Origin of the sequence: Chryseobacterium sp. sg2396, assembly GCF_042610505.1 — a bacterium.
In the GTDB taxonomy this organism is placed as follows: Bacteria; Bacteroidota; Bacteroidia; order Flavobacteriales; family Weeksellaceae; genus Chryseobacterium.
This window is the reverse complement of record NZ_JBHGAQ010000020.1, coordinates 1-57671: the sequence shown is the minus strand read 5'-3', so window position 1 is coordinate 57671 and position 57671 is coordinate 1. Positions and strand designations below refer to the sequence as shown.

Annotated in this window: 48 protein-coding genes (1 of these 48 running past the window's edge); 22 read left to right on the top strand and 26 right to left on the bottom strand. The window is 40.6% G+C overall.

Annotated features, from left to right (window positions below):
• The 6 genes from ACED20_RS18215 to ACED20_RS18190 form a co-directional block, all read left to right on the top strand.
• On the top strand, nt 1-1250 hold the 3' portion of the coding sequence (locus ACED20_RS18215) for a TPR end-of-group domain-containing protein (protein WP_345766541.1). It extends 97 nt beyond the left edge of the window; the window shows 1250 of its 1347 coding nt (coding positions 98-1347); the start codon falls outside the window, past its left edge; the stop codon is at nt 1248-1250.
• 75 nt (nt 1251-1325) lie between these two features.
• Entirely contained in the window at nt 1326-2030 is a 705-nt protein-coding gene (locus ACED20_RS18210; protein ID WP_378106174.1) for an SMI1/KNR4 family protein, read from the top strand.
• A 19-nt stretch (nt 2031-2049) separates the two neighbouring features.
• On the top strand, nt 2050-3837 hold the full coding sequence (locus ACED20_RS18205; RefSeq protein WP_294239560.1) for a UvrD-helicase domain-containing protein: 1788 nt from the start codon (nt 2050-2052) through the stop codon (nt 3835-3837).
• Nucleotides 3838-3981: 144 nt separating this feature from the next.
• A complete protein-coding gene (locus ACED20_RS18200; protein WP_294198018.1) occupies nt 3982-4338 on the top strand; it encodes a hypothetical protein in 357 nt (118 codons plus the stop codon).
• A 209-nt stretch (nt 4339-4547) separates the two neighbouring features.
• Nucleotides 4548-5072, top strand: a complete 525-nt coding sequence (locus ACED20_RS18195; RefSeq protein ID WP_294239557.1) for a GNAT family N-acetyltransferase — start codon at nt 4548-4550, stop codon at nt 5070-5072.
• Nucleotides 5073-5087: 15 nt separating this feature from the next.
• Nucleotides 5088-5687 carry a DUF6624 domain-containing protein gene (locus tag ACED20_RS18190; RefSeq protein ID WP_294239554.1) on the top strand — a complete coding sequence of 200 codons (600 nt, stop codon included), beginning with the start codon at nt 5088-5090 and terminating at the stop codon, nt 5685-5687.
• 58 nt (nt 5688-5745) lie between these two features.
• Here the strand turns inward: ACED20_RS18190 and ACED20_RS18185 are convergent, their stop codons facing one another.
• Complete coding sequence (locus ACED20_RS18185; RefSeq protein ID WP_294239551.1) at nt 5746-6186, bottom strand: Lrp/AsnC family transcriptional regulator; 441 nt, start codon at nt 6184-6186, stop codon at nt 5746-5748.
• A gap of 112 nt (nt 6187-6298) precedes the next feature.
• Between ACED20_RS18185 and ACED20_RS18180 the strand changes: the two genes are divergently transcribed.
• On the top strand, nt 6299-6739 hold the full coding sequence (locus ACED20_RS18180) for a carboxymuconolactone decarboxylase family protein (protein WP_294239547.1): 441 nt from the start codon (nt 6299-6301) through the stop codon (nt 6737-6739).
• 134 nt (nt 6740-6873) lie between these two features.
• On the top strand, nt 6874-7881 hold the full coding sequence (locus ACED20_RS18175) for a T9SS type A sorting domain-containing protein (protein ID WP_294232249.1): 1008 nt from the start codon (nt 6874-6876) through the stop codon (nt 7879-7881).
• 99 nt (nt 7882-7980) lie between these two features.
• Here the strand turns inward: ACED20_RS18175 and ACED20_RS18170 are convergent, their stop codons facing one another.
• Nucleotides 7981-10062 carry a TonB-dependent siderophore receptor gene (locus ACED20_RS18170; protein ID WP_294232251.1) on the bottom strand — a complete coding sequence of 694 codons (2082 nt, stop codon included), beginning with the start codon at nt 10060-10062 and terminating at the stop codon, nt 7981-7983.
• A 191-nt stretch (nt 10063-10253) separates the two neighbouring features.
• Between ACED20_RS18170 and ACED20_RS18165 the strand changes: the two genes are divergently transcribed.
• Genes ACED20_RS18165 through ACED20_RS18155 form a run of 3 tightly spaced genes read left to right on the top strand, consistent with a single transcriptional unit; the run spans nt 10254 to nt 11778 of the window.
• Complete coding sequence (locus ACED20_RS18165; protein ID WP_294198005.1) at nt 10254-11006, top strand: DUF3575 domain-containing protein; 753 nt, start codon at nt 10254-10256, stop codon at nt 11004-11006.
• 59 nt (nt 11007-11065) lie between these two features.
• Nucleotides 11066-11470 (top strand): hypothetical protein, encoded by a 405-nt coding sequence (locus tag ACED20_RS18160; protein WP_378106169.1) that lies wholly within the window; start codon nt 11066-11068, stop codon nt 11468-11470.
• Nucleotides 11467-11778 carry a hypothetical protein gene (locus ACED20_RS18155; RefSeq protein ID WP_294198002.1) on the top strand — a complete coding sequence of 104 codons (312 nt, stop codon included), beginning with the start codon at nt 11467-11469 and terminating at the stop codon, nt 11776-11778. The genes ACED20_RS18160 and ACED20_RS18155 overlap by 4 nt, the downstream gene beginning before the upstream one ends.
• A 106-nt stretch (nt 11779-11884) precedes the next feature.
• On the opposite strand, the gene ACED20_RS18150 is transcribed toward ACED20_RS18155, so the two are convergent.
• On the bottom strand, nt 11885-12097 hold the full coding sequence (locus ACED20_RS18150; protein ID WP_294198000.1) for a hypothetical protein: 213 nt from the start codon (nt 12095-12097) through the stop codon (nt 11885-11887).
• A gap of 441 nt (nt 12098-12538) precedes the next feature.
• On the opposite strand from ACED20_RS18150, the gene ACED20_RS18145 reads away from it, so the two are divergent.
• Complete coding sequence (locus ACED20_RS18145) at nt 12539-13417, top strand: CPBP family intramembrane glutamic endopeptidase (RefSeq protein WP_345766548.1); 879 nt, start codon at nt 12539-12541, stop codon at nt 13415-13417.
• 133 nt (nt 13418-13550) lie between these two features.
• On the opposite strand, the gene ACED20_RS18140 is transcribed toward ACED20_RS18145, so the two are convergent.
• From ACED20_RS18140 to truA, 3 genes are all read right to left on the bottom strand, one after another.
• Nucleotides 13551-15311: an ABC transporter ATP-binding protein gene (locus tag ACED20_RS18140; RefSeq protein WP_378106166.1), complete on the bottom strand. Its 1761-nt coding sequence runs from the start codon at nt 15309-15311 to the stop codon at nt 13551-13553.
• 290 nt (nt 15312-15601) lie between these two features.
• On the bottom strand, nt 15602-15943 hold the full coding sequence (locus ACED20_RS18135) for a hypothetical protein (RefSeq protein ID WP_294197995.1): 342 nt from the start codon (nt 15941-15943) through the stop codon (nt 15602-15604).
• Nucleotides 15944-15976: 33 nt separating this feature from the next.
• Entirely contained in the window at nt 15977-16711 is a 735-nt protein-coding gene (gene truA, locus ACED20_RS18130; RefSeq protein ID WP_294197993.1) for a tRNA pseudouridine(38-40) synthase TruA, read from the bottom strand.
• Nucleotides 16712-16839: 128 nt separating this feature from the next.
• Here truA and lpxK point away from each other — a divergent pair, with 128 nt between their 5' ends.
• The 5 genes from lpxK (at nt 16840) to ACED20_RS18105 (ending at nt 22142) form a co-directional block, all read left to right on the top strand.
• On the top strand, nt 16840-17865 hold the full coding sequence (gene lpxK / locus ACED20_RS18125) for a tetraacyldisaccharide 4'-kinase (RefSeq protein WP_294197992.1): 1026 nt from the start codon (nt 16840-16842) through the stop codon (nt 17863-17865).
• The gene (locus ACED20_RS18120) at nt 17849-18661 is read left to right on the top strand and encodes a purine-nucleoside phosphorylase (RefSeq protein WP_294239541.1); all 813 of its coding nucleotides are present in this window, start codon (nt 17849-17851) and stop codon (nt 18659-18661) included. Before lpxK ends, ACED20_RS18120 begins: the two co-directional genes overlap by 17 nt.
• 253 nt (nt 18662-18914) lie before the next feature.
• On the top strand, nt 18915-19430 hold the full coding sequence (locus ACED20_RS18115) for a thioredoxin family protein (RefSeq protein WP_294239538.1): 516 nt from the start codon (nt 18915-18917) through the stop codon (nt 19428-19430).
• Nucleotides 19431-19524: 94 nt separating this feature from the next.
• Nucleotides 19525-20622, top strand: coding sequence for a DNA polymerase IV (gene dinB, locus ACED20_RS18110; RefSeq protein WP_294239536.1), 1098 nt, complete (start codon nt 19525-19527; stop codon nt 20620-20622).
• A 44-nt stretch (nt 20623-20666) separates the two neighbouring features.
• Entirely contained in the window at nt 20667-22142 is a 1476-nt protein-coding gene (locus ACED20_RS18105; protein ID WP_294226705.1) for an alpha-amylase, read from the top strand.
• A gap of 302 nt (nt 22143-22444) precedes the next feature.
• Here ACED20_RS18105 and ACED20_RS18100 read toward each other — a convergent pair whose 3' ends face one another.
• Nucleotides 22445-23770, bottom strand: coding sequence for a carboxylesterase family protein (locus ACED20_RS18100; RefSeq protein WP_294239532.1), 1326 nt, complete (start codon nt 23768-23770; stop codon nt 22445-22447).
• A 54-nt stretch (nt 23771-23824) separates the two neighbouring features.
• Entirely contained in the window at nt 23825-24706 is an 882-nt protein-coding gene (locus ACED20_RS18095) for a hypothetical protein (RefSeq protein WP_294239531.1), read from the bottom strand.
• Nucleotides 24707-25115: 409 nt separating this feature from the next.
• Between ACED20_RS18095 and ACED20_RS18090 the strand changes: the two genes are divergently transcribed.
• From ACED20_RS18090 to ACED20_RS18080, 3 genes are read left to right on the top strand one after another with little or no spacing between them, the layout of a single operon-like run.
• Nucleotides 25116-28781, top strand: a complete 3666-nt coding sequence (locus ACED20_RS18090; protein ID WP_295210955.1) for a hypothetical protein — start codon at nt 25116-25118, stop codon at nt 28779-28781.
• Between the two features lie 57 nt (nt 28782-28838).
• Complete coding sequence (locus ACED20_RS18085; RefSeq protein WP_378106158.1) at nt 28839-29648, top strand: hypothetical protein; 810 nt, start codon at nt 28839-28841, stop codon at nt 29646-29648.
• Nucleotides 29558-30088, top strand: coding sequence for a hypothetical protein (locus ACED20_RS18080; protein WP_378106156.1), 531 nt, complete (start codon nt 29558-29560; stop codon nt 30086-30088). The genes ACED20_RS18085 and ACED20_RS18080 overlap by 91 nt, the downstream gene beginning before the upstream one ends.
• A gap of 534 nt (nt 30089-30622) precedes the next feature.
• Here the strand turns inward: ACED20_RS18080 and ACED20_RS18075 are convergent.
• Together ACED20_RS18075 and ACED20_RS18070 are read right to left on the bottom strand one after the other, a co-directional pair.
• Nucleotides 30623-31612, bottom strand: a complete 990-nt coding sequence (locus ACED20_RS18075; protein ID WP_378106154.1) for a YhcG family protein — start codon at nt 31610-31612, stop codon at nt 30623-30625.
• A 261-nt stretch (nt 31613-31873) separates the two neighbouring features.
• Nucleotides 31874-32776 (bottom strand): helix-turn-helix domain-containing protein, encoded by a 903-nt coding sequence (locus tag ACED20_RS18070; protein ID WP_378106152.1) that lies wholly within the window; start codon nt 32774-32776, stop codon nt 31874-31876.
• Nucleotides 32777-33038: 262 nt separating this feature from the next.
• Here ACED20_RS18070 and ACED20_RS18065 point away from each other — a divergent pair, with 262 nt between their 5' ends.
• Nucleotides 33039-34094: an NAD(P)-dependent alcohol dehydrogenase gene (locus ACED20_RS18065; protein WP_294314454.1), complete on the top strand. Its 1056-nt coding sequence runs from the start codon at nt 33039-33041 to the stop codon at nt 34092-34094.
• Between the two features lie 50 nt (nt 34095-34144).
• Here the strand turns inward: ACED20_RS18065 and ACED20_RS18060 are convergent, their stop codons facing one another.
• Nucleotides 34145-34573, bottom strand: a complete 429-nt coding sequence (locus ACED20_RS18060) for a helix-turn-helix domain-containing protein (protein WP_294293400.1) — start codon at nt 34571-34573, stop codon at nt 34145-34147.
• Between the two features lie 82 nt (nt 34574-34655).
• Here ACED20_RS18060 and ACED20_RS18055 point away from each other — a divergent pair, with 82 nt between their 5' ends.
• Complete coding sequence (locus tag ACED20_RS18055) at nt 34656-35540, top strand: NAD(P)H-binding protein (protein WP_378106149.1); 885 nt, start codon at nt 34656-34658, stop codon at nt 35538-35540.
• Nucleotides 35541-35588: 48 nt separating this feature from the next.
• On the opposite strand, the gene ACED20_RS18050 is transcribed toward ACED20_RS18055, so the two are convergent.
• The 15 genes from ACED20_RS18050 to ACED20_RS17980 all read right to left on the bottom strand — a co-directional run bounded on the left by ACED20_RS18050 (nt 35589) and on the right by ACED20_RS17980 (nt 57414).
• Nucleotides 35589-36872: an ectonucleotide pyrophosphatase/phosphodiesterase gene (locus ACED20_RS18050; RefSeq protein WP_378106147.1), complete on the bottom strand. Its 1284-nt coding sequence runs from the start codon at nt 36870-36872 to the stop codon at nt 35589-35591.
• Between the two features lie 445 nt (nt 36873-37317).
• Complete coding sequence (locus ACED20_RS18045; RefSeq protein ID WP_294226687.1) at nt 37318-38067, bottom strand: T9SS type A sorting domain-containing protein; 750 nt, start codon at nt 38065-38067, stop codon at nt 37318-37320.
• A 3-nt stretch (nt 38068-38070) separates the two neighbouring features.
• On the bottom strand, nt 38071-38598 hold the full coding sequence (locus ACED20_RS18040) for an ankyrin repeat domain-containing protein (RefSeq protein WP_294197972.1): 528 nt from the start codon (nt 38596-38598) through the stop codon (nt 38071-38073).
• On the bottom strand, nt 38595-39140 hold the full coding sequence (locus ACED20_RS18035) for a YceI family protein (protein ID WP_294197970.1): 546 nt from the start codon (nt 39138-39140) through the stop codon (nt 38595-38597). Before ACED20_RS18035 ends, ACED20_RS18040 begins: the two co-directional genes overlap by 4 nt.
• A gap of 10 nt (nt 39141-39150) precedes the next feature.
• A complete protein-coding gene (locus ACED20_RS18030; protein ID WP_294230396.1) occupies nt 39151-39489 on the bottom strand; it encodes a hypothetical protein in 339 nt (112 codons plus the stop codon).
• Nucleotides 39490-39491: 2 nt separating this feature from the next.
• Nucleotides 39492-40337 (bottom strand): DUF5777 family beta-barrel protein, encoded by an 846-nt coding sequence (locus ACED20_RS18025; protein ID WP_294230393.1) that lies wholly within the window; start codon nt 40335-40337, stop codon nt 39492-39494.
• A gap of 129 nt (nt 40338-40466) precedes the next feature.
• On the bottom strand, nt 40467-41030 hold the full coding sequence (locus ACED20_RS18020) for a Crp/Fnr family transcriptional regulator (RefSeq protein ID WP_294197967.1): 564 nt from the start codon (nt 41028-41030) through the stop codon (nt 40467-40469).
• 263 nt (nt 41031-41293) lie between these two features.
• Entirely contained in the window at nt 41294-43468 is a 2175-nt protein-coding gene (locus ACED20_RS18015; RefSeq protein ID WP_378106143.1) for a TonB-dependent receptor, read from the bottom strand.
• A gap of 35 nt (nt 43469-43503) precedes the next feature.
• Entirely contained in the window at nt 43504-44058 is a 555-nt protein-coding gene (locus tag ACED20_RS18010; protein ID WP_378106141.1) for a hypothetical protein, read from the bottom strand.
• Between the two features lie 10 nt (nt 44059-44068).
• A complete protein-coding gene (locus ACED20_RS18005) occupies nt 44069-44548 on the bottom strand; it encodes a hypothetical protein (protein ID WP_294266067.1) in 480 nt (159 codons plus the stop codon).
• 3 nt (nt 44549-44551) lie between these two features.
• The gene (locus ACED20_RS18000) at nt 44552-47383 is read right to left on the bottom strand and encodes a T9SS type A sorting domain-containing protein (RefSeq protein WP_378106138.1); all 2832 of its coding nucleotides are present in this window, start codon (nt 47381-47383) and stop codon (nt 44552-44554) included.
• Nucleotides 47384-47565: 182 nt separating this feature from the next.
• The gene (locus tag ACED20_RS17995) at nt 47566-47871 is read right to left on the bottom strand and encodes a DUF3467 domain-containing protein (protein WP_027375539.1); all 306 of its coding nucleotides are present in this window, start codon (nt 47869-47871) and stop codon (nt 47566-47568) included.
• Nucleotides 47872-47957: 86 nt separating this feature from the next.
• Complete coding sequence (rpoC, locus tag ACED20_RS17990) at nt 47958-52223, bottom strand: DNA-directed RNA polymerase subunit beta' (protein ID WP_294230385.1); 4266 nt, start codon at nt 52221-52223, stop codon at nt 47958-47960.
• Nucleotides 52224-52307: 84 nt separating this feature from the next.
• Nucleotides 52308-56129, bottom strand: a complete 3822-nt coding sequence (gene rpoB / locus ACED20_RS17985) for a DNA-directed RNA polymerase subunit beta (RefSeq protein ID WP_378106137.1) — start codon at nt 56127-56129, stop codon at nt 52308-52310.
• Between the two features lie 628 nt (nt 56130-56757).
• Nucleotides 56758-57414, bottom strand: a complete 657-nt coding sequence (locus ACED20_RS17980; protein ID WP_345766565.1) for a hypothetical protein — start codon at nt 57412-57414, stop codon at nt 56758-56760.
• Between the last annotated feature and the right edge of the window lie 257 nt (nt 57415-57671).

Below are 57671 nucleotides of genomic sequence, written 5' to 3'. Positions count from 1 at the left end.
CGCTGGTCTTATGGAAGCTGAAAGAAAATGACATGAATCCGAATATTGCGGTTTATGAAATGAAAAAGGCAGGGTTGAATGATGAGCAGATAAACGTTATCCTTGAAAAAGTAAAGGAAATTTCCGGTGAGAAACTGAAGACCTCATCTCCCCAGGATCAGGGAATAGATAAAAATCTTTTCAACAGCGAAGCCTATCGGACAAAAATCCTGGATCATGCACAGCAGTTATATTTTCAGAACAATCACCGGTATGAGGTGGTTCGGCATGAACTGTTCAAAGAAGGGCTGAGCAGAAAGCAGTCGGAAGAAATCATCGTGGCATTACAGGAAAAAAACACACAAATGGTCAATGATTTTCAGGCGGATCTGGACAGCGGATTTATTTCAGAAATAAAAATTACGCCCAATCCTGAGCACACAAAAGGAAATACGGACCAGGACCAGATCGACCGTTATATCGGATATGGGGCGTACCAGATGGACAGAGGCGATCTTGACAATGCACTGGAGCTCTTCGACAAAGCTATAGAACTGGATGAAAATGCAACGCTAGCCTATGCCAATAAAGGAAAACTTTACGGGCTGAAGAATGACACCGAAAAGGCATTATTCTTTACCAATAAAGCGCTGGAACTAGAGCCTGCACATCCACAGATTCTGGAAAATAAGGTAGACTTTGTGTTCGAACTCTTTCAGGAAGGTAAAATCGATGAACATAAATTTATACTGAATATAAAAGATGTCCTGGCAAATGATCCCCAGAATCGCAATGCGCTGATATTTATTATTCAGTTTTATCAGAACGAAAACCGTATCGAGGATGCCGTAAGGTCTGTAAGGGAACTGTTTAAAAAATATTATTCAGAACACGTCACCATTCAGCTCATGGTAGATACCATGTATATGCTCCCTGAAGAAGAGGCGCTGAAGCAGTTTGACATCATAGAAAATGAATCGGGTGAGGAAGCAAAGTATCAGCTTAAGTACAACAAAGGCCTTTATTTAAAAGGAATCGGGAAATATGACGAAGCCATACAGCTGTATGGCCAACTCAATACAGTACAGCCGTTCTCCTGGAACTATTACCAGATGGCCATCATGAAAAACAGCCAGGGAAAAACAGCCGAATGTATCGAATTATTAAAGACAACTTTTGAGCTGGAACCTGCCCTGAAAGAAGATGCCCGCAGCTTCCCGGAGCTACAGAATCTTTTTAACGATCCTGAATTTATACAACTTACAAAATAATTCTTTTCACCGGGCTACGTAAAAAGATATTTTAAAACTCACCAGAAAAGAATTCCGTACATTTAAAATAAAAAAATGAATCCTATCGCAGAACAGTATATTGCCGGACTGAAAAAAGCGTATTACGAAAACCAGGGAAAAGAGAGCTGGGAATATTTTGAAAAGATAAAACATGGCATTGCCGAAGAAAACATTCAAAAGTTGAAAGAGCTTTATCCTGAAATTCCGGATGCACTGATCGATCTTCTGAAATATGTGGACGNGATAAAACATGGCATTGCCGAAGAAAACATTCAAAAGTTGAAAGAGCTTTATCCTGAAATTCCGGATGCACTGATCGATCTTCTGAAATATGTGGACGGTACCTACTGGAAGGAATATGAGGGAGAGAAAATAGCATTCTACTTTCTTGGTTCCGATATGGAAGAATATCCTTATTACCTGCTGTCTTCCGGTGAAATTATTGAAAATCATGATCTGGCATTCAGATATTACGCCGATTATATCGAAGGAAAATATGAAGGAGTAGACATTGATGAAAAAATTACGGGTACTGCAAAGAGCCTGAATTGGCTTCATTTTTCAGACTGTATGAACAACGGCGGAACCTCTCAGCTGTTCATCGATTTCAGTCCGTCGGAAAAAGGAACAAAAGGCCAGATTGTCCGGTTTGTCCACGACCCGGATGAATTTACGGTCATCGCCGATAGTTTTGAAGAATACCTGAAAATGCTGATGGCCAACGGATATAACTTTATCAATGAAGAATTTATGGAATAAACAACAAAACACACAACCGATGAAATTTACACAGGAGCAGCAGGACATTATCAACTCTTCCGGAAATATCAAGATCAATGCCGTCGCCGGATCGGGAAAAACCACCACCGTTATCGAGTATGCCGCGACACGCCCGGCCGGAAGCAGAATCCTCTATCTGGTATTCAACAAAGCGGTGCGGATCGAAGCAGCCAAAAAATTTGCCGATAAAGGACTTCAGCAGGTAAAGGTGGAAACCGCCCATTCGCTGGCTTTCCGGCATATTGTTTTTAAGCACAATTACAAAGTACGGGCACAAGGCTACAAAACCCATGAGATTGCCGCACTTCTGAACCTACAAGGCAATGGAGAAAAACACGCCGAATATATTGTCGCCAATCACATCAACAAATGCATCGCTTATTTCTGCAACAGCGACCAACGGAAGGTCCAGGACCTGAATTACCTGGATACCGTTACCGACCCGAAAGCCAGAGCATTCGTTTCAACATTCTACGATTACATCATTGCCCAGACCAGACTGTTGCTGAGCAAGATGGACAAAGGGGAAATCGAGGTGACCCACGACTTTTACCTGAAGAAATTCCAGCTGCTGAATCCGGAACTCGGTTATGATTATATCCTCTTTGATGAAGGCCAGGATGCTTCCCCGGCGATGCTGGATCTTTTCTTTAAACAGAAAGCCGTAAAAGTAATCGTCGGCGATACCCATCAGCAGATCTACAGCTGGCGGTACGCCGTGAATTCCCTGGAGAAAGCAGACTTTACGACCCATCATCTGTCCACCAGCTTCCGGTTCGGGCAGGATATTGCCGGGTTGGCTTCGGAAATACTGGAACTGAAAAGCCATCTTGATGAAAACTTTAAAACCTCTGTTTCCATCACAGGAGCAGGCGACAGCAAAGAAATAAAAACAAGAGCAACCCTGGCGAGAACCAATCTCGGGCTGCTGCTCAAAGCCATCGAATACGTAACGGAAAACAAAAGATCCAGACAGATTTATTTTGAAGGGAATATCAGTTCCTATACCTACGCCGATGACGGTGCATCGCTTTATGATGTATTGAATCTGTACAGCAACAAACGCCATCTCATCAAGGATGAACTGATCCGTTCCATGAAAGACCTTGCCGAGCTGGAAGATTATATCGAAAAGACGGAAGACGTGCAGCTTTCCCTGATGGTCGAAATTATTAAAGAATACGAAAACGAAGTCCCGGAAATCATCAACACCATCAAGAAAAGACATGTCGGGAACAACAACAAAGAGGAAGCAGACATGATTTTCTCTACCGTTCACCGCTGCAAAGGCATGGAATACGATTCCGTTGAATTGGTAAATGATTTTATCTCCGAAAAAAGGCTGGATAAACTAAAGGAAGACCGCCAGAATTTTGAACTGAGCATTCCTAAGCTCAACGAAGAGATCAATCTGCTGTACGTTGCCGTAACGAGGGCCAAAACCGATCTTTTCATTCCTGAAACGTTGCTGCCGGATACCTTTAATTCAGAATCACCGCACATTCATGTTGTAAAAGTGAAAAATGAAGATGAAGAGCTACCGAAGAAAAATACTTTTGCCGGTGCTGAAAAGAATAGAAATAAAAAAGAGAAAACCTATTCCGTAGAACAGATCCGGACGACCCACGAAGGAGCCTACAAGCCCTGGACCCAGGATGAAGATGATGAACTGGCCGGAATGTTCAGCGAAGGCTGCCCGATTAAGGAAATCGCCGACCACCTCGGAAGAACCAGAGGAGCTATTGTTGCCCGGATCAAAAAACTGGAACTGGAAAATTTTTATTGATATAAGGCTGGAAGAAGGAAGCTGGATGCTGATTATTAATACTGCTGATCTTAAATATCAAATGATCTTGCTTTTATTTTGAAAGTAAATTGTATTTGAATTCCTATCCTATTCTTGTTCTTTCGTTAAATTAAATATCTTAAAATGAAAAATATCAGATCTGTCACTCTTGAAAAATACGATACTTCTGGGTATGAATCCATAGATCATTACATTTACAGAAATACGGAAGAAAACACATATGTCACCGCGCTCAGTCTGGAACTGGAAGAAGACGAAGATTCCCAATATCCTTTGGAAGACCTGTTGGATCGGTTCAACCTGTACATTTCCGGCTTTATCAATCCTGACAGGATTGAATCACAACATCTGAGTCTTGAATTTGCCGGCGATCCGGAAGATCTCCGTGAGTTTTTAAAAACCGTTATCGGTAAAAGGGTGTATAACATCGAAATGGAAGGCGAAGATGGCAAAACCTATGTAAAATTAGTTATTGAATAAAATCAGCCTGCCCTAAACAATAAATTTAGTTGAAAAATCACCCTTGAAAACTGTGAATTTTACAGATTTAGCCATAGCCGTTTCAAATTTTTGTTTTAAAGGCTGGTTAATAACGAGTAGATCCGCAGAAACATCCGGCAGAAATTTATTTCACTGTTAAAAAGGCAGGACGTTTAGATTTCCTACATTTGCCTTTACAGAAAATTGATATGGAAAAAGAATTCAAACTGAGAGCCTGGAAAAAGGAAGATCTCAAAAGCCTCGTTAAATATGCCAATAATTTAAGCATCGCAAAAAATATGACCGATATGTTTCCGCATCCTTATTCGGAAGCTGACGGAATGTCGTTTATTGAATTTGCTACTCAACCCGGTTCTGCCCATATCTTTGCCATTGAAGTAGACGGCGAAGCCGCTGGTGGTATCGGGATCCATCCTCAACACGACATTCACCGGAAGAACGCAGAGCTCGGCTACTGGCTGGGAGAACCTTTCTGGGGAATGGGAATCATCAGCCGGGCCATCCGGCAGGCCCTGGATTTTGCTTTCCGGAATTATAATGACATCGACCGTATTTTTGCACGCCCGTTCGGCAGCAATACAGCATCCCAGAAAGTCCTGGAAAAAAACGGATTTGTACGGGAAGCACATTTTGAGAAGACACTTATCAAAAATGGCGAATTGCAGGATGAGCTGATGTATGCCGTACGCAGGGAAAACTTTTATCAGGATTAACATTCTCTTCACTTTATGGATTTTAAAAGCATCGCCAAAAAAATAATCGGTCTTAAAAATGCAGATCTTGAACTCCGGGATCGGTTGATCGGGAACGGAGAACTCGGAAACGGCTATCATGGAGAAATGCAGGCTCTTCATCATAAAAATGCCGAAATACTGGATGAAATCATCGATCATATCGGCTATCCTACCACTGAAAAAGTAGGCAAAGAAGCTTCTGAAGCTGCCTGGCTCGTTATCCAACATGCCATCGCCCGACCGGATTTCATGAGGAAATGCCTGAAGCTGCTGGAAGATTCGACTCCTGAAACCCATGCTGAGAGAATAAATACCGCCTATTTATCCGACCGGATTGCCGTTTTCGAAGGACGACCGCAATTATACGGAACCCAATTCGACTGGAACGAAAACGGTAAGTTGAGCCCGAATATTTATGATGATCTGAATAAAGTGAACGAGAGAAGAAAATCACTCGGCCTGAATTCACTGGAAGACCAAACTGCCAGTATCAGAAACCGCGCCCGGAAAGAAAACCAGCATCCTCCGGCAGATCTGAAGCAAAGAAACGAAGAAATGGAAGCCTGGAAAAAATCCGTGGGATGGATTACTTAAAACCTTCCGGCATCCAGCTTCCTTATTCCAGCCTGTTTATTTCGAGTTAAGTTAAATATTACACAAGGAAAGGTCTCGTTTTAATTTCGGAAAGCTGGATCGCTGTGGTTGGAATCCCGTAGGAAGTTAATCGATCGATAAGCTGCTCCAGGTGCCGGCTGTCTTTCAGCACACATTCCGTGATCAGGCAGGATTCGCCTGTTACCCTTTTGCAGCTGAGGATTTCCGGAAACCGGTGCACATCATCGATAAACCTGCGGAATTCATCATTCTTAAATTTCAGACTAATCACCACTTTCAGCGAATAGCCCAGTTTTTCATAATCGACCTCTACGGTAAACTGCTTAATAACTCCATTATCAATAAGATTCTGTACCCTCTCTTTGGTCGCCGATTGAGACAGGGAAATTTTACGCCCTATTTCGGCATAACTTAACCGGGAATTTTCATTCAGGATCTTTAAAATCCGGTAATCGTAATCATCCAATATTATTTTCACTGAAAAATATTTAATTTACAATTAATTCAATGCAAATTTAAAAATTTAACCATTAAATCCGTTTTCAGGTTGACAGAGTATTAATGAATTTTGTATCCTTAAAAAAATAGATATGACAACGATACCTTTCTCAGAAAATGGAAACTCCCCTTTTGAAAAACTGATCGGCCACAATCCCACCATCCTGAAACAGTGGAATATTCTCGAAGAAACACTTTGGGCAGAAACAAACACGGACAAGATTATGCTCGAACAGATCCGCCGGGCGATGGCTTTTGAAAACGGCTGTGAATATTGTATGGTAAAAGCCGGTAAACCCGACTTTAATGCATCACAGATAAAAATTTCCGTAGCCGTAGCATTTGCCGAACTTTTATGCAAAGACCATAAATCCATCCTGCCGGCTCATTTTAATATGCTCCGTGAATATTTTACCGATCAGGAAATTTCCGGGCTCTGTGCTTTTATTGCCTTTGTAAATGCTTCCCAGAAATTAGGGAAAATTTTTAATTTATCTGAAAATGATCAGCCCAACGCGGTCATCCGGCTTTAAAACCCAGTCCTGCAAAGGAAATATATAAAAAAAATAATTCATCAAAACGTGATTCAATTACCTACCGGTGCAAAATTCGTAAAATACCTGGATATCCCGGTGCCATTTTTGCTTATCTTTAAACAAAAAAATATATGAAATATCCTCTACTCTTTTTGTTGGCATCGGCAGGTATTCTATCGGCGCAAACTACGATTACGAAAGCATTTAATGATCCTGTATCCGGCGAATCGGTTGCTTATCTCGGCGTTATCGGAACCCCGGATAATTCTGCTACAGGAGCCAATACCACCTTTAATAACGGTTCGCTTACATTTGCCGGATCTGCTACAACAGCCTATTCTACTCCCACGGCCAGCGAAGTTTCAACTTTCCCAGGATCCACGTTGAAAATGACGGGCAGCGGTAATACCGTATATTATAAGCAAAGTGCTTCCAAGCTTGAAATTACCGGATTGGTAACACCTGATGCTACGCTGAATTTATCGGCCAACAACGGGACGTACATCAGCTATCCTACCCAATATACCACTACTACGGAAACTGATCAGGCGCAGGGAACATTTACTTCCACTGCTGCCAGCGGTCTTTGTAAAGGAACCATTACGATTAATCCCAATGCTTCAGGAACACTTATTCTGGGGACGGCTACCTTTACCAATGTATTAAGGGTAAAATCGGTTCAGACATTTAACCTGCATTTACCTAGCGATACAAGTTTTCTTGTCCCTATCGGAACCATTACCAACACTTCATATTCTTATTACAACAGCACGAAGAAATTCCCGTTGCTGACCACAATTCAGACGGTTGTAAATATTCCGATCGCCAATATCAATAACCAAACCACCAACGGGGCGCAGGCACTAAGTTCAGCATTCCTTGCCACAGGAGAAATCGCTGTGAAAAAAGCAGGTTTGCAGCTATACCCGAACCCGGTTCAGGATTTTATCGAATTTAAAGGGCAGGCCGCCCCGTATTCAACAGCAAAAATTTACAGCGTGGACGGAAAACTGATTAAAACCTCTGACATCCGATCCGGAAAAGTACAGGTGTCCGATCTCCCTGCTGCCTCTTACTTTATTGAAGTATCCGGAAAAAACAGCCAGAAGCCGGAAACGTCAAAGTTTATTAAAAAATAAAATTAATATTGCTGAAGATAATGAAAAGACTGTCCGAAAAGTTTGGACAGTCTCTTTTAAATATTTAAACATGAAAATAAATAAACGGTAAAAGCCAGATTAAAAAGTAGCAGCAGGAGCCGTATAATTGTTCAGTTTCTTATTCAGTTCCGTCTTTTTGCCTTTTGAGAAATCATAACTGAAGCCAAGTACGAACATGGATTTATTGTTCATAATACGGTTAACACGGCTGTAATTTACAAGACTTTCCGGAAGACTTTTGGTTTTATATTCCGAAGGCATTCCGATCCAGTACATGCCTGTCGTAAACGTCCATTCTTTCTTTTTATAGCTGGCAAAAACATGATTCTGGTTTTCGTTGGTACTCAAAAAGGCACCATTCAGCGTATATACCGGAATGTTCAGTTGGTACTGAATGCTGAAGGATTTATATTCGGAAGACAGTACCAGATTATTGCCCAGGTAATTATTCTTGATTAAAGCACCACTGCTTGTCCTGACGGTTTCAGTAGCCGGAGTCAGGTTTAATTTTACCACCAGAAGGCTGTTACCGAATGGTTTGTAGGAACCCGAAAGCTGAATCCCGAACCTTTGTGCGTTTTTCGCATTTTCATAGGTCAGCGCGTAGCCGAAATTTTCATCCGCTACATAATACTGGTTGATGATACGGTCCGTATACTGGTAAAAAAGATTGGCGTTGAAATCAAAATGCTTATTATTAAACGAATAGGTGAAATTATTGGCAAAGATCTGCTGGGATTTCAGGAAAGGGTTTCCACGCTGTACAATATTCGGGGCCATCTGTACGATATTGCTGCTCAGAGCGATGCTCCAAGGACTTACCGGCTTATAGCTGCCGGTAAAACGGAGGCTTTGGTTATCTTTCAGCTGGTATCCTAAAATAATCTTGGGCGTAAAGGCCCACTGATCGAAAGTATTTTCCGCACTCTTGTTGTGGATATTTGTAAGCCCGGCTCCTAAGCGATAGCTGAATTGTTTTACTTTTCCAGAAAATTCCGTATAAAAATACTGTTCCAGATAATTGACACTGTATTCCGAAAAACCGGCTAGATTCTGAAGATCGTTGGAAATCGATGTGTTGGAAATCCGGTATCCTGAAGAAAGTTTTCCCGCCTCAAAAGTATGGACATGAGCCAGTTCTCCTACCATACCGGTCTGTCTGGTCCGCAGGTTCATATCGTTGTCGTAAACGGAAGCTCCGGAAGAGATGACCCATTCTTTGGCAAACTCTGAAGTTTCAGTTGTAAAGCTGGACCCTACTGCATTGATACTTAACTCATCTTTCTTGCCGATGTTTTTGGAAAAATAAAGATCCAGGGTCGGAGTGGCATATCCTGAAGATCCGTTTTTAAACATCGCATGTTCTTCCGTAAAACTGTCTTTCGTAAAAATACTTCCGCCCTTTCCTTTGATGAAGCCATTATAAATATCCACATCCATTTTTGCCTGAAAAGCATAATGATCCGGAACCATCCGGGTATATCTCAACGCCACATTCTGGGAAGTGTACCCGAAATGATCGACTTTGTTTTCATCGGTCCTGTAATGACTGCCATTCAGCTGGTAATCATAAATACTGTGGACCTTACGGTTGTTGTAATCACGGAGGTTGATGGAATATTCCAGTCCAAAATTATTCTTTCCCTTGGTGAAATTGGCATATGCCGAACCGTTTACGAAACCTGTATCCAGTGCAGAGCTTATATCGGTACCGAAGACATAGCCTGTTTCGGTAGAACGGGTAATCAGGTTAACCACAATATCCGCCCTCGTAGCCCATCTTGCAGGAGGAATATCGTAGTACTCCACTTTTACCACCTCAGCCGGTGCCACACTCCGGATCTGCATATCGGTGGCTTCAATCCCGTTGATCAAAAACAGAGTCGTTCCGCCTTTCGTGCTTTTCAGCGTATTGGTTATGGGATCCAGCTGAAGCTCAGGCAAAGTCTGTATCAGGTCTTTTGCATAACGGGCTTTTTCTATGGCTTCTTTATCAAACGTATAGACGGCACGGTCAGCCATTTGTTTTTTGCGCTGTGCCTTTACAATAACTTCCCGGATTTCCGCCGTTTTTACACTCATGGTATCACTCTTTGCAGTTTCCTGTGAGAAAGCGAAGATCCCACAGAGAAAAAACGCAGAACATAAAGTTTTTTTCATTTCCGAACTTTTAATAATATGAAATAAGACATGTAGGGAACAGAAAATATTACATCCGACATCAACTCAACTTCCGGCGGACCAACCTCTAATTTAACAGAGATTATTAATTTTGCTTTATGAATAGGATTTTAACAATTATTTGCCCGTTTTTTGCTTTTGTTTCAATAATACCCTTAAATATATGAATCATGAAAAAATACTTCCTTCTGTTTCCATGCTTTATGTTCTCTGGAATATCCGCACAGGAAATTTCGGCTCCTGAAACTTCGGATAAGATGAACATTATCAAAACGAATGTTACCGCATATGCATTCAGAAATATCAACCTTTCTTACGAACGGGCTTTCACGCAGTGGTTCTCCGTTAATATGGGATTTGGAACCATGCCTGAAGGGAAAGTGCCTTTCATCAATTCATTTTTAAATGATAAGGATGAGAAAAGACTTCAGAATCTTGAAGTTAAATCCTTCAATTTTACTATCGAACCGCGTTTTTACCTGGGTGCCGGATATGGAAAAGGATTTTACATCGCCCCGTATTACCGGTATTCCAAAGTTACTTCTAATACCTTCGACTTTTATTATGATTATAACTTTAACGGGATTACGTATGAAATTCCGCTGAAAGGAAACGGGAGTGCTCATGGGAACAGCGGCGGGCTGATGATCGGTGCACAGTTTTTCCTTACGCGAAGCCGGAATTTGGTTCTGGATCTGTGGATTGCCGGTGCGCATTACGGAAAAGGCCAGGGTGATTTTATCCTGACCAGTGATGTGGTATTGACACCGGATATGCAGGCAAGACTGAAAAAAGAAATTGAAGATCTGGATATTCCTTATGTGAATTACACGGTGGAAACCAATTCCAGCGGAGCCAAGGTAAATGTGGACGGCCCATGGGCAGGGTTCCGGACCGGGTTGTCTTTGGGATATCGATTTTAGAAAAAAAATTTGAATATCCATAAAACCGTTCTATCTTAGAGCGGTTTTTTATTTATCGAATGAAAAAATTTTATACTGCCGTTTTTATTTTGCTGGTTATGCTGCCTATGGTGGTTTACCTCAATCCTTTTACCTGGGGAATGATAAGAATGCCCCGCTATAAGCCGAGCCAGAAAACCGCTGAACTCATAATGCAGCTGAATAAAAGGTACCACCTCGATATGGATCTTAGTGAAACCGTGGATACCCTTTGGTATTTCCGGGATCTTAAGCACCACCGGATCTCCAAACTGGAGCATTTCAGAATGGAAGCCATGCAGCAGGACAGCAGCCCGGTTGATATCGATGCAGTGAAAGCCTACGCTTCCGAATTTATGACCGGCTTTGATCATAAAAAGTATTTTGATTCGATGCTGGTATCGGTAAACGGGGATTCTGTAATATTTAAATATAAATTGAAGTGAAAGCGTTAACCCTGTGTAAAATCCAGTCCTGTATTTATCTTTTTATCATCATTTTCAGTCTTCAGCATTTCTTTTTCAGGGAATTTAATTACGCATTTGATGGATATGAAATAATGGTGAGCGGAATTATGGGGGTATCGTTCATTAGCGTACTGATATCAGTAGTTATTCTAATCAGACAGGGTGTAGTCTTCATCAACCGGAAAAATATCCGTGAAATTGAAATGAAGTATTTGGTACTGAATCTGGTCTTATATTACGGAACATTGATCTCAAGCCTTTGCTTGTCGGGAGAAATAAGACATTAAAAAGTTACGTTAATTCCGGAAATCTTTCCGGGCAGATCTGATAACGGTCAATAAAAATTGAATAGAAAAACAAACGCGGTTAAGAAATCTGTACCGCGCTTTTATTTTAATGATAGGCTTGCTTAAATTTTGCCAGAATATTGTCCAGATTATGTCGCTGAACATACACGCTCTTCACATCTTCATACCGTGGCGACTTATAAAAGACTTCGTGGAAATCCATACTGCCGTTCCCCACTTTAACCACTTTCTGTACTTCGATATTTAATTTTCTCAGTTCATCTTTAAAAACCTCAAATTCGTCTTGGATATTTTTCATCTATTTTGGATATTTTAATTAAAAAGTACTTATTTACATCAAACACCCTACCAAAGTTTAGGGGTATCGTTTAATTCCAGAATAAAGTTAGCAATTTATTTACAATCAACATAAGGTTTTATCAATATTTACTTAATTTATTTGCCATAATGAAAAATATTTTTAAAAATCCATGCATTTTAACCAGAATCTAAGTTTTCAGATTCAGCTGTATAACTGATGAATACTGCCTTCTAAGCGTTCTTTAAATAATACTTTTCGATGCTGTTTAATTTTTTCTGTAGCCTTACAATAAATTGGTAAATCTTCCGGTTTATTATAAAGGATCAATTTCTGATGGCTGTAAAATATTTGTCCTGTAAACCAATAAGTCTTTTTTCTTCAGTTTAAAAAAGATTGTAACAATTTGCTTTGCTTTAAAACATATTGTAAAAAATTACTGTGAATTACTTTCTCCGCCTGAAAAATGACGCTGCCGGATTATGGCATTTTATACAGAAACCCAATGATGACCAAATCCATATTTCTCCCAAAAACAGATTCTTGCTGATTTTTAACCTGTTGCTTATTGAAGTCATACTGCATTTTATTATTGTATTCCCCTGCAATTATCTGGTGGAGAATGTTATCACCGTTCAGGAAGCCTATCCCTTAAGCAATCTTACCTTATTAAACCTGTTTTTGCTGGCCGTCATTACGGCGCCGCTGCTTGAAGAAATTCTTTTCAGATATTCGCTCAGGTATCACCAGCTCTTTTCCCGTTTTATCAGCCGTGAAAAGTGGAACCGGATTTTCCCGTACCTGGTATATTTTTCCGCCGTGGCATTCGGTTTCGTTCATCTGGGCAATTATGTAAACGACTCTTGGAAATTCTATGCTTTATCCCCACTGGTCATCATTTCCCAGCTGTCGGGTGGATTTATTTTAAGCTATATCCGGGTACGGCTGAATATTCTGTACAGCCTGCTGTATCATGCCCTATGGAACATGCTGTTTGCGATTGTTGTTCCGTTTGTGATCCTCTTTTTTACACCGCCTTTTACCGCTCATACTTCATATTACAGCATCAGGATCGAACAGGAAGCTTTTCTGCTTCCCGGTGATGCGATAAGTCTTGAAGCAAATATTCAGGATGATAAGATTTACAACCTGAAAACAGATCATTATCAGCTTCAGTACCTGCTGGACTATCTCTATGGTACAAATCACCATATTACCGACGAAGACATGGTAAATATCCGCTTTACTTCCAAAAAAGGGATTTCCAAAGAGGAATTTCTGGACCTCCTTAAAAAGAATTATAAGATTAAAGAAAAATGAAAGCTTAATAAGCCGCAAGAGGAAGCCTGGATGTTTCTGCCCACATCATTATTTAATATCAATGACATTTGAGCTAAACTAAAATGGATTAAAATCGGCAATGATTTTAACCCATATTTTTTATTCAGAACAATTATTTATTGCTTTCTTCTTCTTCCAGTTCTGTTTCATGCTTCAGCTGGGCTTTGTATAAGGTTGAATAATAACCGTTTTTATCCAAAAGCTCAAGGTGTTTCCCCTCTTCCACAATCTTACCGTGTTCCATCACGATGATCTTATCCGCTTTTTCAATAGTGGAAAGCCGGTGGGCAATGATAATGGAAGTCCTGTTTTTGGTGATTTTTTCCGTGGCCCGCTGGATGAGTTTTTCACTTTCATGATCGATGGAAGAGGTTGCTTCATCTAAAATAAGGATCTTCGGATCGGATAAATAAGCCCTTAGGAACGATAGCAACTGCCGCTGTCCCAGAGAAATCGACGATCCCCTTTCGCTTACCACATAATCATAGCCGCCCGGAAGCTGGTCAATAAACTGGTCAACCTCAATTTCTCTTGCTCCCGCTTTTATTTTTTCCAGCGTAATGCTTTCATCCCCAAATGAAAGATTCTCGAAAATACTGCCGTGGAACAGAAACACATCCTGCAACACCACGCCGATGTGGCTTCTCAAATTATAAAGCTCATAATCTTTCAGATCCACATTATCAATTAAGATATGTCCGGAATTAATATCGTACAATCTGGTAATCAAACTGATGATCGTCGATTTCCCGGCTCCGGTAGCTCCTACAATGGCCACTGTTTCTCCCGGATTTACAGTAAAATCAATTCCTTTTAATACCTCCTGCTTTTCGTCGTAGGCAAAATGCACATTTTTAAATTCGATCTTTCCATCGAAATGGTCTTTCTGTACCGTTCCTTCATTGATCATGGCATTGTCTTCATCCATTAATCCCAATACCCTTTCCGCGCCTACAATACCGCGCTGAATATTGTTAAAACGGTCTGCAATCTGCCGTAAAGGCCGGATCAGCATCGAAATATACTGGATAAAAGCAATTACCACCCCCGCGCTTATCGTAATGTATCCTCCATAAAACAGGATAAATCCGATGAAGAGCGAGGAAATAAGTTCTACCACAGGAAAGAACAGCGAAAATATGAAAACGGTCCTCAGCAAGGCACTTTTTAAGGTAATGTTGATGTCATCAAACTTTTTAAACTCAGATTCCTGGCGGTTGAATACCTGAATGATCGGCATTCCCGCCAGCCTTTCCTGAACAAAAGAGTTCTGGTTAGACGTCCAGTTTCTTTCATCCCCGAATGCTTTCTTCAGTCTTTTCTGAAAAAACCGAGTGATTACCACCATCAATGGCAAAATCGCCAGCGTAATGTAACTCAGGTGAACATTCGTGCTAAACATCATAACCAGCACGAAGATGATTCTCAGAACATCCCCGAATACCATCAGGAAACCGTCGGTATATACGGTAGCAATAGTTTCCACATCTCCTACCGCCCTGGTTACCAGCTGACCGATCGGTGTTTTATCGAAAAACGAGGTTTTAAAATAAATCAGCTTATTATACAACCTTTCCCGGATGTCCCGGATCACATTCTGCGAAATAAAATTGGAGAAGTAGACGAGGAAAAAGTTGAGAATGGTTTCGGCACACACCAAGCCTACCAGCAGATAGATATTCTTCATCATCAGTGCCTTATCTTTCAGCCGGGTAATGTCGTTATCCACCACCTCCATCGTGAGGTAGGGCCGGTACGTTGAAACGATGGCGAGTATAACGGAGATAATTAAGGTAAGGATGAACCACGAACGGAACTTCATTCCGATAAAGAACAGCCGCTTCACGATCCCCCAGGTATCTTGTTTTTTCATTGTACGAATTGAAGAAAAGAATGAGATAAAATTCTATGCAAAAATAAGACTTTCTAAATTGTCAGGCTTTACCCCAGGATGAATTCGTGATGAAAATTTGTAATGACTGTTATTTATGAGACAGATAAATATCTGCTTTGTGATTAATGGTATCAGTTCGAAGTAGTATTAAATTAACGGGCTGGAAGGCGAAACCGGATGAAGGAGGTTTCTTTTGCCAGCTTTTAAAAATTATCAGATTTAAGTAATTGATGTATCGGTGACCTGGTTTCCCCAGGTCACCGATTCTTCTACAGTTCCTTTTTTCCGATCTCCTCGATCTGTATTGCCGGCTTTTTGAGGCTTTCTTTCCGGAATTTACTTTCCAGAACCTTGTAGAATCCCCAGACTGCAGCTACCGAAATGAGCCAGCTTACCAGATTTAATGCTGAAAATCCCATATAGTTATTGTCATCCAGAGAAGCAGGATCCGTAATGCCTTTGTAGATTCCGTAAGAAAATGCAAAAACAAACTGGGTTCCCAGGTAAATCCCTAAAGCTAAAAGGCCGTAATGCCATTTTGTTTTTCCAAACCGTTCTGCAAGGCCTGCATAATAGCGGTAAGCAGCAATAAAAATAAAAATTCCAATCATGGTAATAGTTTTTTTTGTATTATTAAATGTAAATCAGTCAAATTCGTAGCCTACATCCACCAGGTACAGTCCATGTGCCGGCGCAGAAGTTCCTGCAGAATTGCGGTGCTTATCTTCGATCACCTTTCGCAGATCTTCAGGTTTCAGCTTTCCGGCACCTATTTCCACCATGGTGCCGACGATGGCCCTTACCATATTCCGCAGAAAACGGTTGGCGGAAACGGTGAATTTCAGTTCGCTTCCGTTCTGCTCCCATTCTGCCCTGTATATTTTGCAGAGGTTGGTTTTGTTGTCGGTATGAAGTTTGGCAAAACTGGTAAAATCTTCATATTCGAATAAAATCTTACAGGCTTCATTCATTCTGCTGACATCCAGCGGCCTGCGCCAGTGCTGCCACGACGATTCTTCAGTAAACGGGTTTTTCTCCAGGGAAATATAATATTCGTATGTCCGGAAAGTCGCATCAAACCTGGCGTGAAAATCATCCTGCACCGGGAAAATCCTTTTCACGGAAATATCTGCCGGAAGAAAACTGTTGAGCTTTCTCGGAAGATCCTGATCCAGTACTTTTTCCGTATCGAAATGGGCAAAGATCTTTTTGGCATGAACGCCGGTATCCGTCCTTCCTGCTCCCGTTGTTTTAATATTTTCCCGTAAAATCGTGGAAAGTGCTTTTTCCATTTCTTCCTGCACAGAGATGGCATTCGGCTGGATCTGGTAGCCGAAATAATTCTTGCCGTTGTAGGAAAATTCAATGAAATATCTCATTGCAATAAAATAAGTCTGCAAAAATACTGTAATTTAATGATAATCAAGCTTGGATTTTTTAAATAAATATGGAAAAGTAGCTACCATATTGATTCAAATCCATGTGAAATTTCCTATTTTTGCAGGGTATGAAAAGATGGTACCTCTATCCTTTTTCCTTAGGTTATCATTTGGTAACGGGTATCCGGAATACCATGTATGATCTGGGACTTTTTAAATCGACGAAATTCAAGACTCCGATCATCTGTGTCGGAAACCTTTCTGTGGGCGGAAGCGGAAAATCGCCGATGGTCATGTATCTCGCCCAGTTTTTATCCAAACACTATAGAACCGGCGTGCTTTCCCGCGGCTACGGCAGGCTGACCAAAGGCTATGCCGTAACGAATTATGAAAGCAACTATAAAACGGTAGGCGATGAAGCCATGCAGCTTTTTGAACGTTTCAAAAACCGTTTCGTGATTGCTGTCTCCGAAGAACGGGTTCCCGGCGCGCGAAAAGTGATCAGCGATATGGACCTGGATGTTCTGGTGTTGGACGATGCCATGCAGCACCGCGCCATCAAAGCAGGATTCAATATCCTGATGACGGATTTTAACGATCCTTATTTCAAAGACCATCTGCTTCCCGGCGGTGACCTGAGGGAATCCAGGGCAGGTTCCAAAAGAGCGGATATCATCATGGTGAGCAAATGTCCCGATGAGCTTACGGAAGAAACCAAGCAGTATTATATTTCAAGGATACGGCCGGACCGTACCCAGAAAGTATTCTTCTCCTCCATCGGATACGATGAAAACGTGTACGGAAGGGAGAAAATGCTGCCGGACAACAACCTGAATTATTACGACATCCTTCTCATTACGGGAATTGCCAATCCGAAGCCTCTGCTAACCCACCTGGCGAAATTTTCGCAGAGGGTGAAGCATCTAAAATTCAGGGACCACCATAATTTCACGGAAGCGGATATCAAAAACATCGTTGCCGAATACAAGAAGTTAGGTGAATATAAATTAATATTAACTACCGAAAAAGACTACGTGCGTCTTAAAAGTTTTGACTATCTTCGGGATATTGTCTACTACTGGCCGATCAATGTCATCATTGATAAAAAGGAAGAATTCAACCAAATCATCTTAGATTATGTTAGAAAAAATTAAGCAGACCGCTGAGTTCATTAAAAGCAGTATTAAAGAAACTCCCGATTTTGCTGTTGTCCTGGGTTCAGGACTGGGGAAACTGCAGGATGAAGTGAAAGCCATCCACGTTCTGGAATATCACAAGATCCCGAATTTCCCACAAACTACCGTTGCCGGGCACGGCGGAAAACTGATCTTCGGAATGCTGGAAGGCAAAAAAGTCCTCATGATGAGCGGCCGTTTCCACTATTACGAAGGCCATTCTATAGAAGCGGTAGTGTTCCCGATACGGGTCTTTCATCTGCTGGGCATTAAAAACCTCATCCTCTCCAATGCTTCCGGCGGCATTAACCCTGATTATAGTATTGGTGATATTGCCATCGTGAAAGACCACATCAACATGATGCCCGAACATCCGTTGCGTGGCAAGAATATTGATGCCTTTGGTCCCCGTTTCGTAGATATGAGTGAACCGTACAACCGGAAAATGATTGCCGTTGCCGAACAAGCTGCTGCTGAAAATGCGATCCAAATTCATAAAGGTGTTTATGTGGCGCTTCAGGGCCCTACGTTTGAAACCCCGGCAGAATATGGCATGATCAAGGCGATCGGCGGCGATATGGTGGGCATGAGCACCGTTCCGGAAGTGATTGTTGCCAAACACATGGGAATGGATGTTTTCTGTGTTTCGGTAATTACCGATCTCGGAGGTCCTGATATCGCTTTCTCCGTTTCCCATGAAGAAGTCTTGAATGCAGCCAATAAAGCCATGCCGAATGTGATTGCCCTGGTTAAAGGTCTGGTGAAAAATTATTAAAGCGTTGGAAGAGGGAAGCCGGATGTTGGAAGTTTTTTAACTGACCGCTTAAGCATGCAATAATATTGCTTTCTATTCTATTAATGAAAATGCCGCTACTTTTCTCCCGTTTTTTCTTTGTTAAATAAATTAAACAATATTGAATCAACGCTCTTAATAGAAATCCTCAATCTCACGGATTTTTAGTATTTCATAAAAAGTGGTTTTGCATTCCCTTTTATGACCTAGATTTGCATAAATAATTTTTTTGAACATGAAAAAACTGTTGTTATTATTGATGATGGGAATTTTCGGATTAGGCTGTTCGCAGCAGACCCCAAAGGTCCTGAAAACAGGCTTTTCCAAAGAAGCCCTAGCGCAGAAACTGGAAAATGAAGAAGGAAAAACAGTGACCATTCAGCAGATCCTGGATCAGCATAAAGGCAAAGTGCTGGTCATCGATTTCTGGGCCGGATGGTGCAGGGATTGCCTGAATGCGCTTCCGAAAGCCAAAGAACTGGAAGAGAACAATAAAAATATTGATTTTGTATTCCTTTCACTAGACCGTTCCAAAGAAGGTTTTGACAGAAGCCTGGAACGATTTGAAATGAAAGGGAAAGAAAACTACTGGTTTTCTTCCGGGTGGAAAAACGATTTTAATAATTATGTGGACCTCAACTGGATCCCGAGATATATGGTAATTGACCAAAAATCCGCTATTGCCAAATATTACGCTATCACTCCGGACGATCCGGAAATCCAGGTAACTATCAACAAACTATTGAAATAAAGCGAAGATTTAAAAATAAAACTGAGGTATATTTAACCTTGAATATAAAAAACCTTGAACTTTAAACTCTAACAGGAATCCATATCTTTGCGGTATGGATTCTCCTTTTCCCACCCGCAAAATCATTCACGTCGATATGGACGCCTTCTATGCCTCCGTGGAGCAGCATGACAATCCTGCACTGAAAGGAAAAGCTATCGCTGTCGGTGGCCAGCACCGCGGTGTGGTCGCAGCAGCCAGCTATGAAGCAAGAAAATTCGGGGTACGTTCTGCCATGCCCAGTAAGACGGCCAAGCAGAAATGTCCCGATCTTATTTTTGTTCCACCGCGTTTTCCCCGATATAAGGAAGTTTCCAGGCAGATCAGGGAAATCTTCTACGAGTATACTGACCTGGTAGAACCGCTGTCGCTGGATGAAGCGTACCTCGACGTTACGGAAAACAAAAAAGGAATGGAATCTGCCAATCTCATTGCGAAGGAAATCCGCAGGAAAATCTTTGAGAAAACCGGACTTACCGCTTCTGCCGGGATTTCCGTAAATAAATTCCTTGCCAAAGTAGCTTCCGACATCAACAAGCCGAACGGACAGAAAACCATCCATCCCGACAAAATCGAGACTTTCCTAGAAGAGCTTCCGGTAGAAAAATTTTACGGCGTCGGAAAAGTGACGGCCAATAAAATGTTCAGTTTAGGTATTTACAAGGGCAAAGACCTGAAGAAAAGATCCATTGAAGATTTAACGAGACTGTTCGGGAAATCAGGAGCACATTATTACAACGTAGTCCGCGGGATCCATACTTCGGAAGTAAAACCGCACCGAATCCAGAAAAGCGTTGCCGTGGAAAGGACTTTTTCCGAAGACCTTTTTGAAGAGCAGCAGGTCAACGAAAAACTAGAAAGCCTGAGCGAAGAACTTCACAGCCGCCTGCAGAAAAATAACATCCTGGGAAGAACCTTAACCCTGAAAATCAAGTACAAAGATTTTTCCCTGTATACCCGGAGCATAACGCAGGAAGATTATTTCTCTTTACCGGAACAGTATCTTAAAACCGGCAAGAAATTATGGGAACTCAGGCCTTTTGACAAACCCGTACGCCTGTTAGGACTGTCCCTCTCCCATCTGAATACGGAAGAAAAAAAGCAGGTTTCCGTACAGCTGAAAATCCCGTTCGAAGAATTCGATGACCGATAATCCGTTTTTTTTCACTAAATTGTAGTAACCAAATTTACAATTTTATGAATGAAACGATGATTCAATTCTTCCATTGGTACTCCGAAGGAGATGGAAAGCTGTGGAAGCAGGCACAAAATGATGCAGAATATTTAGCCGGTCTCGGCATTACCTCCGTCTGGTTCCCACCGGCTTATAAAGCGGCAGGCGGAAAAGATTCTACTGGTTACGATACCTATGACCTTTACGATCTCGGAGAATTCGACCAAAAAGGAACAGTAGCCACAAAATACGGTACCAGAGAAGAATATCTAAAGGCAATCAGCGCCCTGAAGGAACACAATATCAAAACAATCGTGGACATCGTACTGAACCATAAAGGTGGCGGCGATGAGCTGGAGACTTTTAAAGTGGTAAAAGTGGATGAGAATGACCGTGAAAAAATCATTTCCGATGAATTCGAGATCCAGTCGTATACAAAATTTACATTTCCGGGAAGGAATAAGAAATATTCCGATTTCGAATGGAATTTCACCTGCTTTACCGGGGTAGATTACGCGGAGGGAATGGATTCCCACATTTATATGATCAAATCGGAATATGGCGACAGCTGGGAAGAAATGATTGATGATGAAAAAGGCAATTACGACTACCTGATGTTCAACGATATCGAGCACCGGAATCCTTTTGTAAGGGAAGAGCTGAATAAATGGGGCAAATGGTATTTTGACCAAACGGAATTCTATGGCGTACGTCTTGATGCCGTAAAACATATTTCCTACGAATTTTATAAGGAATGGCTTACGATGCTTCGCTCCAACACCGGCCAGAACATTTTTGCAGTCGGGGAATACTGGGCTCCGGGACGCCTTCCGCTGCTCCAAAAATACATTGCCGCTACGGAAGGCTGTATGAGCCTTTTCGACAGCTCGCTTCATCACAATTTCCACACTGCTTCAAATGAAGGCGGCTCGTATGACCTCCGCAGGATTTTTGATGAAACCTTAACCCAGGAAGATCCTCTGCATTCGGTAACCCTGGTGGATAATCACGACACCCAGCCATTGCAGGATCTGGAGGCCCCGGTGGAAGAATGGTTCAAGCCGTTGGCTTACGCTTTAATTCTTTTAAGAATAGATGGCTATCCGTGTATTTTTTATCCTGACCTGTACGGCGCTCATTATGTAGACAAAGATAAAGAAGGCAGCGACCAGGAAATATTCCTGAATAAAGTAGATGGCATCGAAGAACTGCTGAAAGCCAGAAAAGACCATGCTTACGGTGAACAGAGGGATTATTTTGAGGATGCTAATTGCTTAGGCTGGGTGCGCTTAGGGGACGAAGAACATTCCGGCTGTGCGGTGGTGCTGAGTAATAAAAATGCTTATGAAAAGCCGATGGAAATGGGCGAAAGATACATCGGAAAAACTTTCTACGACGCATTGGGAAGATCCGAAGATAAAGTGACCATTGATGAGAACGGATGGGGAAATTTCCCTGTACCTGCCGGAAATGTCAGCGTATGGCTGGAAGAACAATAAAAGATTAATAGGCTGGAAGAAGGATGTCGGAAGCTGGGAGTTTTTCCTGCCGAGCGCCTTAAAGTCTCAATCAATATTCTCTGTTAATGGGTAAAAACGAATCTTTTAAAATCTAGAATTATTAAAAATCGTTTTTTCGTATTAACTCATTGAAATAAAATTAAATATAGTCGAATTTATTTATTACTTGACTCTATTGTCGCTCCGGAGGATTTTCAGTTTTGATTTGCATTTCAGCAAGTTAGATCTGATTTCCTGTGGAGCGATCTTTTTTAAACCGCTTGCGGATTAAATTTTTTAAACTAAACTTTTCGGAGTTCAAGAATTTCCGGCCGTTCCGAATGATCGGATATTTTCCCGGTTGCCGCAAACTCAGCCCAAAGAGCCCGGAGCTTTCTCCCGTTTTCCTGAATATACTTCCAAGGAACTTCTTTGAGCAATTCCGAATCTTTCCAAGCTTCTTCATTTTCAAAAATCAACGGAAGATCGACACAATGCGACGCACCGATATAATTTCCTTTTAAAGTGGATTTAATAGTAAACCGATAGATATTTCCTCCGCCATCCGCGTAATTCCTGGCAAAAATGTCAGCAGGTTTTTCATAAATGGATTCCGTGGTTTTGCGGACGATGCTGTTGAGAATTCTGTTATGGAGATAAGTATACAGTCCTTCCTGCGCGGTCTTCACATAAAAAGCAGTTTCATCCTGATTGGATCCGATCAGCACATCATATTTTTTTGCATTTTTCTTCCATTGGGAAAGGCTTTCCTCTTCCGTACATAATGGGGCAAAACCGTATTGCGTACAGAAAGGCATAGCGGTTTTTAAACCGTACTTCCGGAATGAAGGCAGGAAATTTACATATTCATCCACCATTTTTAAAGGATCTTTTTCATCTTTTAAAAATTCGGTCCTGCGAAAAAACTCCAGCGACATTTTCTGTCTTTTGAGTCTGAAACCGAGCGGTGCACTGTGAATAATGGCTCTTCGGAACAATCGGTCCACACCTTCGGAGATCATCAGATGGGCAATTGCATCACCTCCCGAAGACTGCCCGAACAGGGTAACATTTTCAGGATCTCCTCCAAAACTCAGGATGTTTTTTCCGATCCAGCGTAAAGATTCAATGATATCAAACAAACCTAAATTGGCAGGCCGTTCTTCACTCCCGCCCAGGAAACCGAACAGTCCAAGACGGTACGAAACGGAAACGACAATCACCTGCTGTTCCTTAACCCAAACTGCAGGATCGGAAGTTGGCAGATCTCCGCAGCCTATTTCATAAGATCCGCCGTGGATCCAGACTATAACCGGAAGCTTTTCATCTTCACCGATATATTCCGGTCGGGTAACGGTTAAGAACTGTGGCGATTCATCAGGCTCAAATTGATCTACCTCGGTTTTCTGGATCAGCCTTTCGAGCAGCGGACTGATGTGCTGTGGACAGACCGGTGTCTTCTCCGGAATTTCATGCCAGCCTACATCTACAGGAACAGGCCTTTTATATCTTTCTGAACGGGCGTAACGGATGCTTTTCGCTTTGATAACGCCATCTTCCGTAATCGCTGGAATTCTTCCGGAAGGGGTTTGAAAAGTAAGGACTTCCGAATGTTGCTGGGTGGTCATGCCGAAAATAAAATTTATATTCTTTTAAATATAATCGTTTTGTGAGACTAATTACTAATCAAATTTTTCAATATTGTCAGACTTTGAAACAGTTTTAGCTTTTCCTTTTACCATCGTTTCAGAAATATAAATTAATTGTCCTTTTTTATGAGTATAATAATCGGAATTTAATAATCTAAAATATCCTTTTCTGAAGTGTGGTATTTTAGAAATTTGGTAGTTCCTTTCATCATAGATTTTATCAGACATTTTAAAAACTACATTATTATCTGATCTATCTTCACCTCTCGGAAATGAAATTTTAGGAACACCATCTACTACACATTCAGGAAAACATTTCATATATGCAATTGTGTTGATAGCCAGCCGGAACATTTTTGACAATGTAACTGATTGTAAATCTCGCTTATTATTTAAATCCTTGTAAAATATGTCTGACATAACACCATTACTTTTGCCATGCGAGAAATATAATTCTAAAGTATTATTTTCAAATAAAGTCAGGGCAAAAGCATAACCGTTTCTTTCATTAGGAATATGTAGTCCAAAAGAATAATAAACGCAATTTGTATCTCCTTTTGTTTTAGTGTAAGTAATTTGTTTCTTTTCGCCATTATCATAAAGATATTTTCTTATTCCGTCTATATCCGATAAATTGGTGTTCTCAAGAAATTCCTGTAAATATTTTTCTAAAAAGAAAATATGCAGTAAGTCTGCTTTAGAATCTTGTAACCATAATTCTAATCCAGTTATTAATAAATCTCTTTTTTCAAAGCTTTCACCTGGTAAAAGAGGAGAGTGTAGGATATTGTATCTCAATAATGAGAGAATAATATCATCCGAAAATTCAGGAGTAAGTTTTTTTTGATTTTTATAAAGTTCATCCCAATAAAATCTCAGTGGAGAACTGTAGCCTATTTTTTTTCCTTTATCCATTTTGTGTTGAATTATCGTCTTCTGAGACTAATATAAGAATACTTCTTTTATAAATTAATTACTACAACAGATATTAATTGATTCTTACGAAAGTAAAAAAAATTTAAGCTTTTAGATAAATATAATACGACGAGTTCTGTCGCTGCCTGTTGCTATCTTTCTTCAATAATAAAATCACGACATATATCAGTTGAAAAAATATTAAAAAAAAATTTAATGCGACGAGTTTTGACGCTACGCCGATAGATATTTGCATTATAGAAAAAAGGAAATGAAATTGGATTTTAAAAATTACGGTGGACATTGTTAGTCTGAACCACCTAAAAAATAAGGCTAAAACCTGAAGTCCACTCTAATAAAAAGAGCCTTCAAATTTTAACCTATATAAAACCAAAACAAATTTACACAAATGTCTACAAACAACAATGCGTCACAGACGCTTTTCAGATTCGTAAGCCTAAGAAATCCACAACTTACAGAAACAAAAAGAAGAAATTTAGGATTTATTCATAGACCTTCCGGAGTAAAAGGGCTTTTTGATGAAGCTATTGCAAATGATGCAGGAAAAAACTTAAAATTAAATGTATTGTCTCAAGTTGCGCGTCAGTTTGAAAATACCAGCTTTAAAACTGAAAAGGAAGTTGAAACCAGCGACTTTGGACAACTTTTGATCATCGGAAGAAAAATCTCAAAAAATGAAAAACTTGACGACTTTCATTTTAAGTTTACTAAAACTTTTTATGGAAACTTAATTGATCTTGGTAGTAAAGAATTAAACAGTAAAGGCTTGGAGATATTCCAAACTCTTTGGAATAATTTTATTTTCCAGGTTGTTATCCAAAAAGACTTCTATACGAAAGAAGCGATTGGTCATGTCCTGAAAGCTCTTCATATTGGATTTGCCCAGCATATGGAGATTGATGAAGATGTCATAAAAGCAAACGGAGAGAAGAAACCTTTAGAAAATGCGCTGATTGGTAAGATTGTACTTCCGACATATCTCTTTTCTGAAGATAACGGTTTGAATGCAATTACATCAGATACTTCGAGATCAACTTCCGAGGATAACATTGGAAACATCGCACAACAAAGGCTTATTGCCCAGGCCGAAAAAAACTTGGTCGTAAGTAAGGCGACTTATAGAAAAGAGTCTTTAATACAACTAAAATCTGAGTTACAAAGCCTACAAGAAGATTATAATAAAGGTAAAAACGAAGCCTATGAAAATGCCTATTCAGACTATCTGAAAACTTACGGAGAGGCATTACAGCTATTTGAAAGGAAAGTATTGGCTGTTGAAAAGAGAATCACTCCGGAAACTTCAGAAGAAGAAAAAGAAAAGCTATATGAATCTTTAAAAGAATTTGTGGTACGGCCATTTGAATTTAATTACTTTGAGGAACTCAGTTCGAGATATCTACAGCAAAATCTTTCTCCAAAATCTTTTGATTTATTTGTTGAAATCTTTTTAAGCTCAGATTTTGTAAAACTTTCAAAAAGTACTCCCGAAGCAAAGTCTAAAATTATTTCGGAAATTGGAGCAAATACCTTTCAGACCAACCAGCATGTTGATACTTTTCAAAAAGCAATAGATACAGTAGAGCGAGAAATTTCTTCAGAATCTCAAACTGCAATCGAAAATGGAAGATTACAACAGGAACAGTATGTAAATGTAGGCGGTGCATCGATTCCTATAGTAAATAATACGTCAAAAACACCTCTCGCCTATTCATTTGTAGCTTATAATTATTATTCGATCTATTCGGAAGCCAGATCTTTTGCTGACTTTTCTTTTGAAGTTGAAGATACGTCATGGAATGTGTCCAATGCTAAAATAAGTGCAGATACTGATTTGGGCCATGTTGAAGAAAAGTACAGCAATATCACGGTATCGGATGATAAAATTATTTTCCCTACAAGTTTGATTAATAAATTTCAAAATATCAATAAACTTTTAATAGAAGTAATTTTTTCAAATGGAAGAGAGGCTTATATGGAGCTGTCCCGTCTAGGCAATAAGGAAGTTTATACCGGGAAGCTTATTCTGAAAGGGGCTGCTTCTCCAGATGCAGGATCCCAAAAAGGGAGTTCTAAAAGAAAACATTTTGGAATTAAGAGATTAGGGGTTGCCGATTATATGAAAGTTGTTCAGAGTGTCCATGCATACGTTCCGGGAGAAGTTTCTAATATTGAGAATGTCATGGCGAGCGAACTGAGGCACAAATCATCTGTTGCAAGAGACTATTCTGAAATAATAGATACGACTTCAAAATCTCAGGAAACGGAAAAAACGTCTGATACGGGAAAGACTTCAAGAGCAGATATGCAAACCGAAGTTGCAAAAGAACTTGAAAGGCAACAAGCTTTTAATGCCCATACAAGATATAGTTTTGACGGATTAACCAATAAGTTTGAGATCGGAGCCGATTATGCGAATAATACAGCGCAGCATGACAGCACCAGGCAGGCAGTAATGAAGTCTCAGGAAATTACGGAAAAAGCAATGGAAAAAGTCCTTACAAAAATTTCCGAAGAAAGGGTTCAGAAGATCATTAAGGAATACACCGAAACCAATGTTCATGAGTTCGATAACCGTGGGAAAGTAACCAATACGGACAGCTCTGACACATCACCCAAACATATTACCGGAGTTTACCGATGGATTGATAAAAAGATGAAGAATCAGATCTACAATTATGGTAAGCGTACCATGTTTGAATTCATGATTCCCGAACCTGCAAAATTACACCGCTTATCTTCAGCTGTTTCAAAAGGTCAGATTCTTACAGCTCCGGTAGATCCGAGGAAAGCAGAGAGACCTCACAATATGCCGAATCCTAAAGCTGCTACAAAGGAGTTACTCGAATATTGGGCACAGATTTACGGGGTTCAATTAACGGATCTCCCCAAAGAAGAATTGCAGATCAACCAGAACATTACAGGAAGCCCCAATACCACCGGGGATTTCGGTCCCATTGCAGTACCAATCAATATTACTCAAAATTATACTGCGAAAAAAATGAGTGTTAAGGTGACAGCAAGTTATGGATGGTTTGTAACGCCATGTATATTGTATATTGACAACGGAAAAGGAGGACTGAGAGGCATTATAACATTTGAAAGTCCTTTTCAGAGAACCTGGGATGAAGATGGATTAAATCTTGAAGGTACGTTCAATTTTACCTATAGGGGAAAAAATGTTAAAAATGTTTCATTCGGTGTAACGTTAACGTGTAAATTATCTGAAAACTTCATGCAACAATGGTATACTGAAAACTTCAATGCCATTATCACAGCCTATGAAGCGGCATATAAAAAATTCCTTGATGACCAGGCTAAGCTGGATGCAGAACAAAAAGATAAAGAAGCTGAAGCAAAAGAAAAATCCAGCAACTTTTATCGTTATATGGAACATGACGTTTTAAAACATAATTGTGTAGCCTATTTATTACAAGACTATCTAAATGTTTTAGGACAAAACTTCACGAATGGGGACAAGATGGAAAATTTTGAGGTATACTTAAACGAAGATTTAGACAAATATACTGCTCTTGCCAAATTTTTGGAACAGGCATTTGAATGGGAAATTATGGATTATACATTCTATCCTTACTATTGGGCCAACCGTAAAATGTGGCGGGAAATGTATGTAAGCGAAAGTGTGGATCCGTTATTCAGAAGTTTTCTACAGGCCGGTATGGCGAGAGTGATTGTAACGGTTAAGCCAGGCTTTGAAGACGCCATACAGTTTTTCTTAACTACAGGAAAAATTTGGAACGGTGGTGAGGTTCCTGTTATCGGTGATCCGTTATATATGAGTATTGTTGATGAAATGCGTCAGCCAACCGGAAAAGCGCAAGGAAAATTCTGGATTACAAGGCTTCCTACGACATTGACTATCCTGCAGGATAAATCTACAGGACTGCCGGTAGACCAGCCTTTACCGATCTTCCATGAGAATAACCCGGAGAACTGTGAAAATCCTATGGAACTGGAAATTGATACGAGCTTTGTCCAGAGAGATATTCAGTTAAATCGTTCTGATAAAACAGAGAGTACATTACCTAAAGATTGATCTAACCTAGAAACTGAGCGGCATTGGCCGCTTAGTTTTATTTAAAATTCAAAACGGATGAAAGATAGAGTTACTGCATTGAGATTACCTAAAAATGATCCCAAAGTAAATAAAATAAAAGTTACAGGTTTAAAACTTCCACCAACGGCTCTTCCTAAAGCAGATAAGCTTGTAGAGATGCGTCGAAAATATGAGGCCTATTTAAAATATGAAACCGATGGCCATTATAGCACGGTGTATTTAGTTTGTTTAATGCTTGGCATGGATAAAAAATTTGCACAAGTTTTAGCCAAAGCAACTGAAGCACCAGATACAACCGTTCATGATGAATTAAGATTTGAATTAAATGATACATGGGGACATCCTTTTGGCCCACAACAGAAGATTCACTCACTTACCGGAGGTTTTCACGGAATTGAGGAGTTTTTTACCGCTATAAAGTTTTTATATACACCGAATGACAAAATAGAAGAATTAGGGAAACTCTTACATCGTTTTGGTGATACATATGCACATACTAAAATTGATAATTTAAAACCTGATGACATTAAAGAACATATTAATTTAGAAAAAGTTGATGACGAAACAATTAAAAAATATATCGAATCCTGGCAGGTGGGTTCGGAACAAACACTTAAAAGTAAGGTAGAGCCGTGGGTTACTTTTTTTAATTATTATATGCGTGAGTATGGTATTGATTTCTTAGAAAATGAAAGTAAACAAAAAATTATATTTCAAGGTAAAACACTTAAAGAAGCGTTAAAAGATATATATATATGCCAAAAGGTACCTCTGATTTTATTATGTATGGTAAAGATGGCTATACAGGAGAACATGCCTTTGCGGATGGAGGATATCCTGATATGATTTATCTACGTCCAAACTGGTATTTTATTTATGTACAAAATCTAGCATGGCTTATTGCTAATAAATATAATTTGGAATATTCTAAATTAGATTTATCTTTGTTTAATAAGATGCTTGATTTCTTAAAAAGGAATCAAAAGGAAAAGCCTTCCATGAAAGGGATTATTGATTATGAAATTGCAAAGTTTTTAGGAAAGAAGGAAATTTATATCCCAGTATACTATGCAAATTCTCCCAGAATATTGGCATCAGTTGATGGAATCAAGACTAATTATTTACAAATAGCTAAAAATGTTCTGGAACTTACAAAAAAATATATTGTCGAACAAGGCGTACCATCAAATAACATTATGGTAGAAGAAATAAATAATTGGATTAATCCTAAAATAAATAGAGGTGGATTTTATGTCACTGAAGCATTTAAAATAATTTTAAAATAAAAATGAATTTTTTTCAAATATCCTTATTGATTATTACACTGGCGATTATATTTTTTACTTGGAAAAAATACCGCTTAATTGCAAATTTTTTCATTGGAATATTAACTTTGATAGCCTTAAGTAATCTTGATTTTTTAGATTTTGAGGGAAATTTAGATGTTTTTACAATTTCTCACCTCATATTTTCCTTTATACTATTAAGTCTCACAATGTTAATTCCGAATAAGAAGCAAGTTTATATATCTTCAATTTTGGCTTTCGTATTAATAATCCTTTTCCTAATATTTGGTATTGATTCCGGCAAATATTTTGAAAAAAAATTCGGAGTAATTGTTCGGGTATTTTTAGCATTCTTCCCAATTAATTATTGGTATCTATTAAGTAAAAAGGATTAGAACCTAAACTTTATATAATTTCATAGAGAAATTTAAATCACCTACTAAAATCCCAAGTTACGGCTTGGGATAATTTATTTTAAAAATACTGTGATTGTAATTACAGATCTTTTTTTGAGATTTTAAAATAATCCTATATTTAATCTTGATTGTCCAATTGAAATTTTACTCTGTCTGCTTCGATTAGCTGTTTCAATTCTTTTTCGTCAGGTAAATATGTTCTATATTTACTGGCAAATAACTTCTCATTATCTGACATCACAGAGTATTTTACAACCGTTTCATCTTTTTCGGTACATAAAATCATTCCTATCGTGGGATTGTCGTCTGCTCCCTTTTTAAGGTCATTATACATCCTTACGTACATATCCATTTGACCTATCGCTTCATGAGTAAGCTTATGAGTCTTCAGATCAACAAGTATAAAGCATTTCAAATAGTAGTTATAAAATACAAGGTCCACAAAAAAATCAGAGGTATCAGTAACAATGTGCTGCTGTCTTGCTACAAAGGCAAATCCTTTCCCCAGCTCCATCAAAAACTTTTGAAGATGCGTTATTAAAGCCGATTCTATTTGGGTTTCAGTCTGTGATATGTCTGAGGGAATACCTAAGAACTCAAAGATATATGGATCTTTTATAAAATTGGGGACCTCCTTATTTTCCGATATCGGCAATTTCAGTAATCTTCCTAAATACTGGCTGTCAATATTTCTTTGAAGTGTCCTGGTATTCCAATTCCCTTCAATCGAATGTTCAATATACTGTATTCTGTGTTCAGGATTTTCAACTCTGCTGATAATTCTGTAATGGGTCCAGCTTAATTCGGTACGCACTGCGTTCCAAATTGGAAATGCCATGAAAAAAGCCCGCATATTATTAAGATTTCTCTCATTAAAGCCTTTTCCAAATTCCAATGATATTTGTGCAGCAAGGTTTTTTAAAACTGATTTACCATACTTAGCCCGGAGCTCACCATTCTGCTCATCTTCAATGATAAGCTTTCCAATTTCCCAATACATTTTCAGCAATATCGTATTACTGCTTCTGTATACTTGGGTTTTTGCATCAATAATAATTTTTGCAATGGAACTGTAAAGCTCCTGATTGAACTGTGATCTTTCTATCATTTACCAAAATTACAAAATTTACTTTATCTTCGAGTTGGCCGACATAGGATCATTAGCCAATACCAATGATTAACCTGATATGATAAAACACTCCAAACATTCAGCAATTGCTTTTATAAATTGGAAGCAACTATTAATGGTTTTAAACTAAGACAAAAGCGGTCCAAGCCCAATGCGAATGTTTACTTTTTAGTACTATATGGAGATTCCTGCAGCATGACAAAAAGATCAGTCTACATCGGCAGTGTAAGAATTATAAAATCAGTTCAATGACTTATACTCACTTGGGGAAACACCTACTTTGCTTTTAAACAGGCGGGTAAAATGCTGCGGGTATTTAAAGCCCAAATTGTAGGAAATTTCGCTGATGGATTTGGCCGGATCGAAAATCTGGTCTTTCGCTGCATCAATAAGCCTGTTGTGAATATATTCCTGCGCGGAAACCCCGGTTTCCTTTTTGATCAGGTCGCCGAAATAGTTTGCTGATAAATTCAGCTGATCGGCAAAATAATTGACCATCGGCAACCCGATATGCTGAGGTTTTTCCGAACGCAGGTAATCATTAAGCAAAGTATCGAACCTTCCGATAATTCCCCGGTTTACATAGTCCCGGGTAATAAACTGGCGGTCGTAGAACCGCATGCAGTAATTGAGGAACAGTTCGATATTGTTGATGATCAAGGACTTGCTGTGCTTGTCGATGGGTTGTGCGATTTCGTGTTTTATGTTTTTCAGACATTCCAGAACCGTCTCCCGCTCCCTTTCGGAGAGATGCAGCGCTTCGTGGACATCATAGGAAAAGAAGTTATACTCTTTGATGTTCTTTCCAAGAGAAGTTCCTTTCAGCAGATCGGGATGGAAAACCAGTGCAAAACCGGCAGGCTGAATGTAAGTTTCTGCGTTATAAATCCCGTAGGTCTGTCCGGGTGCAATAAACACCAGTGTTCCTTCCTGATAATCGTAGCTATGCTTGCCGTACTGCATGTCGCCGCACATGACATCTTTCAGGAAAACGGTGTAAAACCCAAACTTCCTGGTAAACTGGCAGATGGGATTCGATTTCGAAAAATCTACCACACTCACCAGCGGGTGCAGGGTTTCATGGTTCAGCATTTTATTGTATTCCGATATGGTATTAAAAACTTCAACGCCCTGATTCTGCATGACTTTTATTTTTTATAGGTTCAAAATTACCACTTTCTACAGGACATTTGGTGTGGCCGGTAAAATTGGTAGTTCTTCCCGTAATTTATATAAGCCGGTTTATGGCAAAAGGTTCGAATTTTGCAGCCATAGCATCAGATTATAAAAGCAGTGGGCTTCAGGTCTGCCGATGGCCGGGGAATCATCTTTCAAAGGATGGCCAGGGGTATTCGATTCAAATAGACAACAGACAACAAACAAAAAAATAATTAATACTAAACAAATGAGCACATTCACAGTAAAAGCTTACGGCGCGGAATCCAGAACGGCGGATCTTCAGGAATTAAAGATCGAAAGACGGGAAGTTACCGCAAAAGACATTGAAATTGAAATCCTGTACTGCGGGGTATGCCACTCCGATCTTCATACGGCAAGAAACGATTGGGGCGGATCGATGTACCCTGTAGTTCCGGGACATGAAATCGTAGGAAGAATTACCAATGTAGGAAGCGAAGTTTCCAAATTCAAAGTGGGCGACCTGGCTGCCGTTGGCTGTATGGTAGATTCCTGCGGAGAATGCGAAAGCTGCAAGCATGACCTGGAGCAATATTGCCAGAAAGGATTTACCGGAACTTATAATGGAAAAGACAAGCATCTGGGCGGCCAGACTTTCGGAGGATATTCCCAGAAAGTAGTTGTGGACGAAGGTTTTGTGCTGAGCGTTCCTGAAAACCTGGATCTGGCAGCCGTGGCCCCTCTTCTGTGTGCCGGAATCACCACCTGGTCTCCGCTGAGACACTGGAATGTCGGGCCGGATTCCAAAGTTGCGGTAGTCGGTTTGGGAGGTTTGGGACATATGGCGATCAAGCTGGCCAAAGGCCTTGATGCGGAAGTGACTTTATTTTCAAGGACGCCCGGAAAAACCGAAGATGCAAAAAAACTGGGTGCAGACCATGTGGTTATTTCCACAGAGCAGGAACACATGGATTCGGTACAGGGGAAATTCGACCTTATTATCGATACGGTTCCTTATGAGCACGATATTAATCCTTACCTGCAAACGGTCGCGTTAAACGGAACATTAGTATTAGTAGGATTCGTAGGACAGTTTGAGGAAACCAAGCCAAGCACGCTACCGATGATCTTCCAGAGACGTTCAGTAGCCGGTTCCCTGATCGGAGGAATTGCCGAAACACAGGAAATGCTGGATTTCTGCGGTGAACATAATATTGTTTCGGATATCGAACTTATTAAAATAAGCGAAATTAATGATGCTTACGAAAGAATGTTGAAAAGCGATGTGAAATATCGTTTTGTGATTGATATGCAGTCACTGTAAATCTTTTGATTCTCATTATAAAAGCAGGGTTTCACACCGGAAGCCCTGTTTTATTTTTTCAGATTCCTGCTGAAAGTATCCTGCTCCCTATTCGTTCTATATCTGTTTTCTTCAGCCAATCCGTTATTATGCCTTTCCATATCCTGGAAAGCCCATGCTGCCATCGCATCAATAACAGGAGCCAGCTCATTACCGGCTTCACTGAGTCTGTACGTTACATGCGGCGGTACTATGGGTCTGGCCGTCCTGATAATTAGGCCATCTGCTTCAAGTTGCTTCAAATGCTGGATCAGCATTTTCTCGGTTACGGCAGGAATGGCTTTTTTCAGTTCGCTGTATCTTTTTTCTCCGGTAGAGAGATTGAAGAGGATAATGGGTTTCCAGAACCCGCCGATTCTTTCCATGATGTACATTACAGGACAATCCTGTATGGTCTTTTTGTTTTCCTGAATGGTTGACGATTCTTTAATAGCGGTCATAATGATACATACTTTAGGGTAAGTACTTGTAAAAAAGTAAGTACAAATATACCTTTGTTTCCGAAAATAAAAAATATCTTTTATGAAAATTATTATCACAGGATCGTTGGGAAATGTAGCCCAGCCTCTGGCCAAAGAACTTATTTCGGAAGGACATCACATCACGGTTATCAGCAGCAACGAATCTAAAAAAGCTGAAATTGAAAAACTGGGCGCCCGGGCAGCCATCGGGTCTATCGCAGATCCGGACTTTTTAATCCGGACTTTTGAAGGTGCAGATGCCGCATTTTTAATGACACCTCCAAGTATGGGCGAAGAGCATATTGTGGAACAAACGATCAATGCGGGAAAAAATTATGCTGAAGCGGTAAAGAGAACCGGTATAAAAAAAGCGGTCATGCTGAGCAGCGTAGGAGCCGGATCTGCAATAGAGAACGGCCCGATCAAGGGTCTTTATCACATCGAAAAACTTTACAGCGAACTGGAACATACTTCGGTCGTATTTTTAAGAGCAGGCTATTTCTACATTAATTTTTTCAGCGATATCCCGCTGATCAAAAATGCCGGGATTCTCGGAGCAAATTATCCCGGAAACACAGAAGTTCCCCTAGTCCACCCGAAAGATATTGCCAAAGCTGCCGCAGAACAACTGCTGGAAAATACTGTAGGCCATACGATCAGGTATATTGTAAGCGATATTCGCCCTGCATCTGATTTTGCAAAAGTTCTTGGAAATGCAGTTGAAAAGCCTGAGCTTCCATGGGTAGAATTTAAAGATGACGAGTCGCTGAACGGGATGCTGCAGGCCGGGCTTCCTCAGGAAATGGCGGAACTATACACCGAAATGGGCCGCGGGCTCCGAACCGGGATTGTACAAAAAGATTTTATTGAACACGGTGCGTTAGTGAAAAGAACAACCCGTTTAGAAGATTTTTCAGAAGAGTTTGCCGAAGTATTTAATTCCTGAATATTTTTGTCATATAATATTTCGGTGGGTCTTGCCCACCGAAATATGCTATTTGTTTTCTTTTACTATTTTCTTCAGCACTTTCCGCTTTCCATCGATGGGCTGACTTATTTTTAACCCTAACATATCCGCGACTAACGGATACACGTTTACATTTTGAAATTCACCGATCTCCAGGTTATTTTTGAATTCCGGACCCCAGGCAAAGAAGGTGGCCTTCATTTCAGGAACCATACGCGGATCGTAGCCGTGTTTTCCAACCGGACCTTTCTTTCCTTTTTCAAGAAATATTTTCGGGGCTTTCGGGATCAGTATGATCTGTCCGATCCTGTTGTAACGGTCATCTTTTGTAGCGAAATGAAGATATTGGGGCAGCTTTTTATCCAGCCAGACCTCGTAATCTCCGGTTTTGTTTTTCTTTAGTTCCTTGTAAGTCTTTCTGATATCCTTCGGATTTTTAACGTAGACCCTCAAAATTGTCTGGGAATTGTAATAATCGAATTTATTTTTATCCAGTAACAGGGAAGGAATTTCCAAAGGATGTTCACCGTCTACTTTGATCATGCCGTGGTCTGAGACGAAGATGAAATTTACATTCTTCAGTCCGAGATCACTGACTTGCTGAACCAGATTGCCGATAGCGTGGTCTATTGAGTGTACAGCATCTTCCGTTTCTTTGGAATCGGGACCGAAATGATGGCCGGACGCATCCACCTCCGGAAAATACAATGCAATAAAATGCGGCCTTTTCTCCATGGGCAGCTTGAGCCAGTCAATCACTTTCTGCACTTTTTCAGATGGTGAAAATTTTTCGTGGTAAGGATAATAATATGTCGGTCTTTTTCCTCCGGCTTCGCTTGCAGAGCCTACCCACATCATGGAAGCGGAAACCATGCCCTGTTTTTCGGCGAGTGCCCAAAGCGGAGTTCCGCCGTACCAGCTTCCGTCTTCTGCAGTTTTTCTGCTACTCGCTTCATAATTTTCCTTCCTTTTATAATCGTAAAAATAATTGTCGATAAGGCCGTGATGAGAAGGATATAACCCGGTGACTAAGGTCCAGTGGTTCGGAAAGGTAATGCTTGGGTAGCTTGGAAGCATATCTTTGGCCTGAACCCCTTCATTGGAATATTTCAGAAGGTTTTCCGCGCGGTATTTCTTCGCATAATCGCAACGGAATCCATCGGTGGAAATCATGATGACATACGGTTTGGCCTGTGCCTCCACGCTGTTATACCTGTCCGGAACCACTACCTGAGCAGTATCCGTATTGGTTTTCTGTGCGAAAATTGCCAGTGAAAAAATCAGCATTAAAAATGATAGTCCCTGCTTCATTGCTTATATTTTCTGCAAAGTTAGTCTCCCTGTTTTTTTCAGGAAAATTTAACCGGTTAAAAAAACATTAAAGCTTTGGTGGATTAAACACAAAGTTGTTGAGCTATGTAAATAATCTCTAACGCTATCGGCGCTAAGAACAATTGATCTTCCAACCGCTTATTTTTCGTTCGCAAAGACTGAACTACGTTCGTAAACTTTCAGTTTATATTCAGCAAATGATACTTATGGATATTACTCTTTTGCCAGGTATGATAAGAAAATTACCCGTAAACTGAAGATATTATGGTCAGAGAATACCTTTCAGGAAATGGCTGTTTCAGAACAGCAGTTATCAAATCTTGAATTCATATCATTTAAACTTTTCGCTAATTTCAAATTTTAATACTGATCCCCTGTATTGATCATTATAAATTAAAAAAGCCACTTTTCAGTGGCCTTCCGTTTATTTTTTGATCAATTGTTCGAAGACGGTCGAACCGTCTTTTAAAGTGATTTCCAAATAGTAATTTCCCGGTCTTAGTTCGGAAATATTTACTTCCTTTCCGTCCACTTTTACAGACTTCACTTTTCTTCCTGTAGCTTCGTAAATATCTACATTTTTGATTTTTTCAACGCTTTTAAAGGTAAAAGTCTCTTTAGCAGGGTTTGGATAAAGCACTACTTTTTTGGTTTCAGCAGCTACTTCACCAGTTGCCAGAACAGATCCCATCGTAAGTGTTGCATAGCCTCTCAGACCTGTGGAGTGGTAAGCGATTGCCTGGCTGCCACCGGTTCTTGCATAGAAAATATTGATGCTGCCCGGTGCATTCTGAATGGCAAAATCTCCTGATCCTCCCGCAAGCGAGCGTGTTGCCACAACCGTTCTGGTACTTCCGGAAACCGTGTTCGAAGTCTGGGTCCAATCCTGGGATGCATCAGCTGTAGGCGCTGTATATCCTCCAAACGTGTAATCCCTGTTTGCAGAGGAATTGTAAATAAACCCGTCTGATCCGGATGCCATTCCGGAGCTTCCGAAGCCAATTCCCAGCATTGAATTGCTGTCTCCGGTTAAGGTAATGGTAACGGTTGTAGGATCGGTCACCAATTTCACCGTCATTCCCGAAGAACCGAGACTAACGGTTCCCGTAGAAAAAAGCTGTGCGTTGACTAAGCAGGCAGCAGCCATTGACAAAGTGAGTAAAACTTTTTTCATTCGTTAATTTTTAAGAAGATTAATAATTTCTTTATTGTTTGTCTGTAATGCGTATTCAAAGGGCGTCATTCCCTGAGCATCCTTTATCGTTTTATCGGCTTTGTGCTTCAGCAGCAGTTCCGTCATTTCCCTATTGCCGAACTTTACGGCCCAGAACAAAGGGGTAGCGCCGGAAGCATCTGCGATATTCGGGTTGGCCCCTTTGCTGAGAAGGTATTCTACCAGCTCTCTGTTGTATTTTACAGAAAGCCCGGATAAGGCTGTTCCTTCCCGGCTTTTGTAATTAATGTCTTTCACATGATCCATCAAAAATTTAGCCACCTCAACATTTCCCCTGTAGCAGGCCAGAATAAGCGGTGAAAAACCGCTATCGTTGGTCTGATTGATTATATCCGGGTTCTGTTTCATAAGTTCCTGCACTTCAGCAACCGTCCCGCTTCTGGCAATATCATAGATTGATTTTGCCTTTTCCTGAGCAGATACGAATGCCATACTCAGGAACAGACTTAAGAATAAAATGATCTTTTTCATTGTTTTGAAAAGACATAGTTATACTGAACATTCACACTTTCCGCGATTTTTTTACTCACCATTTTAGGGATGGTTACTTTATGGTCCGCCGATCTTATGACAAATCCTCCGGACATGTATATTTTCCCGTCTTTGGCATAAACAGAAGCCGTAGAATTGTATGCTTTATCCACTCCATGGAAATTCAGTGTTCCCTGAACCGTGTACTTCTGTGGGGATGAGGATAATTTGGATTTATCGAAGTTAACGATTTTTCCTTTGAAGGTGGTTTTAGGATATTTTGCCGTTTCCGCATAGCTTTCGTTGAAGTGCTCTTCCATCAACTTTGTTTTGAAATGAAAGTTCTTCACATTGGAAACTGAGGCGAATTCTCCTGTATCGGCATTGATTACCGCTACGTTGTTGTCATCCTGTGCGAAAACATCTTCAAACAAAGGAACAGAAGCCTCAAATGATACTTTTCCTGTTTTGGCTATATATTTCTGTGCCGATGCAAAGTTGGCAAAAAGTACTGCTGCAATAACTAAAATGAGCTTTTTCATAAGAATATATTTAATTTTCAAGAAGCCCGTCGGCTTTCCATTTGGTGATGATATTGATCTGTACAGGAGAAAGACTTCCACCCTGCGGCATTTTCAAAGGATCTCCGTTGGGACGGCTAATCCTGTTGATGATATTGTCGATATTGTTTTTAACCTGAGAATAATTGGTCAGGGCCTGCGGTCCCGGTGAATGGCAACTTACACAATTAGCGTCCATGATCGCCTTAACATCTTTATTGTACGTTACTACCTGTGCAATCGGCGTATTATCTGAAATCTCTTCGTAGGTTCTGCTTTCACAGGCGATGCATGCAACGGCTGCTGAAATAATACATATTAACTTTTTCATACTTAAAATACTCTGTAAAGGTTAAACCCGAAGAAAATCTGTCCTTTTTCCCATCTTCCGGCGGCATTGGTAAGGTAGCCTATATCGGAATTAAGCTGGGAATTGGTGAATAAAAGCTGGAACACGTGTCCCCCGGTTTCGATGTCCATCCCTAATGAAAGCGGATTTTTGTAAAAACTGTGGTTGTCGAAATTCACAAAATATTCGGCATTGATGGAAATCCTTTTTGAGATCTTATAACGGCCCCCCAATCCCGTAAGGAATTGATTTTTATCTTCCACCAAAGGTTCGTACAGGTTTTTGTGAACATACGAAGGCGTAAGTTGCAGGGAAAATTTATCACTGAATCTTCTTGAAATAAGCGCCTGGGTAAGGTAAGAAAGTCTGTCACCAAACTGAAGATGCGGATAATTATCTTTGCTGAGGTCTGTATTTACGGCCATCACGTTATATCCTACGATATCCACCGGGAAGTTTTCATTCTGCTTTAACAGCTTGTATTTTACAGCACCTTCAAAAGTTTTCAGATTGGTTTCCCTGGAAAGGCTTACGGAAATACCATCGGTAATCCCGTAGATCGCTCCGAGCTTGGTTGAGGCATTATCCAGCCCGAAAAAGTCTTTGAATCCTTTGCTAACATCCCCAAAACGGTGCGCTACTACAATATACCATTCGTTTTTTGCAGCAAGTTTTGTCGACTGTCCGGTAACGATCTGGAGTGCTTTGAATGCAGGCTGTTCCATGTCCGGGGTTTTTGTCTGAACCGTATCGATATCTTTCAGCAGATCGTCCTGTGCAAAGGCGAAACCTGTGATGAATACCGACAAAAATAAGAGAGTTTTTGTCATACCCATTATTAAAAAATTAGTAGGACAAACTTAGAGACTTAAACAGGGAAAATTGTGTGATAAAAGTCACAGACCGGACTGTTTTTATCAATAAGACTTATTAATATTATTTAACAAAGAATATTAGCTTTATCTAACATTTTCATTTACAGGAATTTTTATGCCTTCTTTGGTCTGAACGAGTTCGCCTTCGTTTTCCATTTTTTTCAGTACCCTGCTAATGACTTCGCGGGAAGTGCCGAGATTCCCTGCAATTTCCCGGTGGGTAAGCCGGATCGGATTGTTTCCGGTGACGGAAACCTGCTGACGGATATAGTTCAGCACCCTTTTATCCAGCCGGTGGAATACGGCATCATTCACCATGCTCATCACATCGGAAAACCTTTTATCATATTCATGATAGAACACTTTATTGATTTCAGGAAAGCGGATCAGCCATTCGTGGATTACCGAAACAGGGATCAGCATGATTTCGGAATCTTCTTCAGCAACGGCATATACGCGGCTGATGTAATCGGTAAAAATGGATGAAAACGTCATCATACAGCTGTCGTTTCTCCGAATGTAATAATAAACAAGCTCACGGCCGTCATTCAAAGTAAAAACCCTGATGGATCCGTTGATAAGGAACGGAACAAATTTATTCTTCTGCCCCTCCCTTACAATTTCGGATTTGGCCTTAATTTGAGTCATTATAGCATGCTGATTAAGTTCCTTTAGAAAATCATCACCCATAAAGCCGAATTTATTAAGAATAAATGGATTAGTTACCATATCTATTATATCATATTTAATGACAAAGATATAAAATTGTAAAGTCAGGATGCTATTTTTTTGTTCGATACGCATTATTATTTTGCTCAGGTCCGGATGGATGGTTACAAACATGCCAGGAGCAAAGAGCCGGAAATTTAATAAAAAGCTGCTTCATCGGGATAAAGCAGCTTTTGTGAGGATCAGAACCGGTATTTCAGATTCAGCCCGTAAAAGAAATAGGCTTTACTCGGCCCGGGATTGAGATCCGTTGCAACTCCTTTCGGATACCCGCTGCCCGTATCCGAATCATTAATACTGTTCCCTAAGAACAGGAAGGTATAATTGATCTGGCTGGTCAGGTTGTTTCCCATAACATAGGCATCAAGATCGAATCTGCCGAAAGATTTCTTGTAACCCAATTTGGAATTAAGCAATCCGAAACCTTTTACAAGATTGGTATTCGCAAAATCGGTGTAGACATTCCCAAGATAATTGTAGGTATTCACCAGATAAAAACCAGGTTCTGTATAAAGATCCAGACCGATGGCATATTTGTTTCTCGGAACACCTACTACCGTTTGGTGATTATAATTTTTACCGTTATTTACTGCATTATAAACAGAATTTCCGCCTGTTAAGTTATTGGTAAAATCTTTATACTTCGCATCATAGTAGGACATATTTACAAAAGGCACAATTCTGTTAACAAAAGAATTATCATTTTTATACTGATACCCTACACTCACTTCCAAACCGGTGTTTCTCTGGTTTCCTGTGTTCGCCCAATAGCTGTAAGTATTGTTGTTGCCAAATAACTGAGTGAGTTTATTCGTATAATTAATATTAAACGCAGAAACCTGATAATCCAGTTTGGTATCCAGCAGTAAGCCATGCACGCTGAAATCCAGCATTTTTGCACGTTCCGGTTTAAGGTCATCATTGGCTATATTGATGACGTTGATGAAAGAGGAAGTAGCCGTAGGCGCATTGTAGCCTTCACTGTAACTCAGATTAAAAATCTGATGCTTCCATTCTTTCTGTAAGGCAAAATGAGGAGTATAGGCCGTTTCGTACTGTTTTCCGAAGGACAGATCTTTTTTCCCTGAAACCAATCCGGGAAGTGCATACAGATCTTTTCGGTCATAATTGGTTTTATTGGCACTAATTCCTGCGAGGAATGTTACACCCCATGGTTTGTATGTTAGATAATCGATGGCAAAATAGGTAGACTGATTGTTATTGTATTTAAAATAAGATGCCCCGGAAATCCCTGTAGTTTCAAGAGGATTTGTAACAGATCCTGTAAAGCGGTAACTGGATGTTGTAGACATAGAGTTCTGGATCTCGGTACCGAAATCGAACCGGTTTTCGAAATCTTTAAATTCATTTTTGAGGGTGAACGTCGAGCGCAATCCCACATTCGGTGAGCTTGTGATACCGAATGCTCCTGCGGAAACACTTTCTGTATTTCCGTTGTAATAAAACAGCGTGGTATAATTTCTAAGATTGGGAAGAATATTCACCGAATTGCTCAGTCCTACACGGGTTGATTTTATTTTATTGCCCGCGTTTTTACGGATGTAAGCCGCATTTCCGTTATCGATTCCTGCATCATAATCGTCGTAAGAAATCTGTCCTGAAATGTGCTCATAGGAATATGCCTGGCTGCCGAAAAAGCTCAGCTGGTCGTTTTCACCAAGCTTTACGGTTCCGTTGACATTGAAGAAGTTCTTCAGCCCGCTTCCGTTCGGCCGGTACCCATCCGTTTCAAGATGGCCGTAAGCCGCATTTACCGAATAATTTTCGTCCGCCACGTTAAGCTGTGTTCGGGACTGGAAGGTTTTAAAAGCTCCTGCCAGAACATTTTCCGATACGCTGACTCCTTTGGTGAAATCGGGGCGTGTGTAAAAACGGACTACTCCACCGACTCCGCCGCCGTACATTGTCGCTGCAGGGCCTTTGATCACCTCAACATTATTGACGTAAGCAAAATCGACATCATCCAGAATAGTGATTCCTTCGGCATTGGTAAGCGGCATATTGTTCCAGTAAGCTTTTACGCCCCAGTTATTGAATTTCTGATCGTTTCCATAACCACGGACAACCAGACGCTGGCCTCCGAAATTCGTTCTTTTATCCACCTGAACGCCGGGCATGGTGGATAAGGTCTGATCTATTGCTGCCGGATTATTTCTGTTGAGTTCTTCTTCAGAAAGCGTTTCCACCGATTGTGCATGCCTTTTGAATTCCGCACGTTCCTGCTTTATTTTTTTCCTTCCCTGGATGGCTACTTCTTCAATATTGCTTTCCGGAGCCTGTTGGGCATGGGCCATGGTGCAGCCTAATACAGCTGCCATGCATATATATTTTTTCATTGATTTAAAAATTTAATTATCTGTCGTTTAAAAGTTTATGAAGTTTTAAAAAATTCTTCCGGAGGCGGAATGCTTACCGACCGACTGTATGAATTTTCAAATCTTTTAAAATAATACGGTTCTGATGTAAGATTAAAGGTCAAAAACAGCAGCTGCCCCACGTCCATAAGCATAAAAAAACCTGATGTCTTTATGATTTTTTTATTGTGAAAAGGAAGACTGAAATGCCGCCATGCATATACTTTTTTGGAAGCGAACAATCCTGAGAACTTCAGGATGGAGTTAAGCACAATATCTTTTTTATCAACATAACATTGATACTGTTTCTGTCCGTTTTTAAGATCAACCTTAATGATATCGTAGGAAAATCCGTTGAGGATAAATTCTTTTTCTTCTTTCCATTCAGCATTTGCCAGGTCTTTTTCTGAAAAATAAACGGCCTCAGATGTATTGATGTTGTATTTTGACATATGATCCTGTGTTCTTTCGTATATTTCGTGCTTAATACAGGAAATAACAGGGTAGATCATATTCATCAATACGACTATCAAAGGAAGAAACAGAGATATAAAAAATAGTTTTTTATTCAAAAAGAAGAAATTAGGGTCGTCGTGGGATTAATTCTCCCTCAGGTTCAATGGAATTAAATTTGGGAATCATGATTCTGTATTTTCTTTTAGAATTGTTTATTGAGTATTCAATCCAATTTTCTTTTGGATTTGTGTTACTCTGTTTTTCCGGCCTCTTCACAGAGGATCCCGGAGGTGAATAGTCGGGCATATCTGTCTTATCGGTAATTTGAAAATTCCCTTTAACGGTCACCACATTTCCTGAATTGGTTTGGGTAAAAGGCACTGTATTTCCTTCTGCTTTAAAAGATTTGACCTTAATATAATCCTTGCTGTTTTTTGGTTTTAAGATAACCGTATACATTGCTCCTCTTATGCCCGGCCTTCCTCCGAACCATTCTGATTTTTGGGCAGAAATTAAAGTTACATCATCCTGATACACAGAAGAAACTGGCGCTTTACAGGAAAACGCCAGCATCCAGAATAGTATTATGAATATTTGATTATTCATTTTTTAGTCATCGTCTCCGTCATCACTTACCTTGCCCAATACCAGATAGTTTCCACTGAAGATCGCTTCGCCTTTAGACTCGGCTTTTAGGATATAATTTCCGGGCGTCAGCCTCTGGCCGAACTCTTCATCCGATTTTACATTTTTCTTCGTGTAAACCAGTCTTCCTGATGCATCGAAAATACTAATATCCACCGAACTATATTTATCGGAATTAAATCTTAAGTGTGAAATCCCTTTGGATGGATTCGGGTAAATTCTCGTCTCGTCTTTTTTGGATTTCACTTCTCCGGTTGCTAAAGTAACTGTCGTATTCTGGGTCGTCCATGCTCCTCTTCCGTAGGTGGAAACCAAAACGGTTCTTGTGGAAGGACGGTAATCCAGATTTGTTACTCTTACATTTCCGATATTCCCTGTGATTGAAGCCCATGTTGGAGATGCAGAAAGGAAGTTGGTGGTTCCCCACACGCCCATTTCTGTTCCCAGGACCACTTCATTGGCATCATCAGGATTTCTCAGGACGGTTCTTACCGGCATATCCGGAAGATTCCCTTCTTTATTCTGCCATGTCGTCCCGCCGTCTGTGGAATAGAAAACACTTGTGACATTATAGTTGGAGAGTGTTACGATAATTTCGTTTTCGTTGGCTCCAAATTCGATGTCCGAAATGGTTCCTACTGCCGGCGTCGTGAGTACGGATGCCGCAAACGATGTGGTATTGGCATTGGTTACTTTAAAGATTCTTCCTAAGTTGGTTCCTACAAATAATGTCGTAGAGGCTGTTGTGTAGGGAGAAACTTTCATCCAGGAAATCTGCTCGTTCGTTTGTGCCGTTCCTACCGTCATGACAACATTGGTAAACGTTGTGGAAGTTGCGGACAAGCCTCCTGTTCTGAAAATAGTTAAGCCTAAACGGTAAGAATAAAAGACATTATTGATGCGGTCCAGGGCAATTTCATTCACGAAATGCCCATATGCATTTCTGTTTGCGCTAGAGATCAGGTAATAGCTGCTGTTTGTCAGCAGATAGTGATTATTGTAAACGTAGCTGGCAATCTCATAATTATCCAGGTCATCATATTCCGTGTACATCCCGTCACCGGAAGTAGCCAACTGACTGGTTAAAAAATTATTGGCCTGCGGGACACCATAGAGCCACCATGAACCGTTATCCTGGGCTCCTGCCAATAGTTCTTCATTAGCAGGGGTTTTAATAGGATTCAGCATCGCCGTATAAAACTGCGTAACGTTGTATCTTGTGTTTCTGGGGGCAAAACCACCTGCTGTTCCAATGGTATTTTTATTCGATGCAAAATAGATTCCGCCATCATTCCCAAACATCATCTGATTGGTTGCATAGTTATTGAACGGATTAAAGACGATCTCATGCTGATCTGCATGAACCTGGGAAACCGGCAGATTGGCCATATTGTTGTTGTTCGACCATTTTGAGATCTGGCTCCAGGTGGTACAGCCGTCCGTAGATTTGTAAAGATCGATTCCCCCGATATATACCGTATTATCATCTAAGGGATCGGTAGCGATAATCAGATCATAAAAAGACTGCCCTCTTGTGAAGTCGTTGGCCGAAATACTGGTATCCGCAGCTGTAGGAAGAGTAATGACGGGAGAAGCATCGCTGGTAGCCTGCCAGGTTGTCCCGCCATCTGTAGATCTGGCGATACGGATCGGTTCGGACGTACTGTTTGCTCCCTGCATAAAGGCATACGCTTTATTAGCATCCGTTCTGGAAAGCGTAAAGTTCACCCGGGCCCCGGAATTTCCGACATTATAAACTTCATTAAAAGTATTTCCGTCTGCAGATTTTAAGATTCTTCCTCCTGAGTCTATATTGGAGTATCTTGACGACCGGGTGGAAACCCATACGGAATTATCGGCCCCGATTTCGATCTGCTGAATGGAATATCCTGTGGAGCTTGTTGTACCGCTGGTTGTATTGAGTGCTAATAGACTGGTGTTTTTTATGAAAGTAGCCCCTCCATTGGTAGACTTGTACAATCCTGCCTGAGCCAGCCCCTGATAGGCTCCGTCGTTGTAATTGCCACTCACCCCTGCATAGACTTCCGAGACCCCTGCATTATTTCTGACTTTAATGTCATTGATGTAAAAGTTTCCGCTTCTTACGTTTCCGGAATAGGTTGGCGTGATAGTGAAAATCTGGTTCCAGGTATTTCCTCCGTTGGTAGACTTCCAAATTCCCGAACCGATAGCATCGGCCGTAGGCGCCTCCCCGGTTCCGACATAAATAACCTGCGGATTGTTTGGGTCATAAGCGATGCACGAAACGGAAGTATTTGCCCAGAATGTGCTCAGCGGTGTCCACTCATTAGTGCTTACGGAAGGATCCTGGTTTACCCAAAGTCCTCCGGAAACACCTCCTGCGAAAACCCTTTTGCCGGCAGGATCGTTGGGGTCGTACATAATTGCTCGGGTTCTTCCTCCGACACTGTAAGGACCTCTTTCGATCCACGGCTCATTTACAATTTTTCCGGTTGAAGATCCGCTCCCGGTAATGAAAGACATAGGTTTAGTAGGCGCATATTTTCCCTGTTCGATTTCCCGGTTCAGTGCGGCAAGCTTATAAAAGCCGTTGTCACCGGTTACGGGATCCATTGTTCTTTTATAGTCTTCTTCATTATAAGGATTTGGCGGAATGCCTGCTGATTTTGCTACCTTATGCTGTTTTTTCAGGCCTTTGTTGTATTTGGCATACAGCTCCTGAAGATGTTTCTGGTTTTTATGAAGGGTATTCTCCTGTGCATAGAAGCTTGCTGCAGTACAGAGCATCGCACAAAAAATAAAAGATACTTTCATTTTCAATATTTTCTACCAAATATACTAAGTATCAACGCAATTATATAAAAAATACATAAAATTTTAATAATCGTTAAACAGTAACGTCAAATACCTGTGAATTATCAAAATTCGGGTCTGAAATTGAGAACCAAAAAATGCCCCGAATAATCGGGGCATCTTATTTTATGTAAGAAAAAATCTTAAGCTTGTACGTTGTTTCCTCCTAATACGAAAGGCTCAACTTCTTTGATTTCTCCGAATTGCTGCTCATAGTTAGCAATGTTCTGCTGAAGAGCAGAAAGTACTCTTTTAGCGTGAAGCGGAGCAAGAATAACTCTTGATCTTACTTTAGCCTGTTGTACACCTGGCATTAACTGGATGAAATCTACTACGAATTCAGATGGAGAGTGGTTTACCAAAGCTAAATTAGCATAGATACCCGCTGCTACCATTTCGTTCAATTCGATGTTGATGTTTCCGTCTTGTGGATTTTGATTGTTGTCCATTTGTTATAAATATTTTTTTATTCGAAATTTTGAGGTTGTGAAAATATAAAAATAAATCCAAACCTCAAATTTCCGAATCATTAATTTTAGTTAAGATCTTCGAATTCTTTTTTAGAACCTACGATCACATTCTGATATTCCTTAAGACCTGTACCTGCAGGGATTCTGTGTCCTACAATTACATTTTCCTTAAGACCGTTCAGATCATCTACTTTACCTGCTACTGCAGCTTCGTTCAGTACTTTTGTGGTTTCCTGGAACGATGCGGCAGACATGAAGGACTTGGTCTGAAGAGCTGCTCTTGTAATACCCTGCAATACAGGAGTTGCTGTAGCCGGTAAAGCTTCCCTTACCTGAACCAAAGCCTGGTCTTCACGTTTCAGCTTGGAGTTTTCGTCTCTCAATTCTCTTGCCGTGATCATCTGTCCCGGCTGGAATACTTTAGAGTCTCCTGCGTCCACTACTACTTTAAGACCGAATACCCTGTTGTTTTCTTCAAGGAAGTCATATTTATGCTCAAGAGCTCCTTCAAGGAACTGGGTATCCCCTCCATCTACGATCGATACTTTGGTCATCATCTGTCTTACGATGATTTCGAAGTGCTTATCGTCGATTTTTACCCCCTGAAGACGGTAAACTTCCTGAATTTCATTTACCAGATATTCCTGAACTGCTGTTGGACCTTTAATTCTTAAGATATCGTCCGGAGTAATGGATCCATCGGAAAGCGGCGAACCTGCTCTCACAAAGTCATTCTCCTGTACGAGGATCTGGTTGGATAATTTAACTAAATAAATTTTTCTTTCTCCAGTTTTGGCCTCAACGATAAGTTCTCTGTTACCTCTTTTGATCTTTCCGTAAGAAACTACCCCGTCGATTTCTGTAACCACCGCTGGGTTGGATGGGTTTCTTGCCTCGAATAATTCGGTAACTCTCGGAAGACCTCCGGTGATATCCCCTGCTTTTGCAGATTTTCTCGGGATCTTGATTAAGACTTTACCGGCCTTGATCTTCTCACCATCATTTACCATTAAGTGGGCTCCTACCGGTAAGTTGTATGCTTTCTGTTCAACTCCTTTAGAGTCTACCACTTTCAGGGTAGGTACGGCTTTCTTGTTTCTGGATTCGGAGATTACTTTTTCTTCGAAACCTGTAGCTTCGTCTATTTCCAGCTGGAATGAAATACCCTGAATAATATCTTCGTATTCTACCTTACCGGAAGTTTCAGCAATGATTACTGCGTTGTAGGCATCCCACTTACAGATCACATCCCCTTTCTTCACTTTATCACCCGGTTTTACAGCCAATATCGATCCATAAGGTACGTTGGCTACCATCAATGGTGTTCTGGATTCGTTATCTGCCACCAATCTGAATTCCGTTGAACGGGAAACCACAACCTCGGCCGTGTTACCGTTTTCATCTTCAGAAGTAATGGTTCTGATTTCGTCCATTTCAACGATACCGTCTCTTCTGGCCACGATGGATGGGTTTTCGGAAACGTTTCCTGCAGTACCCCCCTGGTGGAAGGTTCTCAACGTAAGCTGAGTACCCGGTTCCCCGATGGATTGTGCTGCAATTACCCCTACTGCCTCACCCATGTGGATGGTTTTACCTGTGGCCAGGTTTCTACCGTAGCATTTTGCACAGATTCCTTTCTTCGCTTCACAGGTTAACGGCGAACGTACTTCAACCGCTTCCAGTCCAGCTTCTTCAATTCTTCTGGCAAATACTTCGTTGATCACTTCGTCTGCATTGATGATTAGCTCATCGCTTTCAGGATCATAAATATTGTGTAGTGATACCCTACCTAAGATTCTTTCAGAGATTCTTTCAACGATCTCGTCATTTTTCTTAAGCGCGGTAACTTCCGTACCTCTTAAAGTTCCACAGTCATCCTCTGTAACGATAACGTCCTGTGCAACGTCTACCAATCTTCTCGTTAAGTAACCGGCATCGGCCGTCTTAAGAGCGGTATCCGCAAGACCTTTACGGGCTCCGTGGGTAGAGATAAAGTATTCCAAGATGGAAAGGCCTTCCTTAAAGTTGGCAAGGATCGGGTTTTCGATGATCTCCGCTCCGGTAGAACCGGCTTTCTGCGGCTTGGCCATCAAACCTCTCATTCCGGATAACTGACGGATCTGTTCTTTGGAACCCCTCGCCCCGGAATCAAGCATCATGTATACAGAGTTGAAACCACCTTGATCGGTTTTCATTCTGCTCATGATCATTTCCGTTAATCCTGCGTTGGTGTTCGTCCAAACGTCGATTACCTGGTTATAACGTTCAGTATCGGTAATAAGACCCATGTTATAGTTGGCTCTGATTTCGTCTACTGTTTCAATAGATTGAGCAATCATCTGCTTTTTCTCAACAGGAACTACAATGTCTCCCAATGAGAAAGAAAGACCTCCTTTGAATGCGTTTGAATACCCTAAGTCTTTCATCGCATCCAGGAACTTCACAGTTGTAGGGAAATCCGTATCTGCAAGGATCTTACCGATAACATTTCTTAATGATTTCTTCGTTAAAAGCTCATTGATATATCCTACCTGCTTTGGTACAATCTGGTTGAATAAGATTCTACCTACGGAAGTTTCGATCAGTCGGGTTACGATCTCTCCGTTTTCTTTAACCGGAAGTCTACATCGTACTTTAGCATTTAAAGATACTCTTCCTTCCGCATAAGCGATTTCCGCTTCTTCAGGAGAGTAGAAGGCAAGACCTTCACCTTTCACTTTCATCTCTTCGGTAGAGCTTAATTCTTTGGTCATAAAATAAAGACCAAGAACCATGTCCTGAGAAGGTACGGTGATCGGAGAACCGTTCGCCGGGTTCAGGATGTTCTGAGAACCCAACATCAGTAACTGTGCTTCAAGGATCGCTTCAGGGCCCAACGGTAAGTGTACCGCCATCTGGTCACCGTCGAAATCCGCGTTGAAGGCCGTTGTTACCAACGGGTGAAGCTGGATTGCTTTTCCTTCGATCATTTTAGGCTGGAAGGCCTGGATCCCCAGTCTGTGAAGCGTAGGTGCCCTGTTCAGAAGAACCGGGTGGCCTTTCATCACGTTTTCAAGGATATCATATACTACAGGTTCTTTCCTGTCGATGATTCTTTTTGCTGATTTTACGGTTTTTACAATTCCTCTTTCGATCAGTTTTCTGATGATGAACGGTTTGTAAAGTTCCGCCGCCATATCTTTAGGAATACCGCATTCGTGAAGCTGTAAGTTAGGACCTACAACAATTACCGAACGCGCCGAGTAATCTACCCTTTTTCCCAATAGGTTCTGACGGAAACGACCCTGCTTACCTTTCAATGAATCAGAAAGGGATTTCAACGGTCTGTTGGATTCAGATTTTACCGCAGAAGATTTTCTTGTGTTATCGAACAGTGAATCTACAGATTCCTGAAGCATACGCTTCTCGTTTCTCAAGATTACTTCCGGAGCTTTGATCTCCAATAGTCTCTTCAGACGGTTGTTTCTGATGATTACTCTTCTGTAAAGGTCATTTAAATCGGAAGTTGCGAAACGTCCACCATCCAACGGAACCAATGGTCTCAATTCCGGCGGGATTACAGGAAGCACACGCATGATCATCCACTCAGGCTTGTTGATCATTCTTGTATTAGCGCCTCTCAATGCTTCTACAACATTCAATCTTTTTAAAGCCTCAGTTCTTCTCTGTTTTGAACCTTCGTTGTGAGCTTTATGTCTTAAATCGAAAGACAATGCATCAAGATCGATTCTTTTTAATAATTCCTCAACCGCTTCAGCACCCATTTTAGCGATGAATTTGTTTGGATCAGAATCATCAAGATACTGGTTCTCGATCGGAAGTGTTTCCATGATATCAAGGTACTCTTCTTCCGTTAAGAACTCCATATTTTCGAAGTCGGAACCGTCTAATTTCTTAGCAATACCCTGCTGGATCACTACATACCTTTCGTAGTAGATAATCATATCCAATTTCTTGGAAGGGATTCCCAAAAGGTAACCGATTTTGTTCGGCAAAGAACGGAAGTACCAGATGTGCGCAATTGGAACTACTAGGTTTATATGTCCGATTCTTTCTCTACGTACTTTTTTCTCCGTAACTTCTACTCCACAACGGTCGCAAACGATCCCTTTGTAACGAATTCTCTTGTATTTACCACAAGCACATTCGTAATCCTTTACGGGACCGAAGATTTTTTCACAGAACAACCCGTCTCTTTCCGGCTTATGCGTTCTGTAGTTAATGGTTTCCGGCTTAAGAACCTCCCCTCTCGATTCCTGAAGAATCGATTCCGGAGAAGCTAAACCGATGGTTATTTTATTAAATCTACTTGATTTATTTTTATTTGACATTTGTTAGATTTTAAATTTTAGATTTTAGATTTTAGATTAATTTCCGGATGTTTCCATCCGGCATTGATAATTTAAAATTTAAAATTATTCCTCTAGTCTTACGTCTAATCCAAGACCCTGTAACTCGTGAAGCAATACATTGAATGATTCAGGGATACCCGGTTCAGGCATCGATTCACCTTTTGCAATGGCTTCATAAGTTTTTGCTCTACCAATCACGTCATCCGACTTCACGGTCAGGATTTCTCTCAGGATATTGGATGCTCCGAATGCTTCAAGAGCCCAAACCTCCATCTCTCCGAATCTCTGACCTCCGAATTGCGCTTTACCTCCTAACGGCTGCTGCGTAATCAGTGAGTAAGGACCGATAGAACGGGCGTGCATCTTGTCATCAACCATGTGACCCAGTTTCAGCATGTAGATTACCCCTACGGTAGCTGCCTGTGTAAATCTTTCTCCGGTACCACCGTCATAAAGATAAGTATGACCGAATTTAGGAAGACCTGCTTTCTCAGTATATTCAGTAATCTGGTCAAGGCTTGCTCCGTCGAAGATCGGCGTGGCAAACTTCAATCCTAATTTCTGACCTGCCCATCCAAGAACAGTTTCATAGATCTGTCCGATGTTCATACGGGAAGGTACCCCAAGCGGGTTCAATACGATGTCTACCGGTGTTCCGTCTTCAAGGAACGGCATATCTTCTTCACGAACGATTCTCGAAACGATACCCTTGTTACCGTGACGTCCTGCCATTTTATCCCCTACGTTCAGTTTACGTTTCTTAGCGATGTACACTTTAGCAAGTTTCATGATACCTGCAGGTAATTCGTCTCCGATGGAGATCGCAAACTTCTCACGGTTTTTAACCCCCTGGATATCGTTGTACTTGATTTTGTAGTTGTGGATCAACTGCTTGATCAATTCATTTTTATCTGCATCAACCGTCCAGTCTGAACCGCTAACGTTTACGTAGTCTTCAACAGAAGTCAATAATTTGTGAGTGAATTTCACCCCTTTGCCGATAATTTCTTCATCAAGGTCATTTTTAACCCCCTGAGAAGTTTTACCGCTTACGAGTGTATTTAATTTTTCAATTAAAGTATTTCTCAACTCATCAAACTTAGCTTTGTAAGTGTTTTCAATTTCTTCAAGCTTAAGTTTTTCTTCCGTTCTTTTCTTTTTGTCTTTGATGTTTCTGGAGAACAATTTCTTATTGATCACCACTCCTCTTAGTGAAGAGTCTGCTTTCAATGAAGCATCTTTCACATCACCGGCTTTATCACCGAAGATCGCTCTAAGAAGTTTTTCTTCCGGAGTCGGGTCGGATTCCCCTTTCGGAGTAATCTTACCGATCATAATATCACCAGGCTTCACTTCAGCCCCGATTCTGATCATCCCGTTTTCATCAAGATCCTTGGTTGCTTCTTCGGATACGTTCGGAATATCTGCCGTAAGTTCTTCCATACCCAGTTTGGTATCACGAACCTCAAGAGAATATTCATCCACGTGGATGGAAGTAAACCAGTCTTCACGAACTACTTTTTCATTGATTACGATCGCATCCTCGAAGTTGTATCCTTTCCAAGGCATGAACGCAACCACCAGGTTTCTACCAAGGGCCAATTCTCCTTTTTCAGTAGCATACCCGTCGCAAAGCACCTGTCCTTTTTCTACCACATCTCCAACTCTTACGTTTGGTCTCAGGGTAATGGTTGTACTCTGGTTGGTTTTTCTGAACTTAGTCAGGTTATATGTTTTTGTAGCGGACTCGAATTGTACCAAATCCTCGTCTTCGCTTCTTTCGTATTTAATTACGATTCTGTCGGCATCTACATACTCTACCGTACCGGTACCTTCAGCATTGATCAAAATTCTTGAATCTCTTGCTACCTGCTGTTCAAGCCCTGTCCCAACGATCGGAGCCTGCGGCTTCAATAACGGAACGGCCTGACGCATCATGTTGGATCCCATCAAGGCACGGTTCGCATCATCATGCTCCAGGAAAGGAATCAATGAAGCGGAAATACCGGAAATCTGGTTCGGTGCTACGTCGATAAGGTCTACCTGGTTAGGCTCCACTACCGGATAATCACCATCCAGTCTTGCAATAATCCTGTCGGTTTTGAATTCACCGTTGTCGCTCAATTCAACGTTGGCCTGAGCAATTACTTTAGATTCTTCATCTTCAGCATTTAAATAGATCGGATCTGCCGAAAGTTCGATTTTACCGTTTTCTACTTTTCTGTATGGGGTTTCGATGAAACCAAGTCTGTTGATTTTAGCATAAATCCCTAAAGAAGAGATCAAACCGATGTTCGGTCCTTCCGGAGTTTCAATCGGACAGATTCTTCCGTAGTGGGTATGGTGAACGTCACGCACCTCGAAACCTGCTCTTTCTCTTGATAAACCTCCAGGCCCTAATGCAGATAATCTTCTCTTGTGAGTAATCTCTGATAACGGGTTGGTCTGGTCCATGAACTGAGACAGCTGGTTGGTACCGAAGAATGAGTTGATTACTGACGTTAACGTCTTCGCGTTCACAAGATCAAGCGGGGTAAAGATTTCGTTATCTCTAACGTTCATTCTCTCCTTGATGGTTCTTGCAATTCTTGAAAGACCTACACCGAACTGTCCTGCCAACTGTTCACCAACGGTTTTAATCCTTCTGTTGGATAAGTGGTCGATATCATCAACATCCGTTTTTGAGTTTACCAGCTCGATCAAGTGTCTTACAATCGCGATGATATCTTCTTTGGTAAGAACTTCGGTTGTTGTAGGAATATTCAGGCTTAACTTTTTGTTTAGTCTGTAACGTCCTACTTCACCTAATGAATATCTTTGCTCGGAGAAGAATAATTTTTCAATGATTCCTCTTGCCGTTTCCTCATCTGGCGGATCTGCATTTCTTAGCTGACGGTAGATATATTCCACCGCTTCTTTTTCAGAGTTGGTAGGGTCTTTCTGTAAGGTATTCTGGATAATAGAGAACTCGTTGCTGTTTTCTTTGTGAATCAAAATAGATTTCACGCCAGCATCAAGAATAAGATCCAAATGTTCTTTTTCAAGAATGGTTTCTCTATCCAGGATAATCTCGTTTCTTTCGATAGAAACTACCTCTCCTGTATCTTCATCTACGAAATCTTCGAACCAGGTGTTCAAAACTCTCGCAGCCAATGTTCTTCCTTCTACTTTTTTAAGAGCAGCTTTGGAAACTTTCACTTCTTCAGCAAGGTCGAAGATCTGAAGGATATCCTTATCAGATTCGTAACCGATGGCTCTTAACAAGGTGGTTAACGGTAATTTTTTCTTACGGTCGATATACGCGTACATTACGCTGTTGATATCGGTTGTAAATTCCATCCAGGATCCTTTGAAAGGAATGATTCTGGAATAGTAAAGTTTGGTTCCGTTGGCGTGGTAAGTCTGTCCGAAGAATACACCGGGTGAACGGTGCAACTGCGTAACGATTACCCTTTCAGCACCGTTGATGATGAAAGATCCGCTAGGCGTCATGTAAGGAACCGGGCCTAAATATACATCCTGAACCACGGTCTGGAAATCCTCGTGCTCCGGGTCTGTACAATACAATTTAAGTCTCGCTTTAAGAGGCACAGAATATGTTAATCCTCTTTCCACACACTCATCGATTGAATAACGTGGAGAATCTACCAGATAATCCAGGAATTCCAATACGAATTGGTTTCTGGAATCCGTAATTGGGAAATTTTCCTGAAAAGTCTTGTAAAGACCCTCATCTCTTCTATCTTCAGGTAGCGTATCAAGCTGGAAAAACTCAGAGAAAGACTCGATCTGGATATCCAGGAAGTCCGGCGTGATGATTTTTCCTTTCGCTGAAGAGAAATTTACTCTCTGATTTCCCCTAGTTGTAGGTGTTGTTTTACTCATAAAACTTTTAAGAAAGGTTAAAAAATATTTTGATTCATTAAAAAATATCAGAAAAGAACCGGCAACAGGGTTAAATGAAAAGGCAAAAGTGTTTTGGCGCTCACGAAGAACCTTAAACTTTTTAACTCCGTCTTTGATTTTTCTCTAACTGCAACACTGGTATATCTTTTCACAGCGTAATGCAAAATATTTTTACTACTTTTGAGGCAGAACCGCCACCACATCTATAAAACAAGAAGTCTCCTTCACGATCATGAAAGAGGTGATATTCAATATTTTATAGATATGTATACAATTATTCGCGCCAAAAGAGACTGCAAAGATAGAAAAATTTATTAATATATACAAATGCAACCACCTTGTTTCCAATATTTTTCTTTAACAGAAATGCAGTTGATTTTGAAAAATTCTATTCTTACGCTTAGACCTGTTTAAATTTTAATTTGATGTTTTTTATTGATTTCTCTTAAGGTACTTCAACCAAAATAAACAAACTTTACTTATTTAGCGTCAAGAAATCTCTAGATTTGTCGTGGTTAAATTCAGTCTTTTCAGCTTTAAAAAATAAGAAATCAATATATTTTAGCATCAATATATTGATGCTTTGAAGAATAATGCCGGCCATTTATTATGTATTGTTTCCGGAACAGAGTAATTTATCATTATAAAAAAACAGCACGTTATCTGTAGGAGCATTCCAGTCTGCAATATGATGCCTGAATGCATTGCGGAACCATGCATCTATACTGTTTTTTGTGGACGACTGAATAAGCATGGGCCCATTCTGCTGAATCTGCTGTGAAGAAAGATCTGCCGGCATAACCAATGCGATATGCCCCGGTTTGTGCCGGTCCGGATTTTGCGCACACGCTACGACAATATAGCCTTCATCAGCCATTTTCTGGGCTTCGGATAAAATATTCTTTACAATAGGATGCCATCCAAACTCTTTTGCCGGATCCGAATTCAACCATTTAACCTGAGCATTGGCAAGCAATTCCTGCTTATGTTCAGGCGGCCTCAGAATGTAAATTCCGCGGCGTTCACAGGCTGCTGCCACGAAAGCACTGCAGTGGGTCCTTATTCCAGAAACTGCATCAGGATCATCCGGCTCACCTGTCTTCCAGTTAATATGCTGCCCGGCCTGCCATTTTTGAAGGACATCCATCCCCAGATAAAAAGATTTCAGCTGTTTGCCACATTCTGTCATACGTAGGCTGTCTGTAGGCTGTCCGTGACACAGTAAGGAAATAAAGAATAGCAGAATAAAACGGAATTTTTTCATGCCTGTATGTTTAATTTGTTGAAAATAGTTGATCCGCAGCATTACACCGTATTCCCTGTTCTTAGAACAGAAAGCATCTTAAAGGTTAAATCGGATTTATGAATTTATACAAAAAAAGACTAAAGATCCGGATCGCTCCTTCCCTTTAGTCTTATATCAATTATTGTCATTTTTACGGAAACATTGAGAATCCGCTTCTCTGTACTTGTTTACTTTCTGAACATTACAAAGGTTTCCAGAAAGACCATACCGTCCCG

Bases quoted from the DNA above. Each gene is read 5' to 3' on its own strand.
- ACED20_RS18150 (WP_294198000.1), bottom strand. From the start codon at position 12,097: ATGAAAAATATCCAAGACGAATTTGAGGTTTTTAAAGATGAACTGAGA.
- ACED20_RS18025 (WP_294230393.1), bottom strand. From the start codon at position 40,337: ATGACAAAAACTCTCTTATTTTTGTCGGTATTCATCACAGGTTTCGCC.
- ACED20_RS17995 (WP_027375539.1), bottom strand. From the start codon at position 47,871: ATGGACAACAATCAAAATCCACAAGACGGAAACATCAACATCGAATTG.
- ACED20_RS18095 (WP_294239531.1), bottom strand. From the start codon at position 24,706: ATGGATAAAGGAAAAAAAATAGGCTACAGTTCTCCACTGAGATTTTAT.
- ACED20_RS18030 (WP_294230396.1), bottom strand. From the start codon at position 39,489: ATGAAAAAGTTAATATGTATTATTTCAGCAGCCGTTGCATGCATCGCC.
- ACED20_RS18035 (WP_294197970.1), bottom strand. From the start codon at position 39,140: ATGAAAAAGCTCATTTTAGTTATTGCAGCAGTACTTTTTGCCAACTTT.
- ACED20_RS18045 (WP_294226687.1), bottom strand. From the start codon at position 38,067: ATGAAAAAAGTTTTACTCACTTTGTCAATGGCTGCTGCCTGCTTAGTC.
- ACED20_RS18160 (WP_378106169.1), top strand. From the start codon at position 11,066: ATGAAAAAATTTTATACTGCCGTTTTTATTTTGCTGGTTATGCTGCCT.
- ACED20_RS18115 (WP_294239538.1), top strand. From the start codon at position 18,915: ATGAAAAAACTGTTGTTATTATTGATGATGGGAATTTTCGGATTAGGC.
- ACED20_RS18175 (WP_294232249.1), top strand. From the start codon at position 6,874: ATGAAATATCCTCTACTCTTTTTGTTGGCATCGGCAGGTATTCTATCG.
- ACED20_RS18015 (WP_378106143.1), bottom strand. From the start codon at position 43,468: ATGAAAAAATATATATGCATGGCAGCTGTATTAGGCTGCACCATGGCC.
- dinB (WP_294239536.1), top strand. From the start codon at position 19,525: ATGGATTCTCCTTTTCCCACCCGCAAAATCATTCACGTCGATATGGAC.
- ACED20_RS18180 (WP_294239547.1), top strand. From the start codon at position 6,299: ATGACAACGATACCTTTCTCAGAAAATGGAAACTCCCCTTTTGAAAAA.
- ACED20_RS18055 (WP_378106149.1), top strand. From the start codon at position 34,656: ATGAAAATTATTATCACAGGATCGTTGGGAAATGTAGCCCAGCCTCTG.
- ACED20_RS17980 (WP_345766565.1), bottom strand. From the start codon at position 57,414: ATGAAAAAATTCCGTTTTATTCTGCTATTCTTTATTTCCTTACTGTGT.
- ACED20_RS18090 (WP_295210955.1), top strand. From the start codon at position 25,116: ATGTCTACAAACAACAATGCGTCACAGACGCTTTTCAGATTCGTAAGC.
- ACED20_RS18100 (WP_294239532.1), bottom strand. From the start codon at position 23,770: ATGACCACCCAGCAACATTCGGAAGTCCTTACTTTTCAAACCCCTTCC.
- ACED20_RS18000 (WP_378106138.1), bottom strand. From the start codon at position 47,383: ATGAAAGTATCTTTTATTTTTTGTGCGATGCTCTGTACTGCAGCAAGC.
- ACED20_RS18140 (WP_378106166.1), bottom strand. From the start codon at position 15,311: ATGAAAAAACAAGATACCTGGGGGATCGTGAAGCGGCTGTTCTTTATC.
- ACED20_RS18165 (WP_294198005.1), top strand. From the start codon at position 10,254: ATGAAAAAATACTTCCTTCTGTTTCCATGCTTTATGTTCTCTGGAATA.
- ACED20_RS18075 (WP_378106154.1), bottom strand. From the start codon at position 31,612: ATGATAGAAAGATCACAGTTCAATCAGGAGCTTTACAGTTCCATTGCA.
- ACED20_RS18005 (WP_294266067.1), bottom strand. From the start codon at position 44,548: ATGAATAATCAAATATTCATAATACTATTCTGGATGCTGGCGTTTTCC.
- ACED20_RS18120 (WP_294239541.1), top strand. From the start codon at position 17,849: ATGTTAGAAAAAATTAAGCAGACCGCTGAGTTCATTAAAAGCAGTATT.
- ACED20_RS18190 (WP_294239554.1), top strand. From the start codon at position 5,088: ATGGATTTTAAAAGCATCGCCAAAAAAATAATCGGTCTTAAAAATGCA.
- ACED20_RS18085 (WP_378106158.1), top strand. From the start codon at position 28,839: ATGAAAGATAGAGTTACTGCATTGAGATTACCTAAAAATGATCCCAAA.
- ACED20_RS18050 (WP_378106147.1), bottom strand. From the start codon at position 36,872: ATGAAGCAGGGACTATCATTTTTAATGCTGATTTTTTCACTGGCAATT.
- ACED20_RS18195 (WP_294239557.1), top strand. From the start codon at position 4,548: ATGGAAAAAGAATTCAAACTGAGAGCCTGGAAAAAGGAAGATCTCAAA.
- ACED20_RS18060 (WP_294293400.1), bottom strand. From the start codon at position 34,573: ATGACCGCTATTAAAGAATCGTCAACCATTCAGGAAAACAAAAAGACC.
- ACED20_RS18065 (WP_294314454.1), top strand. From the start codon at position 33,039: ATGAGCACATTCACAGTAAAAGCTTACGGCGCGGAATCCAGAACGGCG.
- ACED20_RS18205 (WP_294239560.1), top strand. From the start codon at position 2,050: ATGAAATTTACACAGGAGCAGCAGGACATTATCAACTCTTCCGGAAAT.
- rpoB (WP_378106137.1), bottom strand. From the start codon at position 56,129: ATGAGTAAAACAACACCTACAACTAGGGGAAATCAGAGAGTAAATTTC.
- ACED20_RS18080 (WP_378106156.1), top strand. From the start codon at position 29,558: ATGCCAAAAGGTACCTCTGATTTTATTATGTATGGTAAAGATGGCTAT.
- ACED20_RS18070 (WP_378106152.1), bottom strand. From the start codon at position 32,776: ATGCAGAATCAGGGCGTTGAAGTTTTTAATACCATATCGGAATACAAT.
- rpoC (WP_294230385.1), bottom strand. From the start codon at position 52,223: ATGTCAAATAAAAATAAATCAAGTAGATTTAATAAAATAACCATCGGT.
- lpxK (WP_294197992.1), top strand. From the start codon at position 16,840: ATGAAAAGATGGTACCTCTATCCTTTTTCCTTAGGTTATCATTTGGTA.
- ACED20_RS18020 (WP_294197967.1), bottom strand. From the start codon at position 41,030: ATGACTCAAATTAAGGCCAAATCCGAAATTGTAAGGGAGGGGCAGAAG.
- truA (WP_294197993.1), bottom strand. From the start codon at position 16,711: ATGAGATATTTCATTGAATTTTCCTACAACGGCAAGAATTATTTCGGC.
- ACED20_RS18105 (WP_294226705.1), top strand. From the start codon at position 20,667: ATGAATGAAACGATGATTCAATTCTTCCATTGGTACTCCGAAGGAGAT.
- ACED20_RS18040 (WP_294197972.1), bottom strand. From the start codon at position 38,598: ATGAAAAAGATCATTTTATTCTTAAGTCTGTTCCTGAGTATGGCATTC.
- ACED20_RS18135 (WP_294197995.1), bottom strand. From the start codon at position 15,943: ATGATTGGAATTTTTATTTTTATTGCTGCTTACCGCTATTATGCAGGC.
- ACED20_RS18170 (WP_294232251.1), bottom strand. From the start codon at position 10,062: ATGAAAAAAACTTTATGTTCTGCGTTTTTTCTCTGTGGGATCTTCGCT.
- ACED20_RS18200 (WP_294198018.1), top strand. From the start codon at position 3,982: ATGAAAAATATCAGATCTGTCACTCTTGAAAAATACGATACTTCTGGG.